38 protein-coding genes (2 of these 38 only partly in view) are annotated in these 57,671 nt (G+C 62.8%); 15 read left to right on the top strand and 23 right to left on the bottom strand.

Annotated elements, in window-relative coordinates; all coding sequences use genetic code 11:
• The 3 genes from ACFVVK_RS12695 to ACFVVK_RS12685 form a co-directional block, all read right to left on the bottom strand.
• Positions 1-367, bottom strand: partial view of an iron-containing alcohol dehydrogenase gene (locus tag ACFVVK_RS12695; protein WP_390267104.1) — the start only. It extends 884 nt beyond the left edge of the window; the window shows 367 of its 1,251 coding nt (coding positions 1-367); the start codon lies at positions 365-367; its stop codon lies off the left edge, out of view.
• Positions 368-536: 169 nt separating this feature from the next.
• Positions 537-2,516 carry a helix-turn-helix domain-containing protein gene (locus tag ACFVVK_RS12690; protein ID WP_390267101.1) on the bottom strand — a complete coding sequence of 660 codons (1,980 nt, stop codon included), beginning with the start codon at positions 2,514-2,516 and terminating at the stop codon, positions 537-539.
• 111 nt (positions 2,517-2,627) lie between these two features.
• Complete coding sequence (locus ACFVVK_RS12685) at positions 2,628-3,731, bottom strand: NADH:flavin oxidoreductase (protein WP_390267098.1); 1,104 nt, start codon at positions 3,729-3,731, stop codon at positions 2,628-2,630.
• 374 nt (positions 3,732-4,105) lie between these two features.
• Here ACFVVK_RS12685 and ACFVVK_RS12680 point away from each other — a divergent pair, with 374 nt between their 5' ends.
• Positions 4,106-4,381 (top strand): hypothetical protein, encoded by a 276-nt coding sequence (locus ACFVVK_RS12680; RefSeq protein ID WP_390267095.1) that lies wholly within the window; start codon positions 4,106-4,108, stop codon positions 4,379-4,381.
• 230 nt (positions 4,382-4,611) lie between these two features.
• On the opposite strand, the gene ACFVVK_RS12675 is transcribed toward ACFVVK_RS12680, so the two are convergent.
• Positions 4,612-4,914: a YciI-like protein gene (locus tag ACFVVK_RS12675; RefSeq protein ID WP_390267092.1), complete on the bottom strand. Its 303-nt coding sequence runs from the start codon at positions 4,912-4,914 to the stop codon at positions 4,612-4,614.
• A gap of 149 nt (positions 4,915-5,063) precedes the next feature.
• Entirely contained in the window at positions 5,064-5,819 is a 756-nt protein-coding gene (locus ACFVVK_RS12670) for a FadR/GntR family transcriptional regulator (RefSeq protein WP_390267089.1), read from the bottom strand.
• A 94-nt stretch (positions 5,820-5,913) separates the two neighbouring features.
• Between ACFVVK_RS12670 and ACFVVK_RS12665 the strand changes: the two genes are divergently transcribed.
• From ACFVVK_RS12665 to ACFVVK_RS12655, 3 genes are all read left to right on the top strand, one after another.
• Positions 5,914-6,792: a carbon-nitrogen hydrolase family protein gene (locus ACFVVK_RS12665; RefSeq protein ID WP_390267086.1), complete on the top strand. Its 879-nt coding sequence runs from the start codon at positions 5,914-5,916 to the stop codon at positions 6,790-6,792.
• A gap of 8 nt (positions 6,793-6,800) precedes the next feature.
• Positions 6,801-8,153, top strand: a complete 1,353-nt coding sequence (locus ACFVVK_RS12660) for an APC family permease (RefSeq protein ID WP_390267083.1) — start codon at positions 6,801-6,803, stop codon at positions 8,151-8,153.
• 64 nt (positions 8,154-8,217) lie between these two features.
• On the top strand, positions 8,218-9,000 hold the full coding sequence (locus tag ACFVVK_RS12655) for a carbon-nitrogen hydrolase family protein (RefSeq protein ID WP_390267080.1): 783 nt from the start codon (positions 8,218-8,220) through the stop codon (positions 8,998-9,000).
• 2 nt (positions 9,001-9,002) lie between these two features.
• On the opposite strand, the gene ACFVVK_RS12650 is transcribed toward ACFVVK_RS12655, so the two are convergent.
• On the bottom strand, positions 9,003-9,305 hold the full coding sequence (locus ACFVVK_RS12650) for a hypothetical protein (RefSeq protein ID WP_390267077.1): 303 nt from the start codon (positions 9,303-9,305) through the stop codon (positions 9,003-9,005).
• 15 nt (positions 9,306-9,320) lie between these two features.
• On the opposite strand from ACFVVK_RS12650, the gene ACFVVK_RS12645 reads away from it, so the two are divergent.
• Positions 9,321-9,509, top strand: coding sequence for a hypothetical protein (locus ACFVVK_RS12645; protein ID WP_390267074.1), 189 nt, complete (start codon positions 9,321-9,323; stop codon positions 9,507-9,509).
• Positions 9,510-9,605: 96 nt separating this feature from the next.
• Here the strand turns inward: ACFVVK_RS12645 and ACFVVK_RS12640 are convergent, their stop codons facing one another.
• A complete protein-coding gene (locus ACFVVK_RS12640; protein ID WP_390267071.1) occupies positions 9,606-10,472 on the bottom strand; it encodes a hypothetical protein in 867 nt (288 codons plus the stop codon).
• Positions 10,473-10,790: 318 nt separating this feature from the next.
• Between ACFVVK_RS12640 and ACFVVK_RS12635 the strand changes: the two genes are divergently transcribed.
• A complete protein-coding gene (locus tag ACFVVK_RS12635; RefSeq protein WP_390267068.1) occupies positions 10,791-11,957 on the top strand; it encodes an SHOCT domain-containing protein in 1,167 nt (388 codons plus the stop codon).
• A 130-nt stretch (positions 11,958-12,087) separates the two neighbouring features.
• Here ACFVVK_RS12635 and ACFVVK_RS12630 read toward each other — a convergent pair whose 3' ends face one another.
• The 7 genes from ACFVVK_RS12630 to ACFVVK_RS12600 all read right to left on the bottom strand — a co-directional run bounded on the left by ACFVVK_RS12630 (position 12,088) and on the right by ACFVVK_RS12600 (position 21,240).
• Positions 12,088-13,329, bottom strand: coding sequence for an HNH endonuclease (locus ACFVVK_RS12630; protein ID WP_390267065.1), 1,242 nt, complete (start codon positions 13,327-13,329; stop codon positions 12,088-12,090).
• A 29-nt stretch (positions 13,330-13,358) separates the two neighbouring features.
• Complete coding sequence (locus tag ACFVVK_RS12625) at positions 13,359-15,011, bottom strand: alpha-amylase family glycosyl hydrolase (protein WP_390267063.1); 1,653 nt, start codon at positions 15,009-15,011, stop codon at positions 13,359-13,361.
• Entirely contained in the window at positions 15,008-15,940 is a 933-nt protein-coding gene (locus ACFVVK_RS12620) for a carbohydrate ABC transporter permease (RefSeq protein ID WP_390267061.1), read from the bottom strand. Before ACFVVK_RS12620 ends, ACFVVK_RS12625 begins: the two co-directional genes overlap by 4 nt.
• Positions 15,937-16,971: a carbohydrate ABC transporter permease gene (locus ACFVVK_RS12615; protein ID WP_390267058.1), complete on the bottom strand. Its 1,035-nt coding sequence runs from the start codon at positions 16,969-16,971 to the stop codon at positions 15,937-15,939. The genes ACFVVK_RS12620 and ACFVVK_RS12615 overlap by 4 nt, the downstream gene beginning before the upstream one ends.
• A 198-nt stretch (positions 16,972-17,169) precedes the next feature.
• The gene (locus tag ACFVVK_RS12610) at positions 17,170-18,489 is read right to left on the bottom strand and encodes an ABC transporter substrate-binding protein (protein WP_390267055.1); all 1,320 of its coding nucleotides are present in this window, start codon (positions 18,487-18,489) and stop codon (positions 17,170-17,172) included.
• A 116-nt stretch (positions 18,490-18,605) separates the two neighbouring features.
• Positions 18,606-19,667 (bottom strand): LacI family DNA-binding transcriptional regulator, encoded by a 1,062-nt coding sequence (locus ACFVVK_RS12605; protein WP_390267052.1) that lies wholly within the window; start codon positions 19,665-19,667, stop codon positions 18,606-18,608.
• A 778-nt stretch (positions 19,668-20,445) separates the two neighbouring features.
• Positions 20,446-21,240: a hypothetical protein gene (locus ACFVVK_RS12600; RefSeq protein WP_390267049.1), complete on the bottom strand. Its 795-nt coding sequence runs from the start codon at positions 21,238-21,240 to the stop codon at positions 20,446-20,448.
• Between the two features lie 731 nt (positions 21,241-21,971).
• Between ACFVVK_RS12600 and ACFVVK_RS12595 the strand changes: the two genes are divergently transcribed.
• From ACFVVK_RS12595 to ACFVVK_RS12585, 3 genes are all read left to right on the top strand, one after another.
• Positions 21,972-22,619: a hypothetical protein gene (locus ACFVVK_RS12595; RefSeq protein WP_390267047.1), complete on the top strand. Its 648-nt coding sequence runs from the start codon at positions 21,972-21,974 to the stop codon at positions 22,617-22,619.
• A 914-nt stretch (positions 22,620-23,533) separates the two neighbouring features.
• Positions 23,534-24,217, top strand: a complete 684-nt coding sequence (locus ACFVVK_RS12590) for a DUF6308 family protein (protein WP_390267044.1) — start codon at positions 23,534-23,536, stop codon at positions 24,215-24,217.
• 3 nt (positions 24,218-24,220) lie between these two features.
• Positions 24,221-24,805 (top strand): hypothetical protein, encoded by a 585-nt coding sequence (locus ACFVVK_RS12585; protein WP_390267042.1) that lies wholly within the window; start codon positions 24,221-24,223, stop codon positions 24,803-24,805.
• 182 nt (positions 24,806-24,987) lie between these two features.
• Here the strand turns inward: ACFVVK_RS12585 and ACFVVK_RS12580 are convergent, their stop codons facing one another.
• From ACFVVK_RS12580 to ACFVVK_RS12555, 6 genes are all read right to left on the bottom strand, one after another.
• Entirely contained in the window at positions 24,988-28,182 is a 3,195-nt protein-coding gene (locus ACFVVK_RS12580; RefSeq protein WP_390267040.1) for a UvrD-helicase domain-containing protein, read from the bottom strand.
• Positions 28,179-30,812: a RecB family exonuclease gene (locus ACFVVK_RS12575; protein ID WP_390267037.1), complete on the bottom strand. Its 2,634-nt coding sequence runs from the start codon at positions 30,810-30,812 to the stop codon at positions 28,179-28,181. The genes ACFVVK_RS12580 and ACFVVK_RS12575 overlap by 4 nt, the downstream gene beginning before the upstream one ends.
• Positions 30,813-30,904: 92 nt before the next feature.
• Entirely contained in the window at positions 30,905-33,511 is a 2,607-nt protein-coding gene (locus ACFVVK_RS12570) for a sigma-70 family RNA polymerase sigma factor (RefSeq protein WP_390267034.1), read from the bottom strand.
• A 117-nt stretch (positions 33,512-33,628) separates the two neighbouring features.
• Positions 33,629-35,305 carry an NERD domain-containing protein gene (locus ACFVVK_RS12565; RefSeq protein ID WP_390267030.1) on the bottom strand — a complete coding sequence of 559 codons (1,677 nt, stop codon included), beginning with the start codon at positions 35,303-35,305 and terminating at the stop codon, positions 33,629-33,631.
• A 76-nt stretch (positions 35,306-35,381) separates the two neighbouring features.
• Complete coding sequence (locus tag ACFVVK_RS12560; protein ID WP_390267028.1) at positions 35,382-36,893, bottom strand: ADP-ribosylglycohydrolase family protein; 1,512 nt, start codon at positions 36,891-36,893, stop codon at positions 35,382-35,384.
• Complete coding sequence (locus ACFVVK_RS12555) at positions 36,884-37,849, bottom strand: ARPP-1 family domain-containing protein (protein ID WP_390267025.1); 966 nt, start codon at positions 37,847-37,849, stop codon at positions 36,884-36,886. The genes ACFVVK_RS12560 and ACFVVK_RS12555 overlap by 10 nt, the downstream gene beginning before the upstream one ends.
• A gap of 94 nt (positions 37,850-37,943) precedes the next feature.
• On the opposite strand from ACFVVK_RS12555, the gene ACFVVK_RS12550 reads away from it, so the two are divergent.
• Complete coding sequence (locus ACFVVK_RS12550; RefSeq protein ID WP_390267022.1) at positions 37,944-38,615, top strand: NUDIX domain-containing protein; 672 nt, start codon at positions 37,944-37,946, stop codon at positions 38,613-38,615.
• Positions 38,616-38,711: 96 nt separating this feature from the next.
• Positions 38,712-39,359, top strand: a complete 648-nt coding sequence (locus tag ACFVVK_RS12545) for a hypothetical protein (protein ID WP_390267019.1) — start codon at positions 38,712-38,714, stop codon at positions 39,357-39,359.
• A 56-nt stretch (positions 39,360-39,415) separates the two neighbouring features.
• On the opposite strand, the gene ACFVVK_RS12540 is transcribed toward ACFVVK_RS12545, so the two are convergent.
• From ACFVVK_RS12540 to ACFVVK_RS12530, 3 genes are all read right to left on the bottom strand, one after another.
• On the bottom strand, positions 39,416-40,993 hold the full coding sequence (locus ACFVVK_RS12540) for an SIR2 family protein (protein WP_390267016.1): 1,578 nt from the start codon (positions 40,991-40,993) through the stop codon (positions 39,416-39,418).
• Between the two features lie 72 nt (positions 40,994-41,065).
• The gene (locus ACFVVK_RS12535; protein ID WP_390267013.1) at positions 41,066-44,245 is read right to left on the bottom strand and encodes a sacsin N-terminal ATP-binding-like domain-containing protein; all 3,180 of its coding nucleotides are present in this window, start codon (positions 44,243-44,245) and stop codon (positions 41,066-41,068) included.
• Positions 44,242-47,052: a helicase-related protein gene (locus ACFVVK_RS12530; RefSeq protein ID WP_390267010.1), complete on the bottom strand. Its 2,811-nt coding sequence runs from the start codon at positions 47,050-47,052 to the stop codon at positions 44,242-44,244. The genes ACFVVK_RS12535 and ACFVVK_RS12530 overlap by 4 nt, the downstream gene beginning before the upstream one ends.
• 454 nt (positions 47,053-47,506) lie before the next feature.
• Between ACFVVK_RS12530 and ACFVVK_RS12525 the strand changes: the two genes are divergently transcribed.
• The 4 genes from ACFVVK_RS12525 to ACFVVK_RS12510 all read left to right on the top strand — a co-directional run.
• Positions 47,507-49,984 (top strand): hypothetical protein, encoded by a 2,478-nt coding sequence (locus tag ACFVVK_RS12525; protein WP_390267007.1) that lies wholly within the window; start codon positions 47,507-47,509, stop codon positions 49,982-49,984.
• A complete protein-coding gene (locus tag ACFVVK_RS12520; protein ID WP_390267004.1) occupies positions 49,981-51,399 on the top strand; it encodes a hypothetical protein in 1,419 nt (472 codons plus the stop codon). Before ACFVVK_RS12525 ends, ACFVVK_RS12520 begins: the two co-directional genes overlap by 4 nt.
• Positions 51,400-51,406: 7 nt before the next feature.
• On the top strand, positions 51,407-56,986 hold the full coding sequence (locus ACFVVK_RS12515; RefSeq protein ID WP_390267001.1) for an ATP-binding protein: 5,580 nt from the start codon (positions 51,407-51,409) through the stop codon (positions 56,984-56,986).
• A 63-nt stretch (positions 56,987-57,049) separates the two neighbouring features.
• Positions 57,050-57,671, top strand: partial view of a DNA cytosine methyltransferase gene (locus tag ACFVVK_RS12510; RefSeq protein ID WP_390267248.1) — the 5' portion only. 791 nt of this gene lie beyond the right edge of the window; the window shows 622 of its 1,413 coding nt (coding positions 1-622); it begins with the start codon at positions 57,050-57,052; its stop codon lies off the right edge, out of view.

Below are 57,671 nucleotides of genomic sequence, written 5' to 3'. Positions count from 1 at the left end.
GGGTGAGCAGTACGGAGACGACTTTCGCCATGTCCATGCAGCTGCCGCCGCCGAAACCGATGATGACGTCGATCTCCTGGCCCTTGAGCTCCTCGACGCAGGCCACGATCCCGGGAACCGGCAGCTCTGCCTGGGTGTCACCGTAAACCCGTACGGTCAGGTTCTTGTCCTCGAGGCTCCGGACCAGTGCCTGAAGTTCCTCTGAAGCGGCCAGCCGCGGATCGGTGCAAATGAGGATGTTGGTTCCGAATTCGGCTGCGATATTGGCGACGGCGAAGCGCTGCTGGGCGCCGACGACGACGCTCCGCGGCAGGCGGAGGACGCCGAAAGTTGCGGGGCGGATGCCCGTTGCGTGCGCACACGACATTGTGAATAACTCCTAGAGATGGGGTGGGCGGCTACCCGAAAAGTGCCGCAGATCTCAGCATTCCAGAAGCGCGTGACCTCGAACATGTGGTTTCGTGCCACATAAAGGTCCTGCAGGTGTGGTCTTTCGCCATGTGCCTTTTTCGGTTGGCGCGAGGCAGGTCCGTTGGTCAGGCGCCGCCGGGGGTGACGCCCGCCGTCTTCATCCGCCACAGGCGCAGGGCGACCTGGACGTCCAGGGAACGGCTTCCCCGGCGCCACGAGCCGCCGATCAGGGCGTCGATCCGGTCCAGCCGTTGCCTCAGGGTGTTGGCGTGGATGTGCAGGGCGTCGGCCGTTTCCTGGGCGGCGCCGCCGTTTTCGTGGAACGTCCACGCCGTGAGGACCAGCTGTGTTCCCCGCCGCTCGTCGTAGTCCAGCAGTGGTCCCAGCTGAGCGGTCAGCAGCTGTCCGGCGAAGGGGCTGTCCATCGCTCCCAGCAACATTCCTGCGGTGCCCAGGGCGGCCCGGTCCGCTGCCTCGCCGCTGCGCGAGAGGGCCTGCAGCGCTCGGAGGACGGCGTCGGCCTCGGTGTGGGCGGCGGACAGCCGGGCAAAGCCGGTGACGGGTTCTGATGTCCCGACGGTGGCCGTGATGCGGCGTCGTTTCAGCTCGTCAATGATGGGCTGGCCGGTGCGGCCGGCACCGCTGGCTTCACCCGGGTGGCTGTCGTGCCGTTCCACGGGTTCAATGATGCACAGGTGCGATTCGTGCAGGGCGATGATTCCCGGGCTCCCTTCGGACCGATGCCTCAGCACGGAGAGTGCCCGTTGCCGCTGGTCATCGGCGACCCCCACCACCCGCACCACGCACCGGAGGTGGTTGGCCAGCCCGAACTGCCCGGCCCGGCGGGCAAGCGCCGCCGCGTTTTCGGCGCGGGGGCTGAGCAGGTCATCGATGAGTTCGAGCTGCAGCCGGTACTGGGCGTCCTGGAAGGTGCGTTCTAACAGCAAGGACACGCTGAGCACCAGGGCGCTGCGTTCCAGGACGGCGAGCCGGGCCGGGCTGAGTTGCTTGGCGACGATGAGGGAGGCAAGGTGTTGGTCGCCCGCGACGGCGGACATGACGGTGTACTTCTTGTCCTTGAGTTCAAAGGGCACAGCCGTCCTTTTGGCGGCAGATTCCTCCGCGGCGCTCAGGGCCGGGAAGCTCCCGAAGTCTGCGCCCGAGGTGAGCTCCGACAGCGGCTCGCCCATGGGGGAGACCAGAAAGACGGGGGTGTCCAGGGACTCGGCCAGCAGGTTAAGCAGGTGGGGAAGGCTGCCGGTAGAGGCCAGGGTTTCCATCAGCCGCCGGTCCAGCGTGGAGAGCTCCTCCAGGGCCCGGACGTGGGCCAGGTTCTGCTGCTGCGCCTGGTCCAGTCGGCTGAGGGCGCTGGCCATTTCGCTGAAGTAGCGGGCGTTCTCCAGCGCGACGGCGGCGTGCGTGCCGATGGATTCCATCAGGGCCACGTCGTCACTGCTGAACTGGTGGGCATGCCTGTCGGCGACCAGCAGCGCGCCGATCACTTTTCCTTCCGCGCGGAGGGGGATACCCATGATCGCCCGGACGCCCTCCGCTGCTACGGCGGCGTCGCTGGACTCCAGATGCGACTTGGACTCGTCCGACAGATAGTCGGCGCTCTGGGCGGGTGCCTCGCCGGTCGCGACGGCGCCGAGCACGCCTTCGCCGAGGGGCATCCGGATGTTGCGGAAGAGGGCCGTGGTGGCGCCGTCCGTCACCCGGACGTAGGACTCGCCGCTGTCGTAGTCGTTCAGGCTCAGGTAGGCGACGTCGCTGCCGATCAGTGACCGGGTGCGCCGCACGATGGCCTTGAGCACGGCCTCCACGTCCCGTATGCCGGTCAGGTCGGTGGCGGTGTCGTAAAGGACGCGCAGCAGTCCCTCCCGGCGGCTCGCCTCCCACAACCGGGCGTTCAGCCGGCGTGCCGCCGCCGCTGTGGGCTGGTCAATGGCCCCGGTCTCGAGCCAGGCGGACAGCGTGGTCTCCAGATCGGCGGCGGAAACACCCTGGTCCAGCATCGCCATGAGCTGGCCGGCGGCCTCGGGGCCGGCGCCTTCGGTGCCGCCGGACGGGCCTCCACCGCTGCGGACGGCAGAACTGTCAGTCATGTGTCCATTCTGCCCTGACCAGCCCGGCCCGCTGTGGGTCGGCCGCCGTGGGGGCCAATACCAGGACAGGCCAGGCGATGTCCGCCTGGCCTGTCCTATGCACTTGCACCCTTACGCGGGCAGTTCCAGCTCCCAGTCCTTGACGTCAGCGACCGGAGCGAAAACACTGCCGTCGAGCTCGTCGAACGCCTGGTTGTTCCGGACGCGGTGCGGCCAGTCCCGGGTGGCCAAGGCGGCCTTGCCTAGGGCGACGACGTCGGCGGCGCCGTCCTGAAGCAGGGACACGGCCGTTTCCGGGTCGTCGAGGTTGCCGTTGGCGATGACGGTTACTCCGGAGTGCCGCTTGGCCAGAGTTGCCAGGGACTCCGGGCCGTCCTCGAACGCCGGAGCGGCGGCCTTGTATTCGGTGGTGTGGATGAAGTCGATGCCGGTGGCCCCGAGGGCGGCAAAGATGACCTTTGCTTCCTCCGCGCCGCCGCTCCACCGGTGGTCGTTGTCGCTGACCTTGCCCTGGGAGATACGGATCCCCACGGTCATCTCAGGGCCAACGGCCTCGCGGACCGCCTGGCAAATCTCCGCGGCGAAACGCACCCTGTTTTCGGGGGAGCCACCATAGTTGTCGGTCCTCTTGTTCAGGTAGTCCGTGAGGAACTGGTCGAGGAGGTAGCCGTTGGCGCCGTGAATCTCGACGCCGTCGAATCCCGCGTCCTTGGCGTGGAGGGCCGCGGTGACGAACCCCTGCCGGACCTCGTCCATTTGGGCAGCAGTGATTTCCAAAGGAACCGGGAAAGGCCCTTCTCCACGGTAGAAAGCTAGCTGCTCACCCTTGGGGGCGATCGCCGACGGACCCACCGAGGACTCCACAAATCGGTTGCCCTGGGCTTGTGCCCCGGCATGCATGAGCTGGGCGAATATCCGCGCGTCGGCGGCATGGACGCGCTCGACCACCTTGGCCCAGGACTGTGCCTGCTCCTTAGTGGCGATGCCCGGCTGGAACAGGTAGCCCTGGCTGTAGCTGGTGTCCGGATAGATGCCCTCGGTGATCAGCAGGCCGAAGCCTCCCCGGGCAAACCTCTCGTAGTAGGAGGCCATTCTCTCCGTTGCATGTCCGTCCTCGCTTGCACTGACTCGCGTCATGGGCGCCAAAGCGACTCGGTTGGCCAGTGTGGTGGATCCGATCTGAACAGTTGACCAGAGCGGGGTGAAATCGGGCATGGATAGCTCCTTCAAGTTTGTCTAATGCAGGGGAGCCAGTCCGGACCGGGACCAGCTCCCGTGGGTGCCAACGACACACGGCCGCGGGATATTTCTCCCTGCATGCGCCGGCGGAAGCGGGGCGCCATCCGGCGCTGCCACGGCTCGCCCGCGGGCTCAGCGAGCGCAGCCATGCCGAAACGTGAGCCTTCCCACCTTATTATGAGTGAGTCAGGATAAGCCGGTAAAGTTGGATACAGGCCACCGCAGCCCTTGAGTGCCGCACCGGTGAAGATACCCGGGCCAGCGGGGCAAGCGACACAATGCGCAACGCCCTTCTGCTTGAGCGGCACAAGAAACTATGTGGCCCTCATCTCGAAAGTTCACGGAGAACCATGACTATTCTGACCGAACGTTCCCAAGCCTCCTCATCCAGCACCGAAGCGACCCTCAGCGCCACCCCCGCTGATACCGCGCCGCGCGGCGGCAGCTACGTGACTCTTCCCGCCGGCCGCGTCCCCGCCGGCGTCGAGGGCAGCTATGTCACCGTCGCAGGTGCTCGAAACCTGCCTCCCGTCACCCGTGGCAGCTATGTCACAGTAGGCGGCACTCCCCTCGTTGCCGCCAGCGCCATCGAGGGCAGCTACGTAACGCTTCCAACCGCGGCCTAGGGTCCAGCCCCCTGCGGGGATAGCGCCACCTGGCATAAAAGGAGGCCGACGGCGACACACCCGTGTCGTCGTCGGCCTCCTTTTTCGTGCCATCGGACGTTAGGACAGGGTGCGGCGGGCTCAACCACGGAGTCTCAGCGTAAACATGCACAGCAGAACGTCCTCGCCCGGCACGAACCAGTCCCGTTCGGCGCGCGGCCGAAGCCCAAAGACCGGAACAGATTGAGGGCCTAGGGGCGAACGGGTGAGGCGGCTTCGTTTCCGAGCACCGTCGTCCAGGGGCTGGCGGTCCACTCCGTCACGACGCCGTTGATGACGTAGGGATCGGCGGCTGCAAAAGCTTTCGCGGCCTCGAGCGCGTTTTCGCCGGTGAAGATCAGCAAGCCTTTGAAGGGGACTTCTCCAACGGCGCCGCCCAGCAGAAGCTCGCCGCGTTCGACTGATTCCCACCCCGCCCGTAGGTGGTCTGCACGGTATTGTTCGCGGCTTTCAAGGTAGTTGTCTGCGTAGGTGTATTCGAGGACGGCGTGCATGCCTGTCTCCATATCGTTCAGGGATTTCGTTCGTTGTAGAAGTAGCCTACCCACCGGGACTTAGCCAGAAACGGAAGCCACCCCAACTTGTACCCGGCGGGTGCCGGCGAAGTCGCCTGCTTAATGGTCCGCCTTCCGGCGTCCGTTCGTCAGGTGGTGCCGCCGCCCTCTGCCAGGCCCATGAACATCGTGCGGTGCAGGATGTCCACGTGCTTGCGCGAGACCTCCACGGCTTCCTGGATGTCGCCGTCGCGCAGGGCTGCCACCAGCGCGACGTGATCGCAGTTGGACTTGTGCAGCAGCTCGATCGGGTAGGGGATGAAGTAGGCATAGAGCTCCGCCAGCGTCTCGTGGTAAGCCTCGACGGCGGTGCCCAGCCCCGAGGCGGTGCCCACCAATCGGTGGAACTGTTCGTCGGCCTGGTGGTAGCCGGACCAGTCCGCGGACTCGGCCATGCTTTGCGTCAGGCGGTCGAGCTCATCCAGTTGCTCCGCTGTGGCATTGAGGGCCGCGTAGTGGGTGACGGCGCATTCGAACAGCAGCCGCCGGTCCACCAGCCGGTTCACCGCCTGCGACTCGGCCGGCGATGCCGTCAGTTCCGCCAGGACGTTCCGCGGGGGTGCATCGGCAACGAACGTGCCGCCAGCCCGGCCGCGGCGGCGGACCACCACGCCCTGGTCCGCCAGGCTCGCCAGCGCCCGGCGCGCGGTAATCGGGCTGACCGACAGGCCCAGCGCCACATCCTCCTGGTCCGGCAGGCGCTCGCCGGGCTTCAGCAGCCCAAGGGAAATGGCCATGCCGATCCGCAGCCGGACGGCGTCGATGGCGCTGCGCCGGTCGATGCCGGCCAGCCTGCCCGCGCCGATGGGTGAGGTCTCGGCGGGGTCCTCCAGCTGACGCGTCATATCCGCTACTTTACGGCCCATCTTCGCCTCTTCCCATAAATGGATCATTCTGATCTAATATAGTGCAGATCACATTCCCGACATGGAGACAACCATGGAACGCACCCTTCCCCTCATCGCCGCCCAGGCCCGGCCGCGGCTCATCGGCGAACCCGTCTCGGCCTTCGCGGACGAGGTCACTGCCGCGCTCGCGGCCCAGCCGCACAGCAGGCTGGTGGTCTTCCCGGAGCTCCACCTCTTCGGCGACGGAAGCCCGGACCGGCAGCGCACCGAGGCCCTGCAGGACGCCGCCGAGCCGCTGGACGGTCCTCGCGTCAAGGAGCTCCGGGAGCTCGCCGCGGACCTGGGCGTCTGGCTGGTCCCGGGTAGCGTGTGTGAGCGCGGTCCGGAGGGGCAGCTGTTCAACACGCAGCTGGTCCTGTCCCCGGAGGGGGAGCTGGCCGGCTACTACCGGAAGGTCTTCCCGTGGCGGCCGTTCGAGCCCTACGATCCCGGCGACCGGTTCACCACCGTGGACCTGGCCGGCGTCGGCAGGGTGGGCCTGAACATCTGCTACGACGCGTGGTTCCCGGAGGTCTCCCGCCAGCTCGCGTGGATGGGCGCCGAGGTGATCCTCAACGTCGTCAAGACCACGACGCCGGACCGCCGGCAGGAACTGGTCCTCGCCAAGGCCAACGCCATCGTGAACCAGGTTTTCATGGTCAGCGTCAACTGCGCTGGCCCCACCGGCAGGGGCCTGAGCATCATCGTCGACCCCGAGGGCAACACCATCGCAGCGGCCGACGGCGACGCCCCCGTGCTGCTCACCGCCGAACTTGACCTTGCCGCCGTCGAACACGTCCGAACGCATGGCACCGAAAACCTCAACCGCCCCTGGTCCCAGTTCCGCGACGGCGAAGACGCCATCGAACTGCCGGTGTACCAGGGCAGGATCAGCCCGGCCACCTGGGCTCCCCAGTCCTTCAACGCTTAAGGAAAACCGTGACAACACCCACCCTGACCCGCACGCTGAAGCTGCCGTCCCTGGTTCTGTTCGGCCTGGCATACCTGACCCCGCTGATCGTCCTGGGGATCTTCGGCATCATCGCCGAGACCACCGGCGGGGCATCGCCGTCCGCCTATTTGGTGGCCATGGTCGCCATGCTGTTCACGGCCCACAGCTACGGCCGGATGGCCGTCGCCTACCCGGTGGCCGGCTCCGCCTACACCTACGTCCGCCGGTCCATCGATCCCCGGGTGGGGTTCCTGGTGGGCTGGGCGATCCTGCTGGACTACCTGTTCCTGCCGATGGTCATCTGGCTCATCGGCGGCTCCTACCTGACCGCGCAGTTCCCCGGGATTCCGATCGGGGTCTGGATCGTGGGCTTCATCCTCATCACCACCGTGCTAAACATCCTGGGCATCAAGGTGGCGGACAAGGCCAACTACGTGCTGATGGCCTTCCAGATGCTGGTCATCGTGTTCTTCGTGGCGCTGTCCATCGGCAACGTGGTGTCCACCCAGGGCGCCGGCGGCCTCGCCAGCACCCAGCCGTTCTTCAATGACACCTCCAGCTTCGCCACCATCTCGGCCGGTGCCGCGATCGCCGCGTACTCGTTCCTCGGGTTCGACGCCGTCACCACCCTCACCGAGGAGACCGTCAACCCACGCAAGAACATGCCCCGCGCCATCATGCTCATCGCCCTGATCGGTGGCGGCATCTTCGTGGCCGTGTCCTACGTGACCCAGCTGGTGCATCCCGGCGGCGTGTTCGAGGATTCGGCCTCGGCCGCCAGCGCCATCGCGCTGCAGATCGGCGGGCAGCTGTTCGGGGCGGTCTTCCTGGCCGGCCTGGTGGCGGCGCAGTTCGCGTCCGGCCTGGCCGCGCAGGCCAGCGCCTCCCGCCTGATGTACGCCATGGGCCGCGACTCCGTCCTGCCCAAGGCGGTCTTCGGCCGGCTCAGCGCGAAGTTCCACACGCCCATCGTCAACCTCGTCATCACCGGCGTCGTCGGCCTGATCGCGCTCTTCCTGGACGTGGCCACCTCGACGTCGTTCATCAACTTCGGCGCCTTCACCGCCTTCACGCTGGTCAACGTCTCCGTGGTCTTCCACTACGTGCGCCGGCGCCGGGCCGGGGAGCAGCTGAACGCGGTCTCCTACGTGGTGGTCCCGGCCGTGGGTGCCATGATCTGTGCCTACCTGCTGTCCCAGCTGGACAGCAACGCCATTACGCTAGGAGTGTCGTGGCTGGTGCTCGGTGTAGTGGTCCTGGCGCTGATCACCCGAGGTTTCCGTGCGGCGCCGCCGGAAATGACGACGACGGAAAAGGCCACCGTCGAGGCCGCCGCCTAAGCGCGGAGGTGCCTCGGGCGACGTCCGCGGCCTGGCTGGAAGCTTAACGATGGAAGGAACCGGTGTGAGGATAGCCCTCGGGCAGCTGGAGTCCGGCGCCGACATCGCGGCGAACCTGGCCGCGATTGACCGGTTCGCCGCGTCTGCCGCCGCCGACGGCGCCACCCTGGTGGCCTTCCCGGAGTACGCCACGTATGAAAAGAAGATCGTGGACGCCTCGTTCCCGGCGCTGGCCGAGCCGCTGGACGGGCCCATCTGCGCTGAGCTCGCGGCCACCGCGGCCCGCCACGGCATAGCGCTCGTGGCGGGCGTGGTGGAAGCCTCCGAGGAACCGGGCCGCGCCTACAACACCCTGGTGGCGTTCGGAGCTTCCGGGGCACGGCTGGCCGTGTACCGGAAGATCCACCTGTTCGACGCGCAGGGGTTCGGGGAGTCGACGTTCATCAAGCCGGGCCCGTCCACCGACCCCGTGGTGTTTGAGGCCGGGGGAGTGCGGTTCGGGCTCCAGACCTGCTACGACCTGCGGTTCCCCGAGCTGGCCCGGTCCCTGGCCGACGCCGGCGCCGAAGTGCTGCTGGTTTGCTCGTCCTGGGTGCCGGGCACGCATAAGACGGAGCAGTGGCTGGCGCTGAACGCTGCCCGCGCCATTGAGAACGGCGTCTACGTGGCCGGCGTGTGCCAGGCGCCGCCGGTCTCCGTCGGCCGGAGCGTGCTGGTGGATCCGATGGGAGTGGTTGAGGCTGACCTGGGCCTGGAGCCGGGCGTGCGGGCGGTGGAGATTTCGCTCTCGACGGTGGCGCGGGTCAGGGAGCAGTTCCCGGTGTTCCGGCAGCGGCGGCTGGGGTAGGGCTACTTCTTCCGACTTTTCCGGACGAACTCTGCTGCCTGCCGGTAGGCCTGTTTGGCCTCGGGGCTCCTTGCTGTCTCGTATAACTCTTTGGCGCCTTTGTACAGCTCCGTAATTCGCGCTTGAACTTCTGGGTCCTTTGCGAGGGCGTACAGCTTCAACGCGCCGTCTTTCAACCCGGCGGGGGCCTTGTTCCCTATTACAGCCATACTTTCCTCCACGCGGTCGGCGGCTTGGCGTAGGGGCAGACGCTGCCCCCCTGCAGCCGCGTCTTTGGTTAGCGGGCCGACGTTGGGGTGCGTCATGTCAAGATGTCTGTCATGACCAGTGAAGATAAACAACGCCTGCTCGAACGAGAACGACTTGAGGATGTCCTGCGAGAATTTGACACCGAGGGGCCGGATCGAAAAAACGGGAAGATCAAGGGGCAGTTGTTGGCTGACAAAGTTGCGGCCAAGATTGCCGCTCAGGATCGCCTTGCCGAGATGGCAAAGGAAGATCAGGTGTAATCGCTGGCAGGTGCGAGGCAGATGGCTGCCGGCACAACGCTCACCTCACTTGGCACCTAGCCGCAGTGGCAGCTCGCCTGCGGGAAGAAACCTGATTCAGACCCCGTCAGGCAAGGATGGTTCCTGGCGAACATCATCTAGGGACGCAAGAATGTCGTGGATAATGTTGTCTCTAACTATCTGGTTGAATTTTTTTTCATCTTCGTTGATCACGTTTGAGATTAATGTGCTCAACTCGTCGGCAATCAGCCAGAGTGGTCGCGTGTGCTTTTTTGCATCAGGACTAAGGTCGACTTCGACATCAAACGGCTCGTCACCAGTCCCGCTAATACCGAACCTATATGACGTGGAGCCAAGGGTTCTCCGGGGCGTCTGGCTCGGATGGAGACGAACGCAGAGGAGGTCGCCGATTTCAGCCCGAAAATACTGACCTTCCTCGCCGCGATCTTCGCCGTCCTCAAGGCTCCAAGTGATGGAGCCCGCAGCAGTCATGTCCCTTACCGCTGCGAGAATTTTCTCATCGTGCGAATAGAGGAAGTAGCCGTAGTCGCCCAAGGCTCCCCATTGATCTCGGAGTTCGTCTTGCTTCTCGGGATCCTCCACTGCCCCTGGGTCAGCCAAGTACTCCATGACGGCCGCGAAGGCGCGGTCACGGGTTAGGGCCTTGATTTGGAGTTGGGCAGCCTCGAATAGGCCGCTGAAATTCACACCATCTGCATTCTTCTTGGTGGTGGCTCTTTTCCGCTCCTCAAAGGGTTCGCCAGTGGTTTCCTTGATCAAGCACAATTCATACGAATAATTCGCTTCATATCCCCAGATGTTCAAGGTGGTGCTGTCATCGATTGATGTTCCGAAGCTGAGTGTTTTCGCCGGTCCTTCACTGGTCTCGGACCAAATTAGGTCTCGTGTCTTTGTCCGCAAAACTGCTTTGTCCACAAGAAGCTTCCAGAGGTCCGCGTCCATGCCCAAGTCCTTTCAGGGTGGTAAAAACTAAACTCATCGTACTGTGTGTGGGGCTTCGGAGACGTCGGGTGGACCACGGTTAGCCTAGAACCGACAGAAGTTCAAACGAAAACGTCGTGGGCCGAAGCGGGCAAAAGGATTCGCCGAAATCACGGTATCGGGTATGCGTCCAGAGATCCGACGACTGCGCAGGGAGCTAGGCGCGCTCTGCGCGAGCCGCATCCTGGGTATGTTCCGCCTGCTTATGGTTGTATCAAGTCCTGCTCAAATTCACTGCCGCGTCCCCACCATCGTGGAATCTCCCCGAAAGACTAACCAATGAACAGCAACCGTTACCCCGCGTCCCACCATAAGGACAGGAAGGCAGACCGCGAAGCCTCACGGAAATCCCGGGCAGCCGAAATGGCAGCGTACGCGCTGGAAAGGTCCTTGACGCGCCCGGATGGAAGCCAAACGCCCGCCCCGTCGGCAGTGATCGGATCCGTATTTGGAGTCCATCTTCGTCTATACGGTGACGCGGTCGTCGTCGCGCACGGCTTCGCGAAAAGTAACGAACCTCGCGAGCGTCCACACTACTTGTCCGAGCTGAGGGAGCTGCAGTGGGCGATCTCGAGAAACAACCGCTGCTTCATCCGCACGCCACCAGCCGGACCTGAAATCCAACTCGACATCGCTCGTGATCCGTTTGCCATTCAATGCACTCGGGCCGAACTGGACGAGGGTCTCATAGCGATACGTAAGCTCTACCCGTCGCTGCCGCTGCGGCAGACGGCCGTTTTCGGAGAACTCGTCAGCTACATGGCCCTTGGAACTACAAGGGCAGCAGACGACAGTAAAGTTCAAAAGGCTTTGGGCTTCGTCCCGGGATTCACGCCCTCCAACCACATCACCGGCATCAACCGCGTTGCCCTTGGACTGGACTCCGTCCAACACAAGTTCTGCGTCATCGACGTTCTTAGCTGGACGTGTCGGATTTACGAAGCGGCAGACCTGATGTCTGTCGAAGTTTTCGAAGACGGACAGTCGATTGCCCGCAGCCATCGGCACGGAAAAACAGGCAGACGGATGGTCGCCGCCGGACTACTGGTCGGGGACTTTGGAACATTGGCCGCCGGCCTGGCAGCCGGCAACACCGCGAAGCCGCGCGACCTGGTTCATGAAGTGACCATCCGTCTGGGGATCAACGACCCAGTGCACCCCATCCGTGACGTACCGCTGTTCGTCTCCCGCTCATCCCCGATCAAGAGGGGGAGCTCGTGGTACCGGTCATTGTCGACCGAGGCACGGTCCTGGGCTTCCTTGCTCACCGCGATGACGAAAGCAGCCGACCTCGCGGCATCTGAAACCGAAAAGCTCGCGGGCCCGTCTGATCAGGCGCCAGGGTCCGTCGCTGCTGAACTCCGACAACTCGCCAAACTGTACGCAGACGGTCACCTGACAGACTCCGAGTTCGCCGAACTGAAGGACCGGGTCATCAACGGTTAGGTCATCATTTTCGCTTCACCGAAGGTGGTGCGGCGCGTCCGGCTTGGCACCGCAACCGGGGCGCGGTGTCGGTTTTCCATTCTTCTTGGAAGGCGTTTTCGACTTGTCGGAGCAAAGCTGGCTGGGCCTTCTATCGCAGTCCGCTGAGACGAGAGGAATGGTGTTGCCGGTGCCAGGCAAAATATTGGCGCGACTCGTCGCCATGGGCCGGGCATCTCCGCCCGACAATGTCCACTAACCGGTCCTCAACCTTCGCGGAACCGCGGCTTCCACGTTTAATGATTCCGTGCTCGCCGATGACAACATATCCGAGCTCAAAGAGTGCATCGCAGCCGAACAGGCAAGCCAGCATGGACACGTTTCGCGTATCCATGCGCTCGTTCTCCGAACAGGCCCAGCGGGGCTTGATATGGGCCGCGACAACCAGTTCTTTCGGGAGCGAGCGTCCGCAGAGAGCACACGAGCTGCCCCAGCGCCGCAGCAGCTGATCCCGCAGAAAACGCTGTTCCGCTCGGATGGCCACGGCCGCCAACTTGTCAGTGGGGCCGCCCAGATAGCTCTCCAACGGTTCGTCGTTTTCTCGGCTTTCATCGACTGCTGTGCCGGAAGTCTCGATGCCTGCCCGCCGCAGTATCTCCAGGGCTCGGTCAGCAGCTAGGGAAAAGAAGTAACCGTTCCGTAAGGTCCCACCTGTGGTAACCGGGCCCGGGCCGCGATCGAGCACGCCCAGAGCTTGATCCCGTGGAACTCTGATCTCCTTGACGGGTTCAGTGAGTACCAATGTGCCCTTCGTATCGGCAGGGACATCGTCATAGCCGCGGGGCGGAAATGCAGGTTGCGGCATCGTCGCCACCCGGCTGAGGCCGCGAATTTCTGGGCTGGCATAGTGAATAACAAGATCGCCCGGGACGACAGTGTCCAGTGTGAGCCAGTGATCCACTTGATGGCCCCGACGGTTCTTCAGAGGCGCCCAGAGTGTCCCGTCGTCGTAGACGGGTTCGAAGTTCACTGACTGGTTTACCCACCAGAACTTCGTGCTTGGGCCGACGGCAATCTTGGGACGCTGTGCTGCTTCTTGGAGACCTTCATCGTGGAGGTCTGTCAGCTTGTATCCCAGCCGATCCAAAATGGCGCGCGTCTGTTCTCCCCCGGATAGCCGGGGAGGCCCGTCCTCGCCACAGCCGAATTGCAGTTGGAAGGCCATAGCGACCAAGGGCTTGCTGGCAATCTGCTGCCCTCGATCAATCACCACGTACCGGTGAGACTCCTTGAACCTCGTCCGGGCAATGAACTCCTCGCTCCCGAGTTCATGCCACAGCCTGATTGCCCTGTCGATACTTTGCGGCTCCAAGTCGGCCCAGGATCTCTTCATATGTCCATTCATACCTGACTAGAACAGCATCAGCCCCTCAACACCCAGGCCGCGTTGTTCGGCTGCAGCCAGCCTTCCTGTGCCAGCGGCTCAGTGCTGAGCAGTAGAGTGCCAGCCGGGAGCTTGACAGGTTCGGTGCCCATTGCGACGGCGATGAGGAAGTGCTCGTTGCGTTCGCAGATGAGGAGGTTTCCGGGTTCGACCCGCCAGGTGCCGCCGTCGTTTGCGGTGAAGACCTCGTTCTTCCACAACTGCCGGCGGAGTTCCAGCGCCGTTTTGGTGAGGTTGTGGGCGGAGACCGGGTCCTGCTCCTGAAGCTCGATCGCGTGGGTTCCCCAGCCCTCGGGCTCCGGGAGCCAGGGTTCGGCGGTGAACGCGGCGGCGGTGCCAGACAGCGAGAACCCGTGGTTCAGCGCCGGGTCCTCGGTCCAGGGCAGCGGGACGCGGGCGCCGTCGCGGCACACGCCACCGCGGGCCCACATAGGATCCACCCGGGCCTCCGCCGGGACGTCGACCTCGGGCAACCCGAGCTCCTGGCCCTGGTAGATGTAGGCGGCGCCGGGAAGCCCCAGCAACGCCACCAGCGCGGCCCGCGCCCGGAGGGAGCCGAGCTCGCCGCCGCCGAACCGGGTGACGGAGCGGACGATGTCGTGGTTCTCCAGCGCCCACGTCGGCGCGGCGCCGTGTTCCAGACGCGCCGCCTCGAGCTCGTTCCCGACGGCGGCCCACGCCTGCGGATCCCAGCCGAGCTTCACGAACGCGAACGCGAAGGCCTGCTGCATCTCGTCCGCGCGGGTGTAGCGGGCGGCGCGGGCGGGTTCGAGGTTGACCTCGCCCACCAGCAACCGGTGCGGCTCATACTTCTCCGCGATGGCGCGCCAGCGGCGGTAGACCTCGTGGACGTCCTCCTGGTCCGAGACCTGAGGGTTGGACCGCAGCCCGTCCACTACGCCTCCCGTGGAGGGCGAGTCCGGCAGGCCTTCGGCCTTGAACAGGGCGTGCGCGACGTCGATGCGGAGCCCGTCCACGCCCTTGTCGAACCAGAAGCGCAGCACGTTATCGAAGTAGTCGCCGACGGCGGGGTTGCGCCAGTTCCAGTCCGGCTGAGCGGGGGAGAAGAGGTGCAGGTACCAGTCGGTGTCCGTTTCGGAGTTCGGGTTGGCGCGGCTCCAGGCCCGGCCGCCGAACACGCTCTGCCAGTTGTTCGGCGGAGTATCGCTATCGCCGTCGCGTCCTTCAACAAAGTGGAACATGTCCCGCTCCGGCGAGCCCGGGCCGGCCGCGAGGGCAGCCCGGAACAGCGGGTGCTCCGAGGAACAGTGGTTGGGGACGACGTCGAGCAGGACCCGCAGGCCCAGCGCGTGCGCCTCGGAAAGCAGCAGATCGCACTGTTCCATGGTGCCGAACAGCGGATCCACGCCGCAGTAGTCGGTGACGTCGTAGCCCTGGTCCACCTGCGGGGAGGGCTGGAACGGGGTCATCCAGATGCCGTCGACACCGAGGCCGGCGATGTACGGCAGCCGGGCGATCAGGCCGGCGAGGTCGCCCACGCCGTCACCGTCGCCGTCCGCGAAGGAGCGCGGGTAGACCTCGTAGATCACGGCGGACTGCCACCAGTCCGGGGCCGGCGCGAGGGCGGTCTCCTCGACGGGGCCCGTCTGGTGGCCTGGAACAGCGCTCATTTGCTTGCCCCCGCGGTGAGGCCTTCGACGATCCGGCGCTGGAAGATCAGCACCATAATCACCAACGGTACGGTGACGATCACGCCGGCGGCCATCTGTTCGCCGAAGGGCGCCTGGAATTCGGTGGCGCCGGTGAACTTGGAGATCGCGACCGTGGCGGTCTGGATCTTGGGGTCGTTGATCATGGACAGCGCGATGATGAATTCGTTCCAGCTGTGGATGAAGGTCAGGATCGCGGTGGTGAACACGCCCGGCGCGGCGAGCGGCAGCAGGACCCGGCGGAACGCCTGCCACTTGGTGCAGCCGTCGATCATGGCGGCCTCCTCGAGGTCGAACGGCAGGGCCTTCATGAACGTGGTGAGGTTCCAGACCGCCAGCGGGATCGCGAAGGACAGGCTGGGAACGATCATGGCCTGGTAGGTGTTGATCCAGCCGAGGTCGGTGAAGAGCTTCAGCAGCGGCACGACAACGGAGATGCCGGGGAACATCGACGTCGCGATGATGACGCCGAGGATCAGCGACTTGAAGCGGAAGTTCAGCCGGGAGATCGCGTAGGCGGCGAACACGCCCAGGAGCAGGGCGAACACGGTGGTGGTGCCGGCCACGATGAGGGAGTTGAGCAGGGCCTGGCCGAACATGGTGGAGCCGTCGAACACCTTGACGTAGTTCTCGATCGAGAACGGCGCCGGCAGCAGGGTGTTGTCGAAAATGTCGGCGGTGCGGCGGAGGCTGGAGACGAGCATCCAGTAGAACGGCGCGAGGCAGTAGGCGAAGATCAGCGCCAGGCCGACGTACACGCTGTAGGAGCGCCAGGTCCGTTGGGTTTTGGGCTTGCCTGCTTTCGATTTGCCGGGGCGTCCGACGACGGCGGATGCCGCCTTGGGCGCGCCGGAATCGGTGCCGGCGTTGCGCAGGTCTGAGATGGTCATCGGGTGGCCTCGGCCTTCTGGATGCTGGCGGACTTGGTGATCTTGGCGCGCTTCTTGGAGCCCAGACGCAGTTCCTTGGCGCCGGTGACGTCGGCGCCGAGCACCTTGACGAAGACGATCGCGACGAGGGCGACGTAGAGGAACAGCATCACGGCGAACGCGGACGCGGAGCCGTAGCGGAGCTGGTTGGATTCGTCCCAGGCCAGCATGGACAGGGTCTCCACGGACTCCTTGCCCGGGCCCACCAGGACGAAGGGCAGGTCGAACATGCGCAGTGCGTCGAGCATCCTGAACAGCACGGCGACCAGGAGGGTGGGCTTGACCAGGGGCAGGGTGATGGAGCCGAGCTGGCGCCACCAGCCGGCGCCGTCGATCCGGGCGGCTTCGTAGACTTCGCCGGGGATGACCTGCATGCCGGCGAGGACCAGCAGGCCGATGAACGGTGCGGTCTTCCAGACTTCGGCGATGATGACGGCCATCCGGGAGGCGGTGCCTTCGGCGGTCCAGAGGATCTCGCTGCCCAGCAGGGTGTTGGCGATGCCGTCGGACTGGAAGATCCAGCGCCAGAGCAGGCCGGAGACGGCGGTGGGCACGGCCCAGGGGACCAGGATGCTGGCGCGCAGGAAGGACCGGCCGCGGAAGGCGCGGTTCATGGCCAAGGCCAGGCAGAGGCCCAGGACCGTCTCGAGGAACACGGTGGTGACGGTGAAGAAGGTGGTGTTGCCGAGGGCATTGAGGAAGCGCCGGCCGGATTCGCCGACGAACAGGTCGGCGTAGTTGGCCAGGCCCACGAAGGCGTCGACGTCGGTGACGAAGCCGTCCGCGTCCAGCCCCGATTCGGCGCGGTACAGGGACTGGTGCACCGCGGAGAGCAGCGGGTACAGGATCACCAAGGCCAGGACCAGCAGGGTGGGGGAGAGCAGGAGGGCGGCCATGCGGCCTTCGCCGGCGGTGCGCCGGGCGCGCCTGCGGGGCTTGGGGGTTTCCGGCGCGGGCTGCACGCCGGCGGGCGGGGCGGTCGTCGTCGTCATTTTCGGAACCTAACTGGGGACCTAAGAGGGGATCCTGCGGTGCTAAAGAAAGCTAAGGAAAGCTGAGGAAACTAAAGAAAAAGCGTGGCGGCTGCCGGGCCGGCCGGAAGAATCCGGCCGGCCCGGTGCTGCTGGGTGCTGTGGTGCGGGGTGTTGCTGGAAGGTGCGGACTACATGGGCCGGACTATGCGGGCCTGATTACTTCGAGGCGAGCTCGGTGAGCTTGGCCTGCATGTCGTTCAGCGCCGTGTCCGTGTCCTTCTTGCCGGTGATCGCGGCGTAGGCCTCTTCCTGGATCGCCTTGGTGGTGGCGCCGTACTGGACCACCTTGGGGCGCGGCTGGGCGTTGCTGAGCGACTTCAGCAGGGTGGGGAAGAACGGGCGCTTGGCGACGACGGCGGGGTCCTCGAAGAGGGACGCGTACACCGGGGCGCGGGAGCTCAGCGCCAGGCGCTTCTGGGCCTGCTGTTCGCTGGTGAAGAACTTGATGAACTCCAGGGCCGTGGCCTTGTTCTTGGTGAACGGGGAGACGGCGAGGTTGCGGCCGCCGAGGGTGGAGACGCCGGGGCCGTTGGTGCCCGGGATGGAGGTGACGTCGAACTTGCCGGCCACCTTGCTGGAGCCGTCGGTGGCGCTCAGCGAGGAGTAGAGGAAGGGCCAGTTGCGCAGGAAGACGAGCTTGCCGTCCTGGAACGCGCGGCGTCCCTGCTCCTCGAGGTAGGTGATGGCGTCGGACGGGAAGAGGCCTTCCTTGAAGCCGTCCACCAGCAGGTTCAGGCCCTTCTTGGCCTCGGGGGTGTTGACGGCGGGCTTGCCGTCGGCATCGACGATCGCGCCGCCGGCGGAGGCCACCGCCTCGGAGAAGTTGACGGTGAGGGCCTCGTTCTTGTCGAACTGGCCGGCGTAGCAGGACATGCCCTTGGCTTCGGGGAGGGCCAGGACGGCCTTGCAGGCGGTCTTCATCTCGTCCCAGGTCTTGGGCGGGGCGGCGATGCCGGCGGCCTTGAGCAGGTCGGAGCGGAAGTAGAACAGGGCGCCGTCGGTGTAGTACGGGGCGGCGTAGAGGGTGTCGCGGTACTTGGCGGCGTTGACCGGGCCGGGGATCATCTTGTCGGTCGGGACGGCGTCGGCCGGCAGCGGCAGGATCCACTTGTTGGCGGCGAACTCGGAGTTCCAGACGACGTCGAGGTTCAGCACGCTGAAGGTGTCCGACTTGATCTGGGCGTTCTGGACGAGCTGCTGGCGCTGCTGGTCCGCGGAGTCCGGCAGTTCGATGAACGTGACCTTCTCCTCCGGGTGGGCGGCGTTCCACTCCTCGATGCTCTTGTTCGCGGCCTTCGAGGCGTCGCGGGAGGAGACGTAGTTGATGGGCCCCTTCCCTTCGAACGCGGCGGCGGCGTTCGGGGCGCTCTTGGCCTCGGGGGCGGTCCCGCCGCAGCCGGTGAGGGCGACGGCGGCCACGGTGAGCGTGGCGGTGGTGGTGAGAAGAGTCTGCCAGGTGTGGCGGCGCTGCCTCATGTTGCTCCTTGTTGTTTTGGGGTGGTGCGGGTGGTTTGGTGCGTGAAGTCCGGCTCCGGGCATGCGGATGCCGCGGGGCCGTTGATGGGTAAATCTGTGGTGGTTGGTCGACCGGGTTAGCCGACCGGTTCCAGGGTGCCGGTGTCGTTGCGGGCGGGTGCTTGGGTGGTCTGTGGTGGGGCTGCCGGCGGGGCCGGCGGTGGCTCGGCACGGGGCCCGGTGGAGCCGCGTTCGATGAGCCGGTGCGGCATGATCTTGGGCCCGAGGTCGCGGGAGCGGAGCAGTTTCTTGACCGCCATCCGTCCCATTTCCTCGAGCGGCTGCGCCATGGTGCTCAGCGGCGGGTTCACGTGCCGGGAGGTGGAGGTGTTGTCGAAGCCCAGGACCGAGACGTCCTCCGGCACCCGGAGCCCGCGCCGCTGGAGTTCGTTGACGACGGCGGCGCCCATCTCGTCGCTCACCGCGAAGATCGCGGTGAGGCCGGGTTCCTGCTGCAGCAGTGCGTCGACGCCGGGCGCGCCGCTTTCGTAGAAGAAGGTCCCGGTGGCCGTGACCGGCGGGCACTTGGCCTCGGCCATGGCGCGGAGGTAGCCGCGCTCGCGGGGCCGGGCCACGTGGACCGACGCCGGGTCCCCGGTGAGCAGGCCGATCCGCCGGTGGCCGAGCCGCAGCAGGTGTCGGGTCGCGTCGTAGGCTGCCTGCTCGTCGTCGATCGCCACGCTGGGCGAGCCCGACTTGTCGCTGATGGCGACGGAGATGATCGGGACGCTGGGTCCCAGCAGCTGCCGGGTCTCCGGCGTGATCACCGCGGAGATGAGGATGACGCCGGCGGCCCGGTAGGTGCGCAGGGTCCGGAGGTAGCCGGCGATGTACGCGGACTTGGCGCCGGTGCGGCCGAGCATCACGGCGTAGCCGCGCTCCTGGGCTTCCTCCTCCACGCCCTGCATCACTTGGGAGGCGAGCGCGTCCGAGACCATGGGGGCGAGGAGCCCGATCACCGAGGTCTGCCGGGTTTTCAGGCCGCGGGCCAGGGAATCCGTTTCGTAATTGAGGCTCTTGATCGCGTTCTCGACGCGCTCCCTGGTTTCGTCGGAGTAGCCGACCAGGCCGTTGACCACGCGGGAAACAGTGGCAGGGGAGACGCCGGCCTGCTTGGCGACATCGCGGATGGTTGCCACTGTTCCTCCTCCCTGAGGTGCATGGTTGGTCCTGGTTCGTTGCGAGACCGTCGTGAGGACGGTCACGCAAACGGTTTACGTAAACGGTTTCGTTGGGCGCAGGTTCAACAGTAAGGGGTGGTCGCGGGATCGCGTTGCGTTTCGTAAACGGGGTGTTCAGAGGAGGGCGGGTAAGCGCAGGCATCCTTCACAGAGCTGGACAGTGCTTCGAATCTGGCTGTCGACGAAGAGCTCGGTTCCGCCGCAGCATCCCTTCCAGGTTCTCTAAATTGTTTAGGGCTGTCGCGTTGGTATTTCATCACGTGTTCCAGTGGCGCGAGAGCAATCCTGATCGTCGTGTACCGCCCAAGCGTCACGCGCAGGATGCTGTCTGGTCTCGTTCTTCAACACAATCAGCTGTTTCGCTATGTCCTCCGTCGCAAGAGGACGACACCGGCTCAAGCACTTCAAATAGTCGCAGGAGACTCATCTTGGGTTAGTGAAGGAGGTCTCGCTGGGAACGGTGGTGCGGACGACTGCGATGCCGGATTTGGGTGGGGCTATGCTCGGTCCTTAAAGCGCTGTTGTAAGTTGGCATGCTCAACACAGGCAGGATTTGCGGCCGACCGTGAAGGGAATCCGTAGGTAATCACCTCTGAAATCCGCAGCCCTCATGGTCGGTGGGCCACTGGTTGACGTGCACTGCAGACATGCTTCACCAATTTCCTGAGTTCACGGCTACATACACCAAACGCCTAACTTTTAGCGGATCTGGAAGGATACGTCTTAGTCCGGTCATTCAGCCGATGAGTTCGGCGTCGATGATCTCGACCTCTTCGGTCCGGTGTCCTGGTTTGGTCAGCTCCAGGCTGGCAAGGTGCTTTTGTAGCCGCTTGGACATGGGGAGAAAAGTGCCCAAGGTTAGGCCGCCAGAGAGTGCTGCGCCGACAATGGGGATGGCTTTTGCGATTCCGCTGGCGAAGAGCTTCTTGGTCATATTGACACCGAGATAGCCCGCGACCTTTTTCACGATCGGGAAGATGACACCCTTGGTGAGTGCCTTCTGCGGTAGCTTCTTCGCCACATTGGCGGCGATCATGCCCGCGACTCTCGCCACTCCGCCCTGGGCGATCTGCACGCCGAACATCACGCCCACGAATAGGATCAGCATGCTCTCGGTAGCCTCGTCGATTTCTTCGTCATCGTCGGCGAAGAGGTCGGGCCAGCTATAGACGTAAGCCAACTTCTGGGCAATACGAAGCATGTGGCCCATGTATTGCACAAGGTCGGCTGGCACGGTGCCGATCATTGCCAGACCACCGGGAATACCTGCGAGGGTTGAAAGGCCAGTAACCTTGCTCGTCTCATAAGCGATAGAGGTGTTTGCGACGTCAGCAATGACCTTGAGCGGGATACCCGCCGCCGCTGGACTGTCGGCGATTGCCCTCGCGATCTGTTCCTCGGTGCAGTGGCGCTTGAGCGCTGTTCGCAGGTAGGTGGCCCTGTTGATCCTCACCCCCGGCAGTTTCGCCGCAGCGTCCAACACCTGGGTGAAATTCGATCCGGCATTTTCAATCTCTTGGGTTTCGGTCATGCGTAGATCGTAACCGTGGGCTCCGACCCAAACCCGTATTTGTGAAGAACTGCTTGGGTGATTCCAAAGCAGTCCAGTTCAAACGAAATGTAACACTATGAAGCGCACTGGCAGTGGCGAGCCATTCTCGCGCGGGGTTTGGGTCCGTTGCTTGTCGGCGCAATGTTTGTGCGCGGATTGCCGCCTCTGCTGAGGTGCGACCACATGGGACGCGGCAAGTCTAAAGGTCAGGTCGGCAGTATAGTGCGATCACAGAATGCCATCGCGAATCTCTGAACTCATCAGAGCTCGCCATTTGCCTCCGCTCCTCCCATGAACGAGGTAGTTGCAGGAAGTCCCTCGTCCACAGCTGGTCCGCAGCGGGGGCATTCTCGCGGTGCTCAACCATGCGACCGGGAACGACCTGATGTAAGCGTTCTGTCTCATAGCGAGGTTGGCCCTCGCGGTGGCCGCCGTTGCCAGGAGGCCTCCTAGGCGCCCTTCAAGGTGATCCGCGAGGCCTACGACGCGAGCAGAACGTTAGGGGCGGTGGAGCCGCGTTGATTGCTGTGGTTCGGTGCGCATCGGCTCGCAGTCCCATGTTAAAAGTAGGCGTGGCGCGCCATAATCGGCAGGCTCTTGCTGACGTATATGGTTCGAGGGGACTTGACGCGGCGATTTGCCGTGAACGGTCCACACCGCGGAATTCCGAGGGTGTCTCGACGTCGAATGAAACTGGAGACTGAATCGTCGTGATCTTTTTCAAGGCAGTCATGAAACTTTTCAAAGCACGGGTCCTGCTTTGGCCTGTCCTGCTGCTCATTGTGCTGCTGGTCGGGGGAGCGGTCGCCGCATTCGCATCCGGTGGACTCAACGCCCTCGCACTCAAGGCCCTGTTCAGCAGCAGCTCTAGCGAACGTGATTCCCAAGTGGTTCAGGCCGTCACACGCGTGCAACAGGTCGCCTTGCTTAGCCTTCACATCGAGGGCATCGATAGATACGACAGCAATAGGGAAATTTTCGGAGTGGCCATACCCGCGAGCGAGAAAACCACTCTGATTCAGTACAAGGTGGACGCGAAATTGGGCGTCGATGGGTCACGCGTAAAGATCGAACGCACCGGCCCAAAGTCGTTTCGTGTGACCATGCCACAGTTCATTGGCATCGGCTTTGACAATCCCCACTTCGAAGACCCCCTTGAGAGCAACAACCCGCTTGGCTGGCTGGCTGAGCCGGCCGTCCAAACGCGGATGGTCAACAACATTCTCAGCGACGAAAACAAGCAAAAGTACATCTCGCAATATGCGGCGGCGCTTAAAGAGCAGGCCAAGGTGTTTTACTCCGGAATTATTGCAAGCGTGGATCCTGAAATCACCGTCGACTTTGAGTTCGCAGAGTAGGTGTCCGCAGCGCCTCATGCCCGCGGCACGAACCCGAGGCGCCCAAGGCTGCTGCTTCCAGGGAGGGGACTATCAGGCAGGAGTGACCCGGTGCACCAGTTTGAAGGGCACCCACCGCCCGCGCCATCGTGTAATCCGCGACAGGGAGCGCAAGCGGTGCTGGGCGCCACAAGCACTGGTGCTCTCCCGCACGACCGCGGAGTGCCCGACCACCCGATCCGATAGTGTCTAAAGCCTCAAACCTCACCGAACAGTAGACGACGACTCCTAGCGATCACGTGACCCCCCTTGGGAACGATCCAACCCACGCTTGGGCAGCATTTGGAGCAAGTTACAACTTTTTATCCGGGAGGGCATTTGGAGCCTCAAGATCCCTCTTTCTGTCAGACCGTCGGACTACAGTGCTTCCATGGTTTCCGATGGAACAATCCCCGAACCGAAGACGAAACGCACAGCCACGCGCAGGTGCCCGGTGTGCGGCCACGAGTCATGGCGGATTGCCTATGGGATGATCCTGCCATCGACGCGCCAGGCGATGCCAAAGACTGAGTTTGCCGGCTGTGTCGTCATGGATGAGATGAGGGTTTACCCTGCCAGCGGCAAAGTCGAATTCGGCCTACCCAAATGGGCTTGCCAGAACCCGGAGTGCCGCCACCGGTGGTGGTAGTGCTGGCCGACTGACCAAGAGCTGCAGTGCGTCTCGTACACGTTCTTTTGCAGGATGGCGTCTCTATACGTTTAAAGCCGGACTGGCGCAACCTTTGCCTCGGTCAGGCAGCTGCACGGGTCAAAAAGCAAGGGACTGGAAGGCGGTGCGGGTCCTCGGAGGGCTTCTGCGGTTTAGGCTTAGCTCGATGTAGCTCGTGCATAAATTCGAATTCTTTGGCCATATGACAAGGGGAAGGGAAAGATTGATGACAACGCAGGGTGACGGCTCAGGGATAACTTCGGCATTGGCTGCTATTTCCGACGACGCGGCGCTCAACTACCTGAATCAGTATTTTGGGCAAGGTGAATGGACCGGCCAGGAGTTCACCGGCGCGCACTTCGATAGCTTTGGAAATACTGAGACGGACAAAGTGACCGCAGGCGACATAGTCGCGGTGGCCTGTTTATCTATACATGTTCCCGCGCGCGCGGCGATTGCTGTCCTCGGGGAACAAAGGAACCCGATCTCGTGCCATCTTCATGGAATATCCAAAGACGATGCCATCGAGGACATACCATTCGACGAGCACGATCAGCACTTCGGCGAGGATTCGCCGGCCGACCGACTATGGCAACTGTTGCGAGCGCACCACCGCGTGGGCGCGACGACAGCAAGCAAGATCATGGCTCGCAAGCGGCCAGCGCTCATCCCGATCTTTGATTCCGTGGTCGGGAATATGACCGGCTTTCCAGACGCGGCTGGTACTTGGCGCGCATGGCACCACGCATTCTCGACAGACGTTGCTTTCACCAGCAGATTGCGCTCGCTGCGGGCTGCCGCACGACTTGATCACCTCTCATTACTACGCGTCCTCGACGTTGTGCTGTGGATGCACGGTACGCACGGAGTCGGAGAGCCGGAGCGGGTAGACGGTGCGGAGGAAGTGTAAGCAATGCCAGTTGGAGCCGCCCAAGCCGCATTTTCTGCGGCTGCAGCCCGTGACGGAATCTACCTGGAGACTGCCAAGGTTCCTTGGATCAACCAGCGAGGTCACTTTGGACTCCCGCAGACGGCCCTAGATGTGGCTGGAGCTGCGTTATCGGCGATTTTTCTAGCGCTCAAGGGGGAGAGCGGAGTGCAGTCAGGCAAACCAGTCACTCCCTTGCCTGGCGACTTTTATCATGCGCCAAGCGGCACTTTTATCGAGACCGACGAGTCGCAGCACTTTACAAGCTTTAGGCTTCAGTCGCTTGAGCTATATCCGCTGGGCGTTCCTCTCGGTTTCGAAAAGGATGAGTATGCGAATCTTTGCCGGCAACTAGCGCCGCGTGCCGATAGGTACCGGGCCGCCAAGGCCGCGACAGGCTTTGGGCCGGGCGGCAGGCGGCGGCAACGCGCATACTACGACGCATTGCGCGATTTGGTTACCCCAGCGATGTGCCCCCCGCCCCTCATCCGCATCCCGATTCTCGATGACGACGGTGAGACGACCTACTCACGCCATCGGGAAATGCTCATGTCCAAGCTGTCACGCTGAATCCCAACCACCTGCCCGCCCAATGTGATGGCAAGGCGCCTTGGGGGACAGATGTGTGGCAGCGTTCCATGAGGCGAGGCGTTTCCCAACCGCGTTGCGTCACAGCTGCCGGGGAGGGACCGCGGATGATGCGTGCTGAGAGACCACAGTAGATGTCCGGCAGCCTCCAGCTGCATTGGCCCCTAGCCCGCAGTCCCGATCGGCAGCGGCTTAACCTCGTAGACACGGCCCAGCGCCGGGAAGTGAATCAGCGTCTTTAGCACCGGCTTGCCCGTGGCAGCGAGAACCGCATCCCGGTAGGCCGCCATCTGGCCCAGATACTTTTCGCGCACGTGGCCCTCAGGGTCATTTCCCGGATACGTCTTGTGGTCCACAAGGACGAAACCATCGGTTCCTTCCAGTAACAGGTCGATCCAGCCTTCCATGACCTGGTTGTCCGGGCGCCATCCGATGGCAGCTTCCCGGTGCCGCGCCCAGCCGGGGAACTCTGCGTCCAGATAGGCCTCGAACCTTTCTCCGGCGGTGAGCAACAGTGACGCATCGATCCTGGCCTCTACCTGCCAGCGTGTGACTATCCGCTCGGCGAGATTCTTGCGTTCGGTCTGGTCGAGCGCCGAGAACTGCGTGCCCAGATAGGCGTGGACGGCACTGCCGACTGCACCCCAGTCGTCGGCTCCATGCTCCGCGAGCCGGAGGCCAAGTTCCGCCACGGCGCTGATCGATGCTTTGTGCCCGGCGGAACCCAGTGAGGACGCCGCGAAGCGTGCCGGGGGCCGCACATTCCCGGGCAGCTCGACGGGCACATCAGTGAATCGCGGGGTCCAGTGCGTGGGAGCCGGCGGCGCGTCCACTGGGTTCAGTTCGTTTACCCGTGCCGGAAGGACGGCGCCGTCCGCCACGTGAATGGCCCCGGCCAAGGGGTCGTCGGCTCCCGGCTTCCACGTCACGAGGGAGGAAATGCCGAGGTTGTTGAGAAGCTCCGGCGCCGGCTTCTTGCCGGTCAGCACCGTGGTGTCGACCGCACGGGTCATGCCGACATACATGAGTCGGGCCATGTTGCGGCGCTCGCGTTCCTCTGCCCGGAGTGCCACGTCGCTCGTTTTTCCCCGCCCGTCCAGCGGAGACCCGCCGTAGGGGAAGGGGCTCGGCCAGAAGCGGATCCAGCGGCCGGACAGAGGCTGCTCCAAGTCGAAGCTGCCGTCCTGCTCGACCGCTGCGCCGAAGGCAGCGAAGCGCAGATCCTTGTCAAGCCCCTCCAAAATGACCACGGGCCATTCGAGCCCTTTGGCCTGGTGATACGTGAGGACGTTGATTACTTCGCTGCCGGCGTTGTCCGCGGACCTCTGCTCCTCGGAACCGAAGAATGTGAGAAACCCGCGCAGGGTAGCGGGCGAACGCAGTGCGACGCACCGCTCGTAGTAGGTGCTGATGACACCGCGGACGGCATCTAGGTTCCGCAGCCGGGTGGCAGGAGATGACCATCCTGCAATGAGCCGGGGCAGCCCGAGCGCGCTGACTACTGCTTCGAAGACCTCAGCAGGCGTAGCCGCCGATGCTTGCTTTCGGACGTCATCTAGGGCTTTGAGAATTGGGTCCGTGCTCCACTTTTCGAGCACGGGGTCAGGATCGGCGGCTGACAGCAGTTCCTGCTGCCACGTTGGGTTGGAGGAGTGGTCTGGGTGCATGGATACGATCTCGGCAAGGGCGACCGTGTCGTACCGGTCGGCCACGAACGCCACACCGGCGCGGGCCAGCTGTACCTCGCGGGAGTCCGAGAGCTTTCGCGGATTACGGCTCGCCCTGATCCCCAAGGCGTGGAGGGCGGCAGCCAGCGACTCGGTATCGGCATTTGACCGGGCGAGCACAGCCACGTCGCCGGGAGCGAGCTCGGGCCGACGCTGCAACAGGTCCGCGACGCCGGCTGCTGTAGCCTTCAGCCGCTCGCCGTCGTTGGATTGTGGCCGGGTCCAGGCTTCGAGCGTGCCCCGGGACCAGTCCGAATGTGCCTCCGGGAGCTCGAGATGGACCGTTTCGGCCGGCATTCCGTGCTGTTCGAACACCAGCTCAAACACGGCATTGCTCAGGTCGACTACGGCTTGGCGGGAACGCCACGTATGGGAGAGCTGCTCCCGGTGGCTCACCTCCCTAACCACAGACTCCATCAGCTCGGGGTCAGTGCCCCGGAACTCATAGATTGCCTGCTTGGGGTCGCCGACCCACACAGCCTCGGCGACGAGCCGGCTGAGCTGCATGAAAAGTTCAAGCTGAAGAGGGCTCGTGTCTTGGAACTCGTCCACGACGAGGTATCGAATTCGCCCCGGAAAGGAGCGGCGGAACGCCTCGTTATTCCGGGCCAAGTCCAAGACCAGCGTCTCCTGGTCCACGAAGTCCATGAGGCCGGACAGGCGCTTGAACTCTGCGTAGGCGGTGAGGCACTCCTTCGCACAGGCAAACAGGAACCGGATGTACTTCTCGAGATCGTCCTGGAAGGCGGGATTGGAGAGGAGTCCTTCCTTGATGGCGCTGGTCGTCGGTGCGAAGAGCGCCTTGACGGCGGATGGAGCGGCTGAGCCCACCACGCCGCGCCAGGTCTCCCACGGGACGTCCTCGACCGCACCCATGCTGTCGATCTTGTGGAGGATCTTCGGCACATGTTCGGTAAACGCCGCGGATCCCGTGTCTACCTTTTTGCCGGCCTGAGTCTTGCCGTCCCGGGTCATCGCCTCCAGATCGGGCACTGTCTTTCGAAGGGACCGCAGCCACTCGTCCCGTTCATCCGCGGCCGGTGCGTCGAGCAGCGCACGCAAACCGGCCCATGACCTATTAGCGCATGCTTCCAGGTCCTCCGCTCCAAGCAAGTTCGTGCGGGCGGCGTCGACGATGGCCCGCACGGTCTCCTGCCACGTCTTGACGTCCCGGGCCCCGCTGCCATCGGTTCCCATGCGCCGCGCGATGGGAAGGATTCGCGGAGCGTGTTCGGCCAGGACCTCATCCGTGGCGAGGTGGAAGATGCTGGCGAGCTGCTCCTCGCCGATCACTTCTAGGGCAGGCGAGAGCCCTGCGTCGATGGCGTGGTCCTGAAGCAGCTGGCCGCACACGCTGTTCACCGTGCCGATGAGGCTGGCGGGCAATTGCTGCGACGCGAGCCGCAGCTCGGCGGCAGCTTCGGCGTCGTCGGTCAGGTCCGCCTGCTCAAGGAGGCGGGCTGCGATCCGTTCACGCAGTTCGCCTGCGGCCTTCTTGGTAAAGGTAGTTGCCATGACGGCTCCCGCTGGCACACCGGCGGAAATCTGGTTGACAATCTTGCTTGTAAGCGTAAAGGTCTTTCCGGTGCCGGCACTTGCCGAGACCATGGTGACATTCTCCAGCAGGTTCATGAGTAGTCTCCCTTGAGTCCGCAAAGCGTGCCGAAATCGCAGTACTTGCAGTTCGGCTTCACGTGCAGGCGGCCGTTTTCAGCAGCAATCACCTCTGGGCTCGGTTCATCCCCGGCTAGGGAGGTTGCCGCGGGCTCCGTTGCCGTTATCCGTCCGGCGAGCACTTGATCGACGGTGAATTCAGTTGCCCGAACCGCTTGCTGCCACAGCTGTGAGAGGTTTTGGCTGGGTTGCACGCTGGCACCGAATTCCGGGTGGGCCGAGGCGAAACTACCCTGCTTCAGCATGAAGTAGGCAGCGGGTGCGTCCGGCGGCACCTCGCTAGGACTCAACGCCCACTGGTACAGCGCGAGCTGAAGCGACTCGCCCCGCTGGACTTCCTCGCGGCGGTACTTGTCGTTGTTAGTCCACTTGAGGTCCACGACAGCTGTGCGACCGGCAGCGTCGATGCCGACAGCGTCAGCACGTCCCCTGACCGGGACGTTATAGGTGCGTACGCCGGCCGTAAGACGGAGGTCCTTCGCGAACTCCTTCTCCATCTCCTGCAGCACAATGCCGCCGCGCTGCAGCTGCGCGAAGAAAGCCATCACGGTTGTTTCGATAGTGGCCTTAACGCCCGCGAGGCGGCTTTTCTGGCCGGGCAGGAGCAGCTCGGAAGCGAGCTGAGGCAGAAGACGGTCGACGGCGGCACGCACCTCGTCCTGCTCAGGAACCGCCCGGTGTTCTGCCCGAAGCTGGTCCTGCAGCACCTCGACCACCTTGTGGGCAAAGATACCAAGCATTTGATTCTCGGAGGGGACACTGGCGGCAGCGGGGACGCTGAGCTGCGACTTGTGCTTCAGCACCCAGGCGAGGGAGCAGCCGAGCAGCGTGGACAACTGGGTGAAGGAAAGACTTTCCGGCACAAGAGAAGGGTTCGGGCCTACCTGGTGAACGGCCGGCGGAGCGATGGGGCGGTGCTGAGGGACGGCAGCAAGTTGCTTCTCGCGGCCCGCAAATGACCAACGGCCGGCGGCGTCAGTCAGATCCTCCGGCCTGCGGGTGAGCAGGGCGACGCGACCGGGCAGCGGCTCCGCGGTACCGCCGGGCTGGGCGGCGGCCAAAGCCTCCAACAGCGGATTGCCTTCAACCCGCTCGCCGTGGCGCTGTGCGACCTGAACCAGGATCAAGTCCTTCGTCCGGCTGGCCGCGACAAGAGTCTGGTGGGCTTCGAGCGCGCTGAGCGCTTCCGGCGCAGCTAGGTGAACGCCAACCTCGGCCAACGTCTGGACGTCGTGAGCGTCCCACCGACGCACTGAAGCCATGCCGTTGCTCTGAAAACCCCACCAGAGCACTTGTTCCACCTCGTCGGTTAGCTCCGTCAGGTGACCGAGCCGCAACCAAGGCGCCGCCTCCGCAGGAAGGAGCGAAGCCTGAGAAGGGGTGATGACGGCAGCGATGATGCGGCGCAAATCCCGGCGCGAGACGCGGGGGAGAGGTGCCACGAGAGCCAGAATCCGCTGCAGCAGGGACGCAGTGGCTTTGGCCGCGTCGTCCTGAGAGGAGCGGGCACGCAAACGGCGGGCGAGCCATTCTGCTCTTTCGGACAGCTCGGTGCCGCTCACGCCGTCCTCTTCAACGAGCAGACCAGCAGAAAAGATACTGTCCAGCTCGGCCGCCAGGGCAGGCCCGAGCTGTTCGTCGGCGGCGATCTGGGAGATTGCAGCCGTCCACGCTCCGCCCCCCGTTCCTGGCTCGGCCCTCAACGCATTCAGGAGGTGGCGCGCCGCAGCGCGCCGCACGGGGGAGCCCGAAAGAGTAAGAAGCTCGGCGAGTAACTGGATGTTGGGTGGCCCCCAAATGACCTCGAAAAAGAGCGGAATCAGCTGGTCCTGCGGGCGCCACACGGACGAAGCCCCGACGCCGACGGGTGGCAGGCCGTGGCCAGCCAGGTAGAGATCCAGAAGGGCAGTGCTGTCTGAGGCGACCACGGCGGTGTTGCGATTGTTTCCCGCTGCAAGCCACCGGGCGCTGATCTCCCCCGCTTCCCATTCCGTTTCGGCGGCGAGAATCGTCAGTCGCGGCTGGCGGCTGGCGGGCACAGCTTCGCTGACTTGAACTCCGCGGCCCCGGAGCTTTTCGATGATGAGCTGCCAGACCTTCGGAAAGCTGCCCTCCGGGTGCTGGAGTACCAGCTCCTCGATGCCCAGTGGCAGGGGCGAGTCAAGCGCTGTGACCAGTTCGGCGATGTCGTCAGCCAAGGAGGGAGCAAGCGGGTCCGTTGCCTTTTCCGCTGCTGCCAGGGTCTGCAGCAGCGGAGAGGGTTCTGGCATTTTCGTCTGACGCTCGGGCAGTGTTCCGTTCCAGCCATTGGCTACGGCATCGTCACGCGCAGCCAGCAGTTCGTGGGCGGTGGACCACGGGTCCACCTGGAAGGACTCGTGGAACCACGCATCCGGGAAGTCGATGGACCCGAGGCGGTCCAGATACTGGCTCACGCGCTCGGCATGCCCAGTGTCCGGGCGAGTGATGCCCAAGCGCGTCTGCAACAGCGCCGTGAAGTTCTTCCTGCCCACGCGGATGCGGTTGAGACCGGGATGAGTGTAGGCCCATGGCGCGCGATCCAGATGCCACCCGAACTCGATCTTCATTAATCCCCCCATACGTTGACTGGTGGTCGTTTTTATCACGCTAGCGGCGGTGACTGACAATCGGTCTCACGGCCGGGGTTCGGGACGTCTGGTCATTTCCCGACCGCATCAGCCGCTCCATGGAGCTCTGTGTCCTCGCCGTCGAAGTGGAAGCTGCGCAGCGGGCCTGACACGGACGGGTCCTTGAGCAGGTCCATGGTCTTCTTCTCAATCTGGCGAATGCGCTCGCGGGTGACTCCGTAAATCTTCCCGATTTCGTCCAGCGTCTTCTGCTCGCCATCGGTGAGCCCGAAGCGCATGGCGATCACGGCCGCCTCGCGTTCGGGGAACGTGTCGAGGATGGTGTAAATCTGTGCAGTGAGCTGATCGGCAGCGATCCGTTCAATGACGTCCACGTCGGAAGGATCGACCATCTGGTCGCCCAACGCCTCCATTCCGCCCTTGCCGTCAGGTACCAAGAAGTCCAGCGAATACACCGGCTTTTCAAGCTCCAGAAGATACTCCACTTTAGAAGCCGTGGTACCAGCGCGTCGGCCGATTTCCTCGCTGGTGCAGGCTACGCCTTCCGTGCTGGCGGTGCGCAGCGCGGACAGGACCTTCTGGACCTGCTCCACTACGTGGACGGGAAGCCGAATGAGGCGTCCTTGATCCGCCAACGCCCGGGTGACGGCCTGCCGGATCCACCACGTCGCGTAAGTCGAAAACTTGAAACCCTTGGTGTAGTCGAACTTGCAGACCGCTCGATGGAGTCCGATGTTCCCTTCCTGAATGAGGTCCAGAAAGTCCAAGCCATGGTTTATGTAGCGCTTGGTGATGGACACTACGAGCCGTAGGTTGGCTTCTAGCAGGGCATCGGCGGCACGCTCACCGAGCAGTGCGATTGCTCGAAGCTCGCGGGTTTCCCTGCGGCCCCGGGGTTTGCCGTCTTCCAGGAGATTCGCGGCGAAAAGCCCTGCCTCGATCTCCTGCGCCAGCTCCACTTCCTGCTCCGCAGTTAGCAGCTCTGCGCGGCCGGCGCGCCGGAGGTAGTCCTGGACTGTGTCGCCGCTGAAGCCGACGAGACCCTCGAGCTGCTCCGGCCATTCGGTGTCCCCGAGATCGAACGACGTCGGCGCGGAATCCTCTTCGTCGTTGTAGCCGGGCTCGGGGGCGTCGACCTCCGTTTCTGGGTCACCAGAAACGTCATCCCCGTGCTCAAACATCCGGTCGTCATTTGGATCATCTACCCGGGACGCGGCCCCCGTGTCTTCGGACGGCGCTTCACGCGAAGCATTTGGCTCTGACTCAGGGCCAGGCGTCTCCTCTGGCTCGTCCTGCTGCAGGAACTCCTGCAGGCTCGCGCGATCGGACTTCATGTCGAAGAACTCGACGTTGCGGGCGAAGGGAAGTACCTTGCCCAAGAATTCCTCGCCCTGCACGTCCGGGTCTTCGACCGTTCCCTTTGAGTAGAGAACAACGAGCCGGCCCACGCGCCCGTCGGCCTTCTTGCGGATTACTCGTCCCAGACGTTGGACCATCTGGCGCTGGCTTCGGTTGGCCGCGACTATGATGCCGAGGTCCGCTTCCGGCACGTCGATGCCTTCGTCGAGCAGCCGGGGTGCTGCGAGGATCTGCGAGGCACCGCTGCGGAAGTCCTCCATGCCTTGTCTCCGGTCGTCCTTCGCCATGCCGCTGAACAGCGCGGATGCCTTGGAACCCATCGCCGTGTAGACCTGTTGCGCGCGGCGCGCGGATTCCTGAGTCTGGGTGAAGACAAGAGTGCCGTGGGACTGGTCCACGCACTCCTTCAGTGCGGCCAAGGCAAAATACTTAGTCCTTGCCTCAGCCAGCAGTGTCAACCTCGAGGCCATTGCCCGCATGTACTTCCGGGCCAAGGTTGCTTCCCGGCTTGGTGACTCCGACGCCGCAAGCGTTCCGACCGCGGCGATGAACTGGTGGAAGGGCCGGCGGGGGATGCCGGCATAGGATTCCAGGTGGCGTGCTGTGTCCGTCATCGTGCTGGTGAACTCGTCGTAGTCGACTTGTTCCGAGGCAGTCAGATCCACGCCGACAAGGGCAATATCGAAGGGCGCTATCACTTCGTCCTGCAACGCCCTGTCGTACCAGAGGTTGTAAACCACTCCGCCGAAGTAGGGCGTCAGGAGATTCTCATGCTCTCCGTCAGATCGCTCGTACGTGGCTGTCAGCCCCAAGCGCCAGGCGTATCCCTCCTGCAGCGCGCCGGTGAACATCGGTGCTGCATAGCGATGGCACTCATCGGCGATGATCAGTCCGGCCTTGTGACTGCGCAAAGTCTCGCGGTTGGATGCCGAGTGAACAATGGCCACGAGGATGTCGACCTGGTCCAGAGAGTCTGAGCGGCCGTTGCCGAGTGCGCCGCGCCTGGCTTTCGGCAGGTCTCGCTGGAGGGAAGACAGCCACTGGCTTTGGAGTTCAGCAGTCGGCACGAGAATAAGCACCTTGATGCCCTGCCGGACGGCTTCGAATGCAGCCGCGATTCCGACGCGGGTCTTGCCGGCACCAGTGACAGCCTCGATTACGCCGCGCCGTGCGTTTGAATGCCACGCCTTCAGAGCCTCTTGCTGCCATGTGTAGAGGAAAGCGTAGTCGTACTCGGTCGGAATAGACGCGGCCGCTGCCACCTCGGGCAGCCGGGTCAGCGTGCTGAGGCTCGACGCGTCGTCGGCAAGTTCTGGCATTTCATCCCCCAACGGACGTTTGGAACTTAGTGAAAGAAGGCTATGTGGCAGGTCTGACAAAAAACGTGACGTACAAAACACCGAACATGTGCGCCAGTGGGCGCCAAATGGCCAATATCACTCTGTGGGTGGTACCCACGCCTCCGTCTTCTTCAGCGCCAGCTCCAGCTCTCGTCCGCCGGCTTCCTCCAGGAGCGCGCTGTCGCCGACCACTACCAGCAGGCTCCGCGCCCGGGATAAGCCAACGTACAGCTGCTCTGCCGCGCGTTCCATGTCCTTGAAGCCGTTGACGCACAGCACCACGACAGAGCGCTCCAGGCCCTTGAACCCCAACACGTGGCCATAGAACACGTCGTTGTTGGCGTGGAAGTCGAGCCAATACTCGGCAATGGAGCCGTTGTCGAAGCGCTCCTGGTGCACAGGGTGGCGAGACTTGGTGGTCAGCAGGGCGATCTGGTTGTTCGCCCAACCCTCATCCATGAGCGCGTCGATACAGTCATCGGCGGCACTAAGGGCGTCATCCGTTAGGCATTCAACCCGCCGGACGGGCAGACCGGTGCCGCCCCGCAGATTGAAGTGCTCACCGGCGAAGGACTTGAATGTCTCGGCGATCTTCCGGGTGTTGCGCAGGTTCTCATCGATGTGGATGGGAACAAAGGTGGCCGTCGGGCCGGAAGTGAGGTCCGCCGTCGTGCCGCTCCATCTCTTGTAGACGTCCTGGCGGTCGTCCATGAAAGCGTAGACCTCACTGTTCGCGGGGTCTGTGGTGCAGGCCAGCAGGGCCTCCCACCACAGCGGAGCAAAGTCCTGCGCTTCATCAATGACGACGGCTTCCAGCCGCTCGTGCGGTTCAGGACCGGTGCCCAGCTCTATAAGCATGCGGGGCATCTCGACGTCGAAGTAGTCCTGCCCGGAACCGTCCGGGACGCCCAGCCCGCGAACATACTCGTGGAATTCGCCGGTGAAAACAGGTTTGTTCTGCCGCCATCCAGATACCTGCCGCTGCAGGTACTGTCCGAGGCCCTTGTTGTAGCAGAATAGCCCCACGCGTTTGCCTTCGCGGCACAGACGCTTGGCCTTTTCCAAGGCGAGCCACGTCTTACCGCTTCCCGCACCGCCGGTGAACCGCACCCGATTGAGCGACCTCGTGGCCTGCAGGAGTACGGCCTGGCGTTCGGTGAGGTGGTCCTGCGCGTCCTCGGCCTCCTTGGGGTCCAACGAATCGGGATGGTGGTTCAGGTCCCCGCTGAGGTGAGGCAGAATGCGGTCGAGGAATGCCAGCGCCAGGGTGGCGGCTCCGCTGCCCTCGTTTTCAATGGCGCGCCGGATCAGTTCCGCGGGTGACTTCATGTCCGTCTGGTCCAGGATCAGTGAACGGGGGCACCCGGCCATCTCCCAGTCCTGGGGGACGTCGGTGTAGGGGAGGCTCACCATGTAGGCGAAGCGGCTGCTCAGTTTGGAGCCCATCCGGCTCTCGAGCCAGTTCCTGAAAGCATGCTGCGAGTTCTGGGACTGCGCCACCGGGCTCTGGATCCTGTGCCTGCCGTCCTTGTCGGACTGATACCACTGGCCGTTGTCGACGCCGATCTTCCCGCCTTTGACTTCGATGGCGGCCAGACCGACGCCGGGCCACAGCACGAGCAGGTCGATCTCGTGCTCCGCCCGACCGTCCCGCACTTGGACGGAATGGGCCAACACGCAGTCATCCGGCAGGCTGTTCCGCAGAGCTTCCCACACCGCCCGTTCGGCCGACTGGCCGTCGCCGAAGTCCGGCTTCTCCGGAATACATCTCACCGCTGCCCCCAAGCCCCAGTACAGCGAATGATGCCGCAAGTCACGTTGATCATCTTATGGTGCGCATCACTTGTTATCAGACAACAGGTAGGAATGTTGCGCGCGCGTCGGCGTCTCGTAGTAGCTCCAGGAACAAACCATTCGGCCTCGCCTCAGGTAGCACCCGTCGCACATCCTCCAATGCCTCCATCGCGGTGACCCCAGCGACACGTGCCCCGTACAGCGCCGCCGCAGTCGGCGTCCGGGACTCGGCCCGGACGCAGTGCAGCAGTACCGTCTTGCCCTCGGCGCGGAAGCGTTCGACGGCGGCCGCCGCCTCACGCACAACATACGCGGCGTGGGCGTTGTCCTCCTCAGCGGGGGAGTCGATAACCCAGAACGTCGCGTGGTCTTCGGGCAACACACCGGGTACATCCGAGGTCCCCAACCGGCACAAGGACACCACGGCGTCGATCCCCAACTCAGCCGTTCGTCGGAGCGAACCGACGCCGCCCAGCCAGACGCCGTCGTCGTGCGGATGCTGGACCAGCGCGTTGGTACGGCTCCACATGCTGTAGTCGTGGCGCTCGGCGCGCGGCCACGTGTCGGGCCGGTGCCCTTCGCCGCGGCCCAGTTCCATGCCGAGCATCATGAGGTCGCGGGTCCGGAGTCCGGGCCAACCGTGCAGGCGTCGCCGCCATTCGAACGGCACAGCCGTGTAGCCGTAGGTGGCACCCAGCAGGCCGCCCGCGATGGCGGCAACGGTGTCCGTGTCCCGGCCGCCGCGGACCGCCTCTTCCAGCGCCGCCCGGAGGTGCGCGGGGCCGGCGGCGGAAGAGGAAGCGAAGTGGATGGCGCTCCACGCACCCTGGAACGCCTCGACCACCCAGCCGTTGCGGCTGAAGTCCCGCGGCCGGGACCGCTCGGCAACCTCGATCCGCTCGAGCCACAGGGCGGCGCGTTCAGGAGCCAGCAGCGGCAGGCCAGCACGCACATCGAGAATGCCGGTCAGGACCGCGTTCCGGATGGCCACGCACCAGAGGCCGCAGGCTTCCTGCGCGTCCGGGTCCGTGTGGGTCAGGGCACTGAGTTCACCGGCGGCGGCCATCAGAGGGGCCGGGTCCCGGTCCAGGTACGCAAGGGCGAGCGGTGCGGTGCGCATCAGCGAGCCGTTGCCGGCGCTGCGGCCGGTGCGGGCGTGGAAGTCCTCCGCCGCGGCGCTGAAGTCGGCGGCCCGGACCTTGCTCCTGCCGGCCTCGGAGGCGAGGCGTCGGGCGGCGGCGATGACGGAGCTCGTCTGGGCACCCACGTCCTTGGCCTCGGCGGCCCACGCGGTCCAGGCGCGGACGATCATGGTGAGCGCCGCGGGGGAGGAGGAACCGGCGTCGGACGCTGCCTCCAGCAAAGCCTGGGCGATCGGGATTGCCATGGACGTATCGTCGGTCCATTCGGCCGGCGCGAACCCGAACGGGCCGCCGCCCTTCATGGTGACGTCGGCGCCGTCGGGTAGCGGAGCGCCGAACTCGTAGCCGGCGCCGAGGGCGTCGCCGGCAGCTAAGGCAACGAGGACGCCGGCCGCGCGGTCATTCTGCAAGGGGGTCAGTTCCATGCCATCTCCATCAGGGGGTGCTTGGTGTTCCAGCCGGTCAGGTGGGCCAGCTGCGGGCGGCGGGCGGGAAGTTCGACGGCGATGCCGGCGGCGGACACCGTGCCGGCGGCCCGGGAGACGTTGCGGCTCCGGAGCGGGCCGTGGCTCCGGACTTCGACAGCCGCGGCGCCGCTGTCGAACGTGCCGAAGTCCATGGTCTGGACGTGGGCGGCAAAGTCGCGGGCCCGCTGGCCCGGCATGGGACCGGAGGCCAGCGCCTGGGGTGAGAGGAGCTCCAGGTCCAGCAGCGCCGAATCGATCAGCTGGCAGTAGTGCCGCCGGAACAGCGTACTGGTGCCGAACACCTCCAGAAGCAGCGGCTGCTGGCCCAAGCCGATCACGACCCCGCGCTGGCCTTCCAGCTGTTCGGGAGCATCCGCGGCGTTGAAGCGGTTGCGCCCGTCGTCCTTGAACAGATCCAGGTGGTCCAGGAGGGAGCTGGTCGCCGACGCGCCGCGGGCTGCATCGAAGCGGCTGACCCGCTCCCAGATCCGCCCCTGCCGGTCGCCGCCGCGCCGGCCGTCGAGGCCGTTGGCCAGCTCGGACCAGACATTGAGCGGAGCGCGCCGTGCCTGCCGGCGGTGGCTGGACTTGCCGGCTTCCCAACGGCCGGCCTCGACGCAGAAGGTGTCAATGTCGCGCGTTTCGCCGGGGCCCAGGACGACGTCGCGGGCGCAGGTCCGATGCTGCTGTCCGCCCTCGAGCAGCTCTCCTTCGAGCAGCAGGGCCGGGAGCGGGCCGTTGTTGGTGACGGTGAGCCGGGCGACCTGGGCGCCGCTGGCGAGTTCGGTGACGGCGACGTCGGCGTGGGTGCCGGTGCTGATGCCGAGGTCACCGGCGTCGGAGGTCCAGACGGGGAAGATGCTCAGGGGGCCGAGCCTGGTGCCGGCGCCGACGTGGAGCTGGGGAACTTTCATGGTGGACCTCCGGTTGATTTAGATCACTTCTGCGCTAATTGGCTCCAGTATGCACCGCTTGCATCTTTAGCGCAAGATCGCGTTAAATAATCGTGTGAAGGATCCCAAGAACAGCCCCGGCGCGTCCCTGCTCGACTACCCGCGCCCCTCGGTGGCGGTGGACACGGCGGTGCTGACGGTGGCGGACGGTTCCGTCTGCGTGCTGCTGGTGCGGCGCGCGGAGGACCATCAGCACGGACGCTGGGCGCTGCCCGGCACTTTTCTGCGGGAGCGCGAGACTCTCGCGGACGCGGTGCTGCGCTGCCTGCGGGAGAAGGCCGGCATGTCTGGCCGAGTGCCTCGCCAGCTCCACGTGTTCGACGAGCCGGGTCGTGACGACCGGGGCTGGGTGCTGTCCGTGGCGCATGTTGATGTGGTACCGCTGGCGGCGCTGGAGGGCGCGTTGAAGAACGACGGCGTCCGGCTGGCTTCCGTAACAGCTGAACCGGAGCTGGTCGCCGGGCTGCCCTACGGCCACGCGGACCTTGTGGCGAAGGCGGTGGAGTGGCTACAGGCCGCCTACCGTGAGGCGCCGGATCCGGGTGGGCTGCTGGCCGAACCGTTCACGCTTCGGGATCTTCGGGAGCTCCACGAGACGGTGGCGGGCGCGACTCTGATGCGGGATACGTTCCGCCGGTTCATGGAGCCGAAGCTGGAGGGGACCGGGCAGATGTCCGACGGGACACGGGGCAGGCCGTCGCGGTTGTGGGTGCGGGGCGGCGAATAACAATTGCCCCGCGAGGCGCTCGGGCCGAGTCGGTTCTCAGCATAAATAATGGTGTCAACGACGTGACTAAGGTAGCCGCCGTCTCAAGGGAGCAAGATGATCTACCCACAACACGGCACTCTGGGGTACCGGCACATCAATGCATTGTCTTGGCGCGTAGCGAGCGAACTGAGCCGACGGGACTCAGGGCTCTACATAGGGCTGACAGGCGACGGGGGATCGGCGGCTCATGCCGATGCGTTGATGATGACCAACGCCAGCGGTCCGCAATACCAAGCACGACGCTCGGGGCTGGGAATTACCGCTGGTTCCGGCGGTGAGTTCCAGATTCCATGGGACAGAGCCTTCGGAATGCCGGGTGCCCGGTCGATTGCGATTGCGATGGAGAAGTCCCAGGCCATCCACCGCCCTGAGAAGTCGCCGGTGACAACGCCGAGAGCGCTCGGCTATCGCGTGATGGCGTCGATGTTGGAGCTTACCCTAGGTGATCACCAGCAATGGTCGACGAGCGAATTTAGCGGAGGACCGCTGGATCCAGAGTCGTCCGCCACACGCGGCCGCCTGCAGTCGTGGGAAGACACCCGCTGGGCGCTTGCTCGTGACGGCGAAACAGTCGCCCGTCTTGACAATTTTGGTTGGTTGGAGTTTGACGGCCGACTTATCAACCTCCTTTCCAAATACCGGGAGCTCAACGGCCGGCTGTATCCCCTGGTGCTGGAGATATTCGGCAGCACGCTGCCGTAGAGGGACCGGTGTTTGATGCTGACGTCCGCGTCCGGAACAGCCAAGCCAGCCCTAGGCTAGGACGGGTCGCCTAGGCCCAGCTCTCGGAGGGCCTTGTCGAGCACGGCCCACACTTCGGCGGTATCGGCTGAACGCTTTTGGCCGGCGAGGGCGAGGAGCTGCCGCCGCAAGTCGAGTTCGTCATCGGCGAGCCCTTGGTTGTAGGCGGGGGCCAGCAGATAGGAGTGATTGTCGGTCGCGTAGGCGGCCATCATGTCCAGGAAGATCTCGAGCTCCCGTCCGGCAGTCGCTAGGGCTGTGTGCACCTCAACGGGGGCGGCATCCGACGCCGGGGCGGCGGACATTGGCAGGATGTCCAGTTTCCCTGCCCAGACCAGTTTCTGCAGCGGCTCATGGAAGAGCGAGAGCACCGTGCCCATCTGATGGTTCTTGGAAGCATTGTTCGGGAGCGCGCGCCTGACGTCGTGAACGATCTCATGGAAGTGGTCGTCCGCGAGCCCAAACCCGACGAATAGCAAGTGATGGGTCAGCAGGTGCGCCTTCACCAGCGCGGACAGCGCGTCACGGTTGCTGTTGTAGCCAAGGTAGTCGTCACGGGTCAGCACGATGCTTTCAGGCTGGCTCACCGACCCGTGGAGTTTCAGCAGCCAGTCATTGCCGACGGCGGGAATGTTCTCCGGGACGACAGACCGTGGCCGCTGGGCATCCCTGCAAGCAGTTTCGAAAAGCCGGTCGTAGTTCAGTGTGATCGCCCCAGTGGAGGGGATGACGGCAAGGAGCGCCGGCGCCAGACCGTATCTCGGCAAATCAACAGCGTCGGCCACCGCCTGACCGAACGCCTCCGGGCCGTCATGCTGGTCGGCATAGAGCTGCCCCAGTACCCCGGCCTGATCTAGCGGGCCCAGCCTGTGGAAGGCATCTGATTCGCCTTCCTCGAGGTGGACACCCCTCCTTAGCCTGTCAAGAAGCTGGCCCCAGCTTGGAGCTCCGGCGCTGACGCTGATCCCGGCGCCGAGAAAGGGCACCAGGTGTCCGGCACGTGCGATCTGGCCAAGCGACTCGGCTTTCTCCTGCAGATGGGCGCCGAGGGAAGGCCACGACGAGCAGTTGCCTTCTTCGCGCCTCAGCTTCTGGGCTAGTGAAAACGCTGCTCTGTCCCGCAAGACCAGGACGAGGTCGACGCGGTAGCGGGCCGCCAGTTCGGTGGCGGCGTCAAGGATGGCACGCAGGGCAGCGCCAAGGTGGTTCCCGGCACCACCCCCGGCGGTCCCAAAAAATGGCAACGCCAGGAGTCGGTAAGGCCGGTCGTCCGGATCCGGAAGAGCGGACACGGCGCTGCGGACGAACGCTTCAAGACGTTCGGCGACGACGGCGGGACCCCAGATGCCGTCGTCGGGGACGGCAGTCATGATGGGCAACGGTGCCGCCGGGTCCCATGGATGGATGGCCTCGGCCAGCGCGTTGCCGTTACGGAATTCCGCCGATGCCGACGCCGCCGCTGTAGTTCGAAGGTCCGGATGGGCCTGCAGCCAATGCCGCTGGATCGTGACCATGGAGTCCGTCGGCAGCAGCCACGCGTCACACCGGAGGTTCAAAATGTCGGCCATGGCTACGAAAACATGCGGCTGCGTCATGGACTCTGTCTATCAGAGTAGGAACGCGGACACCGGCAGCTGGGCGTTGTTGCGCCCAGACCCGGCCGGCGCCTACTGGCCCCATTCATCGTCATCGATCGGCTCGCCCTCAGTCGCTCGAAGTGCAGCCTGAAGGTCGATGGCGTGTTTTCCTACGAATCGTACTGTCGTTGCCTCGCCTGCGAGTTGCACGCCAACGGTGATGCTGCCCCGGTGGCCGACGCCCTGGGTGAGTAAGTCATCGCGCAGTTCTTCAGGCGGAGTGTCTCTTGCGTGACGGTATTTTGCGGCGCAGGTCGGGCAGAGGGCAAGCCGGTTCTCGGGGAGGTCTCGCTTGGCGTCATTCACGAACTGTACGGCCTCAAAGTAATATCCACCCCGAATTTTGAAGGGCATTGAAGATGAACAAACCTGACAAATCATGACTTGATGATCATTTGTGTAGTGCTGACTCAGATACTCACGGGCGGCACTGAGGTGGCCCGGTACTTGCACATAGACCGATCTTGTTCGCATTTCATGCCTGCGTGCGGGAGCGACGGCTGCGAGTTCGCCAGCTCGCTCGGCCCTCGCATCAGGCTGCGACGTAGGGGCACATGGAAGCGACTCAAGTTTTTTGGCTTGCTGCCACTCACGAAACTCCCGAAAGGCGTCCGGGTCATCACGATAAACTTCAGCAGCCTCAAGCAGTGCATCCAGCGAGCTGAACCCATATGCCTTCGCCCTAGCTTCATCTCCTTTTCGGCGCATCGCTTCGAGAGCAGCATTTCGCCCAAAGCCCGCTCTCTCCAGAAGCGGCGAGTGTGCTGGCGCGACCAGACCTTCTGCCAGCTCCGCCGCCGTGAGATCTTGTGGGCGGCAGAGGTTCCCATCGCGATCCAAAACCCAAGCCTGAGAAGTCAGTTTGAGGAGAAGTTGAGACTGCATCACGTGCTTCCGGCTTGACCCGTTGGACCGGTAAGTAGCGTCGGCATACGGATGCGGAGCATTAGTCACCAGCTTCCACAACTCCCGCAGGAGTGTTTCGTCGCCGTTTGAAACTATTAAGTTAAAGTGAGGGATCTGCCAATCGATCGAGATTTTGTTGTGATTTTCCCTTTCGACCCACTCCGAGCTGAACTCCGGGTTGCTATTCACGGCGGCACGGGTTATCCGAAGACCGTCAAGAACCCCCAAAGTCTCCGTAAGCACAGCAATTTCCGGTAGCACCCCAATGTATCCTGGGTCCAGACGTCCCGGCCTTATACCAAAAAATCTATCTGACTCGTAGAGTGATGTCAGGCCTGTCGAAGCAAAAGGCTCATCCAGAAAAACCTTGTTCGGACTCGCCCAGTACCGGGTTCCGTCAGGCTTAATTGCGACAAAGATGCTGGAGCTTGAATATGTTGAGGGTGACACAGCATTGTCCTCGATGAGCCTCGCTAGGGTCTCGAGGTCATTCACGTGCTCTTCCGTAATTGCGGCACTCGTATCACCGTAGTTCTTGAATTTTGCATTCAGCTCCGCAGCTGCATCCCACAGCTTAGCTCCGGTACGTCTGTAGAAGGCCCGAAGTGATTCCAAGCGCTCGGAATCGTCGCTTCCTTCGAACGGGGCAAGTCCGTCGGCAAGCAGCCCGTCGATTCGTAGGCCGGGTGCGATGGGAAGGTACGATTCCGGACCGGGAACGTACCCGACGCCGTCGCCGTCCTGAACGCGTAGCAGCGGCGCCCTGCGAAGGGCGTAGAGGTAGTCGGCATCGTCGTCGTCAAAGTAGGGGCTGGACGAAATTGCCCTTGGAGCCAGTTCTTCTAGCATGATGTAAAAGGTCCGCAGCCAGGCGTCATCCTTCTCCGAAAGCCAATTGCTCCAGGAACCAAGGTCGTCTCGGTCCTCATCGTACAAATCATCCAAAGCGAGGGCCACATCGTCATAAATGGCTGCAACGCGTTCAAGTGCCTCAGCTAGTTCGTCACGAGAGAAGTCCACCGCATCCAGGGAATTGAGGAACGCGCCGGGCCGCCCGTCGCGGGCGGCCAGCCATCCCTCGCCTAGTTGGTCGCCAACATACTCATACAGTCCTCGAAGGGTGTTTACATCATTGATGGAGAGCACCGAGCGCAGGCTCCGCTCAGATCTCAGGAGCGACCTCGCCGGTGCGTGGCCGCCGCCGTGAATGGGCGTGAGGGGCTGGGTGCTGAAGGCTTTGGTTATCCGGTCTCGCAGCACAGCGTACCTTTTTGAGAGGCCGTCATTCTTGTTCGGCAATGCATTCAGAAGGCCGTCAGTAATAAGTCCGTTATCCCTCATGCGAGGAAGGGCCTCTGTAATAAGCTCAGCAATCCCCTCGATAAGCTTGTCATTCTCGGGAACGTCACGAACGCTGTCTCTTGCTACGGTCGAGGCAAATGGTGCGTGCACGTGGAACTTCAGCCCGGATGTCTCCTTAAGCGCCGGGAAATAGATAAAGACCTGACCGTCCACAGGTTTGACCGAATAACCTTTTGGTCCGTGCGGCTCCTTGTGCTTCGACCCATGTGCTTCGAGCGCGAACGCTGCCGCCGCGCGGTAGCCTTTGCCCTCGATCATGACTTCCTGGGCGATTCGATACCAGTACGACAACCCTTCCTCGTGCAGGCTCTCAATGGCGATGACGTGTTCGTCGAGCGAATGGCGTTCAAGCAGCCTGTCATCCCCGCTGGGCATTGAACATGCGATAGAGCGGATGTTGTTGAGAAACAGAAGCGTCGTTCGAGAGATGTCACGAAGAGCGCTCTCGACCTCCTCGACGGCACGCTCAGCGGGCTTGTCTGCATGGTCGAAAGGGAACCAGAAGGTCGTCCAACCATCCCGGGTCTCTGCGGGCACTCGTCTCGGAATGAAGAGGTCCTGGATCTCAAAGGAATGTACCCCGGAGTGAATTACGGGGGTTTGTGTGTAGGCATAGACGGCTTTGAACCCGACGCCGAATTTACCGATGCTCGTTGCGTCGTTCGCCTTGGTTGATTGGCCAATGCCCGTAATTGACTTTATGTTTTCGAGGTCGAACAGCCGCGGACCATCATGCTCGACCTTCAGGCCGTCGGTCCGGAGGCTGAACTTCACCTCTCGGGCGCCAGCGTCTTCGGCGTTTTGCAGGAGTTCGTAGATGAAGTGGGCGTTGTCTGGGTAGAGGTCGGCTAGAAGCCTTCGCAGGCCCTCCTCGAACCCGTTATCACGAGCTGCCTTGACGTATCCTCGCCTACGGGCTGATAGTTCCTCGAATGTTGTCACGGTGCCTCCACTTCAAGAAGCACCGTTGCGAGGTGCTTAGTTATCAGGTCAGCTCCGGTGAGTGCCCGCTGATGCTGTTCGATGAGCCTGTCAAACTTCTCTTGGATCGATGCCAACTCACTCTGACGCATCTTCACGATTTTGGAGTCGTTCACCTTGCGGGCGCTTTCCTCGACGACACGAAGTTGTCGGTCGCGCTGCGCTCGGAGGGACGCCACTCGTTGTGCACCCGCTGCCTTGGCGTGACTGACGTGCCTGTCGCGCGCCGCTTCCCATTCGACATGGTGGCGCTGACCCAGCGCGTCCGCCTGCGAAGGCCCGACACTGGAATCGGGGTCGCCGTCGACTGCCGTGGCCAGCAGTGCATCCGCGGCAGCTTCCACAATTGGGTCAGTGCTGACGTAACGAAGAGTCAGAGTGTCTCGTGAGTCAAAACGCGTCCAGCCGTGCACTGCCAGAGGATAGCGCCCGGGCGGGACAAGATCCGAGCGGACGCGTAGCGAAGCCGTTGGGGCACCGGATAGGGCTGCACGCTGCGCGGCGGCGAGGACGAGGGGATGAGTCGCTCCGAGAAGTTCGACTTCATCCTCGTCGGCAGCGAGTTCGGCCTCGGTGGTGACCCGAAGCGTAACCGGTGCCCGCCGCAGCAGCCGCTCCAGCCGCGCGTCCCCGCCTACGGCGGTACGAAGATCTTCAACGATCTGGGCAGCTGCGTCGTCGTCGAGCCGTACAACGGTGACCCTGCCCGGCCGCAAGACAATACGACGTTCGGGCATGAGGGACTCGAAGTATGAACGGACAAGCCCGCCGAGCTTGTCGGCCTCGAGCCACTCGCTGCTCGCTTCTGCGACCCGCGACTCGAAGGACTCTGTCGTAAGCCCTAGCAGGGCTCCTTGCTGATCCTCTAGGCGCTCAAGCTCCTGGATGCGTGCGACCTCATTGTCAGCGAGTTGGCGAAACCTTTCCTCCCTATCGGCGTCGGAGATCGTCAGATCGTCAGCGATCTTGCGGAGTTCCGTAGTCAGGTCGCCAAGGATTTTCTCGCTGCCGCCTAGAGCGCGGTGAAAGACACCTATTCTAAGCAGGCATCGGTCGTAGATTTCGGCTTCGATCGTCCCGTGCGTGAGGATGTTGACGATCGCGACGGACTCGCTTTCCTGGCCACGTCTGTCGATTCGCCCGATTCGCTGCTCAATGCGCATTGGGTTCCAAGGGATGTCGTAGTTCACCAATGTGTTACAGAACTGATAGTCGAGTCCCTCAGTGCCGACCTCGGAGCAGAGCATCAGGTCGATCGCATCAGGGTTGCTGCGCGGAAGCTTAAAACGCCGGCGGAGTGCGTGGCGTTCGTCATCAGGAACCGCGCCATGGACGACGGCCGTTCTAACATCCCAGGCACGAGCCTGACCTTCGAGGTATCGCAGGGTATGGCGGAAGGTGCTGAAAACTAGAACTTTGTTGTTGTCCTCGGCCTGCTTGTCCTCGACCACCTGCTTGAGGACGTCGACCTTCGGGTCCGGGAGCCCGTTCAGGCCAGCCGCCAACTGACCGATCTTCCCAAGTTCGCTGCGAAGCTCGGCCACGAATGGAGGAATTGTGTCTGGGTCGGGAGCGTCCTCACCCATCTCCGAGAACTCGATCTTGTCCAGACGGCTCTCGAGCAATTGTTCGGCGAGGGGCGCGAGCGCGGTGATCGAGCTGGCTGCCTGGCGTCGGAGCATGGATAGGAGAAACTCAACGGGCATCCCTGGCGCCTGGAGCTCCACGATCCTACGGCCGAGTGCTAGCACCGAGTTGTAGACGGCTTCCTGAGCGGGTGTGAAGAGAACTATTGGGGCGCTGGGCTTCCTCGTCGTGAACGTGCCGATGTCCCGACGGCGTGTGCGGCTCACAATTGCCGAGAAAGTATTGAGGTCTTCCAGCGTGCGCACAATCCGAATACGCGCACGTGCGTCCTCAGCTTCGCTGCTGAGTAGGTCCCGGACCAGCTCTAGTCGCGGGTCGACCGCCATAACCTGGGCTCCCCACACCGTGGCAAGCGCCCCATCGACGGCCCGATGCACGTCACTTTGCCACTCGTCATGACCCGCGCGCGCCGCTTCGACGGCCTCGAACAGGTAGTGGTTCGGTTCGAGCATTTGAGCGAAATCGCGTTCAGTCGGCACCAGATCGTCACGCAGTAGGTTCACGAGCGTGAACAGGTCTTGACTGTCCGTTTGCAGCGGGGTGGCAGAGAGCATCACTACTGCATCGGCCGACTCGGTGAGGCGTTGCACATTCTGATACGCGAACGTCGACCGGTTCCGGATGTGGTGTGCCTCGTCGACGATCACAAGATCGAAATGCGGGCCTGGGGCGAGGTCAACGAGACCGATACGACGGCTACGGCCGTTACCGTCGCTCCCTACGAGTAGACGCTCATCTAAAAGGGAATATGGGAGGATGGCCTTCGCGAACCGAGATGGCCATTCACCTTCGCGAAGCGTCTCCTCCAGACAGAACCGGAGATCGGAACTGTCCAGATGGACGAAGTCCTCGTCGAATCGTTTGAGCTCATTGCGCCACTTTTCATCGACGACAAGGGGTTTTGGGCAGATAACCAGTACTGAGCGCGCGCGTTGTCGGGCTTGAAGCTCCTTCAGAATGAGGCATGCCTCGATCGTCTTGCCGACTCCGACATCGTCGGCGACCAGAATCCGCGGACGATCAGCCTGAACGATTTTAAGGACTGGACGATACTGATACGGCTCATAGTCAATGCGGCCGACATTTCGCGCATGCAGATAGCCGGTGTTCTTGTCACGCAATAGCTCTGATGTGAGGCCTGCTCGCAGGGCAGCGGCAGAAATAGTTTCAGGCTGCGAACCGATTGCGACCGATTCGATCTGTGAGGCGAAGTAACCGTGGAGGCCTTGGTCGTGAAAAACGTCAAACCTGAGAACGCCGGCAACATCGTGTGAGCCCAATACGACCCCGATGACTTGAGGGCGAGCCACAAGTCTTACTGTCGTTCCGGGTGCGAAGTTAGCGGTTTCCATTCCGAAGCGTCCCCCTATCAGGATTGATTTGTCACACTATAAGGGTCTCTGCCTTCTGATTGGCTTCAGTACCAGCCACAACCTGTATCCCTTCGTCGCTTCAGCGCGCCAATTGTCGGGAAACCAGGCGCTAGCTGTACTGCGCCGGGGGACTTCGATCCTGACCGCAGCGCAACCCTTCGGTCCAGTTACTCGCGTCTAGTACGCCAATAAAGATCGAGGCATGTATGTTGTCAACGTGGGGGAAGCGAAACCGTGGAACGACGACGAGACGAGTGCGCTCGTGGTCGCCTATCTTGAGATGCTTGACAACGAAGCCCGTGGCATGGCCTATTCCAAGATTGCGCTCAACCGACGCGTTCAGTCGCTTACTGGGCGCAGCAAGGGCTCCATCGAGTTCAAGTTCTGCAACATCAGCCACGTCCTCGCAGAGGCCGGCTTCCGTTTCGTTGACGGGTACAAGCCACGAAGTCATGTCCAGGACGCTTTACGCGCGGCCGTCCTTCATGCCGTGACAGCCAAGGACAATTCAAGCCCACGAAGAACCGAACCGCCGTCGGCTCTGGCCAAGATGCCCGCAGCGGCCCGCGCCCCACATCAAGCCGCCCGCAACGAAAGAGGCCCGTTGTCTGCTCCAATCGCCCCACCGACGAAAAATGAAAACGTCTGGGAAAGCCTCGTCGGGCTGTGGGACCGGTCGACAGGAGGAACCGACGTCGCCGCGCGGCCGGACCACCCCGTAGATTCGGCTTGGCCGTCCGCGTTGCGTCCAGCCGGTGTTCAAGAGGCGTGTGAGTGGCTGAAGCAGGGCGTATCTGCCGGCTATCCACCTCGCTTCCTGTTCCTTGTCGGAGGGCCGGGAGCTGGTAAGTCCCACTCGACGGCACAGGTGGTAACTGGGATGCGCCTAGAGAGTGAACTCGAAGATGGTTTGGCGCATCGGACCTATGACTATCAGGGAACACTTGCTGATCTCGTCGTCGTCAACGACGCGACCATCAATCTGGAGGCCGCGAATCGGGCGCCACTAATATCTGACATCGATGGGATCACGTCCCTATACATGGACGACACGGCACCTTCTCGACCACGACACTTAATGGCATGCGTCAATCGAGGCGTACTTGTTGAAGAAATGTCAGAATCTCGACTCCGCAAATCCGAGGACTGGACCGCGGGAGACGTACTCGTGCGGTGGCTATACGGCTCGCAGGTGACTGGCCCGAATGAGTCGTCGTGGCAACTGTCTGGCGGGACCGGGCAAAACTTTGTCCGGTCCGCCAGACTTAATTACATGGGCGAGCATGTTGCCAACGTATTGGCTGTGTTCGTTGACGAATGCTCGCTCTTCGAGGAACGTCCCGCCATTACCATCGGAGCAGATTCAAGCGTGTCGGCCGAAGACTATCGAATTATGCCGCTGGCTCAGCGTCCAGCGATGGAAGCAACGCGCGCTCCCGCCGTGGATTTGCTAGTCAATGTCCTGAAGGCCGTCGAAGAATCGCTTGGCGACACAGTAGAACACCTGCCGGGAACCTTTGCCGATCCACTGCGGGCTAACCTCCAGTCGCTCCGCTCGCCGTTGGTGCGGTCGGGCCTGCTGACCATTGCACGAAGCGCTGAGCTGGTGTCGGCGACCCGGATGACCTATCGGGAACTTTGGGGGTACCTGACTCGCGCTTTGGTTGGTGATGCGCCGTCACGGATGCCTCGAGAACGCCTAGGCGAGTTCGTCATGTCGAACCAGCCCTTAGGCCTGGACGCGGAGGATGATTTTGAACGCCTGCGGATCTTGTCGGGCCTCAGATTCAACCAGGGTATCTTTGGTGCCGGGGAGCGCTCGGCAGCACCGGAAGGGGCAAGGCGCGATCCCGTCTTGAAGCTCCTTATCCCAGTTGACCCAGTAAGCGATGCCGTACCAGGTTCGGACCCCGATTCGCCAGACGGAGGGTGGGCAACCCGTATTTCTGACGCTTTCGGCGTGCACGCCTCTGACGGTACACCGCTACAGAGCCTGCTTGATTCAGCAGCGGAAGATGGTCCCCTACACGCTGTGGTGACAGACTTTGATCGGCGCCTCGACGACGCCTTCTGTCAGCTTCTGCAGTCGCCGCACCTCAAAGACGACAAACGGTTCGAAGCCACCGGTTGGTATGGAGCTTACCTGACGCGCCTTTACGCGGTGTCCCACGGGATCTGTGCGTTTAGGCGCGAGGTAGACATGCTCATTAGAACTTGGGTGCAGTCCCCGCACCTACCGGATGACTTGAGGTCCCCGCTGCGTACACTCATCAGGCCCAAGCGGAATCCGAGTGAATCTGGCTCCTCGCTGCTGCCCCTGTTCGACAGCCGAACCGAACCCATTACCGGAAGAACCGTTGTGCCAAAGCTCGCTGTTCGCGTCAGGGAACCAGAACTTTCCACCGACAGACAAGGACAAGGTGAGCAAGTCCTCCTGCTTATCGGGACAGACGGAACGACCATGAGCAAGGTGTCCTTGGACTTTCCGTTGATCCGGGAGGCCATGGCCTGCGTCGACGACCACATAGGCGTGACTGACCTCATCGATGTGACCGCTCCGCGATTGGAACGCGTTCGCGCGTCGCGGCTTCTGTCTTCCCACCTGCACGGGGCCGAGTTCTGCCTGACCGATGGCGACCGTGAAGTCCAAATTACCCAGCGGTACACGAAGGAGTCATGATGGACAGGGTTGCAAGAGCAGAACATCTCCTGCTCCCGTTTAATCGGCCCGAGTACTTTTCCGTGCCCGAGGCCCTGCTCTCGGCGCTTGCATGGGATGCCTACGCCATCGCATCAGATACGGAAGAACGTAAACCTGTAGGCCTGATGTATAAGGCCGACCCCAAGGAGACCCAGTATCTTTCTCTGCGCCCGACGAAGCCAGAGGGGGCTTCTGCAGAAGCGCTCGGCCATGGGCTTAAAAAACTCGCCTTGAATACCGCTGCTTCAGATAGTCTCTTGGGCGAGGCCGTCGCATCCAGCGTCATGGGGATTCGAATCGAGAAAACGGGAAACCAGCCTTCTAGTCCCATGACACCAGCCCTTGCGCTAATGCAGGACCCCCGCGGCGTTCTGGTGAAAAAGGGGCCACCCGACTTCGCGTCTATCATTGAAAGCCTCTTCACCGTTGGACATACCTCTGGCGGCCCGGCGGCATCAGCGACGCAGCTATGGCTGCGTGCCGCGGATCAGAGGCTGGAGTTGGACCCGCTGCTAAAGGCAATTGATACGTCCATGATGTCAACGGTCTTCGGAGATCGATGCAGCCGACGCGGCTCATTCCCTATCTCCGGAGACAGCGTCGACTGGTGCGGTCTCTATCCGGATACTCCCTACGAGTGGTTTGCCAAGTCCTGGGCGGCTCTAACCTCGGAAGAGTGGGTGGAGGCGCTTCCCGCACGGGTATGGGTCGACTGGGCAACCACCGTCCTGCGACTCGCAATGGGACTCGGATTCCTGTGGGAATATGCGTGGTATGAGGCCGTGGGGACCGCCATCATCCAGGACTCTGTACCTGACTCGTTTGAGGAGCTGCGAACCATGGTCCGGTCGCCCCTGCCGTGGCAGTCCAGCCGCTCCTCCGTTTCCGTGCGCGATGTTGGTTCCACCATTAAGTGGCGTATTTCGCGAGGCGAGAGGATCAGGAGGAGCCTCAAGGAACGGTTGAGCGAACTTGGAGGGCAGCAGGATGCCATCGAATTCCTTCGCGACGCCGCCGGAAGCGACTTCAGGCGCTCGCTAGCAGCCGAAGTTGCCGACAAGAAGGAAGCCGGAAAACTTGTCTGGGAGACCGTCAAATATGGCCTGCAGGTGCGCGAATCGAGCGGACCGTTCACGGACTATTACGGGATTCTCAAGACCAGAGGACGCCGGTACCTCGTAATCGATCCGGGTACTGAGTGGATCGCAGTGGTCGCCAGCCTCACCTGCGGGACTCCTGGGTCGCAGTGCAACGTGGGAGACGTGTTACGCGACCTAACGATATTAGGAATGCGGCCTGAGCTCGGCGACCTCGTGTCGCTGCTTGAGCGGGCCGGAATGGCGCGTGGCAGCGCCGATGCTGACCACGCCGTTATTGTCGAGAGCGCTTTCTAGGAGAATCATGGCATCCATTTCGCTGAGCAAAGTTCTCGGACGCGCCCTCGCAACAACGAACGGCCTCGTCCACGTCCATCTACCGGAGGGTATCGGCAGGGACTCCGCCGAGGAGATCGTTCGATCCGCCAACCGGGCCCGGCCGGCGACACCGCCATTTGCCCTGCTGGTCACGGCCGGGACTTCGTCCCTGGACGATGCGAGCTGTCCCCGCGTGACTCCCCAGCACACAATCCAATACCGTCAAGGTGACCATTTGGCGGTCGTGTATGGTCGCCAACCCGACCTTTCATCCTTCGTTCAAGTGTTCCGCGAGGTCTTCGGTCAGAGCTTTCCCGAGCAGGCCGAAGGTCCAGTGGCCCTCACCGAGCTTTCAGACCTAATAGTGCATGAACTCGTCGACGAATTCGGCGTCGACGGAATGAGCGACAGCCAATGGGCACGCTGTTCGCAAGTACTTGCGCCCTGCCTTTCCACACTTTCGACCGTTCATTCGCGCTCGGGGGACACTGGACGGAGCTGGAACGCAGCTTGGTTCGCGCACGTCGATCGCGGAATCACCAACCTCTGGGTAGCACTCGATCACTTGAGGGTTACTGGCTCCCCTCTAGAGCTTCCGGAGGCCTTGGCAAAGTATGCGTACGCCTGTTTTGCCTTGCCTAAACCCACATCCGGGGCAGCAAAGTCGTTCCTTACCTCTGCATCTGCGGCAGTGGCGCTCGGGGATTCCCTGTCTGAGAGCTGGAGCGACGAGGAAACGTTTCGGATGAGCGCGGGACAGCTTGCTACGCGTCCGGAGGTGAAAGCAGCCGGGGGCAGGCACCCCCTTGAGGACTTCGCCATCGACGATCTGGATGAAGCTGTATCCCGCGAGGGCAATGCATGGTTGGGTTTGGTCGAAGTTATTGGAGCTTCGCCAGAAAACATAAAGCGGTTCTCAGAATTGACTGAAGGGCAGTTTAGGAGTCCGGCCCGCGAGGACAATGACTCCGCGGGAATTGATATTGCCTTCTCGGGGGGTGGGTCACTCGTGCTCGACCCGGAGCTTCCAGAAAGTCCCTTCCTTATACCCTTTTCCGCCGATGGATCAGCTGGCGGGCGTCAGCTCCAATCCGAGCTTCTTACTATTCGTATCCCGACTTTGGAGCATATAGAACGCGACGTTGCCCGCGCCTCTCGGCTGACCATTCAAATCTTGCCTGCAAACATTGCGAACTGGGTAGGGAGCGTTGACTTGGCGGAAGACGGGGGTCTGATTGCCGTTGGCCGACTTGTTAAACCCCGCGGAAATGGACGGAGCGCCGCACCATTCCGGATGGTGTCGCTCAGGGTTTCGCTCTCGACCGACGACCCCGTTGCTCCTTCGGTCCGAAGTGACCTGACAACCAAGGGATATGTCTTTTCCGGCATGCAGACGTTCCTGGCAGCGGCCCCATTTAAGAAGTCGGGCGCGCTAGGAAAGGTGACGTATCTGGGGCCAATGGATTGGACCCCGTCATCCGACCACGATGAGCATTCGCAGGATTTCGCGGAGGAACTTCCGGAGGTGGCGGGTGGTTATCAAGCAATGCTGTGGCACCCTGATGCCGGGGATCAACCACTGCTGGATGGTGTGGCACTCAAGGGTCATCCCGTGCTGACGGGGCTCTTCCCGCTACGTTTCGCTCCCACTGGCGACAACGAATTTGTGGCGAATGGCTATACCTTCCGTGTCAGGCCCGTAGCAGCGGGAGGAGGCCATCAGTCCGCCCTCCTCGCCGCGGCGGTCAAGCAGCAAGTTGTGCCGGATAGGCCCAGACCAGCGACGGAACGGTCAGTCCGAGGGCAGGCTGAAGCGTTCTATGCCAGCCGGCTAGTCGCAGGGGACGATTCCATTACCGCGGCCCTTGGCCACATAATGATGCCGAGCAATGAGTCGACGCGTGTCTGGGACGCGCGTCCCCAAGACGGCGGGGCGATTCTCATGCCAGAGGCCGCCCGGAGAGCTCTCGACGGTGTTAGCTACTTTGAGCTGGACCAAGATTTTGTACGCGGCGCCGATGCGGAGAGGTTTCGAGATGCGTTTCGGGCCTTGAACCTCGCTGACCTTCTCCGGCGCCAAGATGTGCACGGTGAAGGAGTCGATTTCGAATGGCCGTCACGGACGTCTTGGCGGTCGCTTTGGGGCTCCCCTGCACTGGCCGAATATTTGGAGGCTTACGCACAACTTGTCGGCGCTGCCCGCGCTACAGGTAAGGACGAAAACGTCTTCTGGGCGGCATACCCCATGTCCGTCAGCGTCTGGGATGTCCGCGGCGATGAAGGCTGCCAGGCGGTTCTTCTGAGTCCACTCCATCCGCTACGGCTGGCATGGCTAACGGGAGCGGAACACGTTCTTTTCGAAGCCGTGAATTCAGTGCAGCATGCAGGCTCAATCGAAGGTTGGAACCTCCCGCTCGTCGGTCCTGGCGAGACTAGCTCAGGACGAATGTTGGCGGTTCCTACTGACTCGGGGGAGGACCAGATCTTCCTAGGTTGGTCGATGATGCTTCCCTCAGGGAGATCAAGGCCTCGGCGGCTGTCAGCGCCGGATCGGATTGGAAATGCGGTAACGCCGGGGACAGCCGTCAGTGGACTCAACGCTACTGCGGTTGATGCAGCTTTGAGATCTTTTCGCAGGATGCATCCCAACATCACGACGCTGACAGTAGATCTGCACGCCCAGGATCGTCAGATTCGCCTCACCGAAATTGACGACTCGGTTCTAGCCGTCGCGGAGGAATGGGGCAAAGACCAAACCGGACGACTGATGGGCGGGTTGAGGGTGCTCGACTCGGTTAGGCGTGAAGGGCCCGTACCCCGAGACGCAGTCACAAGGTTGGTCCGCGAGAATCGCGACATGCTGTTGACCTGGTCTCGATACGCCCCACGTCCGAATTCAAAGGTCTGGTGCAACATACGGTTACTTCAGGACTCAGGCACGACTGTTCGGGTAGGAGAGGGTGGGAATGCACACGGTGTGCTCGGTAGCGTGCCTCTTCGCCGATTTGAAAGCAACCTGAACCGACTGACGGACAGGCGACTCAGCCTAAGCGAGCCTGCGGTTCCCGGTGAGATGGGATGGGTCCCATTTAGTCGAGCGCTCGAAGCGTGTGAATCTGACGATTCTGCCCCTGTCGTAGAAGCAGGGATGATGCGCCGCGACGTGGCAGACATGACGGCGGACTGGACGGTCATGGGCGAATCGTTCCTTAGTCCGGCGATCATGGCTGAGCTGATGGATGCGCACGGTGAAGGTGCACGGATGTTGTGGGAATGGCGTCCGCCCGTGTTCGAGCGCTCCTCGGACGTTCCTTTTATGGAACGTCGTCCCTTTGTATCCATTGCCAAAGTCCCAGATAGCTTCGGGCATCAACTTGAGAGTCTTTTGACGAAAGCCACCGGCCGGCAGGACACGTTTGCCCTCAAGGCTTCAGTCATGTCGAGGCTTGGCAGTCGTGGAGTGGGCCTGTCCTCGCTTCTCTCCATGGGCGGAACGCACGTAGCAGGCGCTCTGGGCTTCTTCCTGACGTTCGGGCTTTTCGATAAGGCGGTTTCCCAAAGGACTAACCGTTTTGTTCTACCGATTGATGCTGCCGACTACTTCCTACGCACGCTTTCTGGGCAAGCGAATCACGGCCAGCACCAGCGCCGTGCGGACTTACTTTTCATAGATATGGATGAAAACCAGATCGTTCTTTCTCCAGTGGAGATCAAATGCTACGGACTCAAGGGTGACTCCATGGGCTCCACCCTGCCCAGCCCGGGGTCGGCCGCGCTAAAAGAACCCCTTGCGCAACTCGCAGCCAGTTATCGATTGTTGGCCGGTATTGAGCTCAAGGCTGCTGAAGTTTCGGGTGCGGACAGGGTCATTTGGATGAATAGCCTGGCCACGTTGGTTGAGACCGCGGCGCGCCTTAACCCCATTCTCGCTGGTTCCCCGGGGGACTTTGCCAACCGCCTTGCGGCTTTGGTCGACGGCAGATTGAAGGTCCGTGTAGGCAAGCCGCTTCTGACGTACCTGCAACATGGCGCTACGACGTCCACGGGTGATGGCTTCTATGCAGGCGGCGTGGGCACCGATGAATTCCAAGTCGGCGCGTTGATTGCAGACACCGGCACTGTTTTTGAAGCGTTGGACTCGGTTGATCCCTGCCCAACTACAGAGCGCTGGTGCGAACTGGTCGACTGGTCTGCGGCCGAGCCAGCCGGTGAGGAACTGCCCGTGCGGGGTGGCTCGGACGAAGACCTGGTCGACCCGGAGCGTCGCCTCACGGGATCCGCGGGTCAATACGCCGCCGATCAGGGGCCAGAGCACGTCAGGACTGACGGCGAGGAGGAACCGCACAGATCGTTGGCGGTCGGCGCTAAAGCCCAGCCCGGGCCCGACGAGGCAGAATCGGATCGGCCTGTGGGCGCGGAGGCAAGCTCAAGGGTTGGCATAGCTGGGGACGGCGTGCGAATCAACGTGGGCAACCTCCTGGGATCACTGGGAAAGACCGGAGTCGATTTCTGGCCGAGCAATACAAAGCTGAACCAAATGAACGTCGGTATTGTCGGTGACCTTGGAACAGGCAAGACGGAACTGGTAAAGGCCCTCATTTCCCAAATCCGGGAGCAAGCTCACGAAAAACAGCCAACTGAGCCGACATCAATGTTGATTTTTGACTATAAGGGTGACTTCCAAAAGGACGAGTTCGTAAGTCGAGTCGGCGGCGTTGTCTTGGAACCACACCAGATACCGGTGAACGTCTTCATGCCTGTAACCGGGCAGCATTCGAGGCTGCCATACCAGCAGGCGGCAGCCTTCGTCGATGTCCTCAGGAAGATCTATCGGGGTGTCGGCCCCGTGCAAGCGAGCCTCTTGAACGAGGCCGTCCGGGAGCTTTATGAACAGAATGACAACAGGCCTCCGACGCTTGCTGAGGTCAGGGCCGAGTATCTGGACAAGTCCGGCAATCCGGATTCCGTGTCATCCATCCTTGACAGCTTTGTGCTCAGTGGGATTTTTAGCACCGACAGATCAGTCTTGAAACCCTTTGGCGAGTTACTCGAGGGCAAAGTGCTCATTGTCGCGCTTGACCGGCTAGGCCCGGACCAAAGCGCCAAGAATGCCCTCGTGGCTCTGTTCTTGAACTTGTACTACGACAACATGTTGAGGACGAACAAGCCGCCGTTCCAGGGGACCAACCCGCAACTTCGCTACCTGAAGTCGTTCCTGTTGGTCGATGAAGCAGTCAACATCATGCGGTACGACTTTCAGGTCCTGATGGATTTAATGCTGCAAGGTCGACAGTTCGGCTACGGCGTCATGCTGGCGTCCCAGTATCTTTCGCACTTCAGGGAAGGCCGGGAGAATTACGGGCAGCCACTGCGGACGTGGTTCATCCACAAGGTGCCATCGGTGAGCGGGCGCGAGCTTGCTGCCCTGGGGCTGCCGGACCTGTCGCCCGATGTGCCCCGGCGAATCCCAGACTTGCGTCAGCACGAGGTGCTCTACAAATCCCTTGGTTGTGACGAAGGCCGGTTCATTCGCGTGGTGCCATACTACGAGCGGTACGGGCTTTGATGCCTGGGCAACGCTGCGCCGTGCCCAAGGAACGGGGTCCGACTCTGGCACAATGTATCAGTGATGAAGTTCGTTGACCTGTTCTCGGGTTGTGGTGGTCTCTCGTTGGGCATGGAACGGGCGGGGGGCGAACTTGTCGCCGCCGTAGAGAAGTCAGACATGGCCGCTCGAACGTTCTTCCATAACTATGTCGCGGACGCGGCAGATGTGCGCGTGTGGCAGCAATATCTGCAGCGCAGCCGCCGGCGCCAGTTCGAAGGCAAAGTTGTAGTGAGTGAGCTGGCCAACGTGCTCGCCGATGACGGTCTCATGGAGAGATTCAGTGAGCAGGATCTCGACGCCGTCGTGGGCGGTCCTCCTTGCCAAGGGTTCTCTCTGGCTGGCCGTAGGCTCAAGGACGACTTACGGAACCGGCTTGCCTGGGAATATCTCGACTTCGTTGAGCGGACCGAGCCCAAAGCGGTCGTAATTGAAAACGTAGTTGGAATGAGCCAGAGCTTCGTCAAGGGCGAGGAATCCTCCTTTTCCCAGTTGCAGGCCGCCCTCACCAACATCGGCCCTGGATACGTTGTCCAAGCCGTCCGTGTCAACGCGGTGCACTATGGAGCCCCCCAGTTCCGGCCGAGGCTCATGCTGATTGCTTTAAGGAGTGACGTCGCTACCCAACTTCGAATACAGGCGACGG

The sequence above is a fragment of the Arthrobacter sp. NPDC058192 genome, from assembly GCF_042883665.1.
Taxonomy (GTDB): domain Bacteria; phylum Actinomycetota; class Actinomycetes; order Actinomycetales; family Micrococcaceae; genus Arthrobacter.
Note: the sequence above shows the minus strand (reverse complement) of the source record. Positions and strands in the feature narration are given on the sequence as shown.

Bases quoted from the DNA above. Each gene is read 5' to 3' on its own strand.
- ACFVVK_RS12525 (WP_390267007.1), top strand. From the start codon at position 47,507: ATGTATGTTGTCAACGTGGGGGAAGCGAAACCGTGGAACGACGACGAG.
- ACFVVK_RS12570 (WP_390267034.1), bottom strand. From the start codon at position 33,511: ATGCCAGAACTTGCCGACGACGCGTCGAGCCTCAGCACGCTGACCCGG.
- ACFVVK_RS12540 (WP_390267016.1), bottom strand. From the start codon at position 40,993: ATGACGCAGCCGCATGTTTTCGTAGCCATGGCCGACATTTTGAACCTC.
- ACFVVK_RS12675 (WP_390267092.1), bottom strand. From the start codon at position 4,914: ATGCACGCCGTCCTCGAATACACCTACGCAGACAACTACCTTGAAAGC.
- ACFVVK_RS12640 (WP_390267071.1), bottom strand. From the start codon at position 10,472: ATGGACGCGGACCTCTGGAAGCTTCTTGTGGACAAAGCAGTTTTGCGG.
- ACFVVK_RS12575 (WP_390267037.1), bottom strand. From the start codon at position 30,812: ATGAAGATCGAGTTCGGGTGGCATCTGGATCGCGCGCCATGGGCCTAC.
- ACFVVK_RS12635 (WP_390267068.1), top strand. From the start codon at position 10,791: ATGAACAGCAACCGTTACCCCGCGTCCCACCATAAGGACAGGAAGGCA.
- ACFVVK_RS12610 (WP_390267055.1), bottom strand. From the start codon at position 18,489: ATGAGGCAGCGCCGCCACACCTGGCAGACTCTTCTCACCACCACCGCC.
- ACFVVK_RS12630 (WP_390267065.1), bottom strand. From the start codon at position 13,329: ATGAAGAGATCCTGGGCCGACTTGGAGCCGCAAAGTATCGACAGGGCA.
- ACFVVK_RS12690 (WP_390267101.1), bottom strand. From the start codon at position 2,516: ATGACTGACAGTTCTGCCGTCCGCAGCGGTGGAGGCCCGTCCGGCGGC.
- ACFVVK_RS12625 (WP_390267063.1), bottom strand. From the start codon at position 15,011: ATGAGCGCTGTTCCAGGCCACCAGACGGGCCCCGTCGAGGAGACCGCC.
- ACFVVK_RS12520 (WP_390267004.1), top strand. From the start codon at position 49,981: ATGATGGACAGGGTTGCAAGAGCAGAACATCTCCTGCTCCCGTTTAAT.
- ACFVVK_RS12680 (WP_390267095.1), top strand. From the start codon at position 4,106: ATGACTATTCTGACCGAACGTTCCCAAGCCTCCTCATCCAGCACCGAA.
- ACFVVK_RS12620 (WP_390267061.1), bottom strand. From the start codon at position 15,940: ATGACCATCTCAGACCTGCGCAACGCCGGCACCGATTCCGGCGCGCCC.
- ACFVVK_RS12515 (WP_390267001.1), top strand. From the start codon at position 51,407: ATGGCATCCATTTCGCTGAGCAAAGTTCTCGGACGCGCCCTCGCAACA.
- ACFVVK_RS12665 (WP_390267086.1), top strand. From the start codon at position 5,914: ATGGAACGCACCCTTCCCCTCATCGCCGCCCAGGCCCGGCCGCGGCTC.
- ACFVVK_RS12645 (WP_390267074.1), top strand. From the start codon at position 9,321: ATGACCAGTGAAGATAAACAACGCCTGCTCGAACGAGAACGACTTGAG.
- ACFVVK_RS12650 (WP_390267077.1), bottom strand. From the start codon at position 9,305: ATGACGCACCCCAACGTCGGCCCGCTAACCAAAGACGCGGCTGCAGGG.
- ACFVVK_RS12545 (WP_390267019.1), top strand. From the start codon at position 38,712: ATGATCTACCCACAACACGGCACTCTGGGGTACCGGCACATCAATGCA.
- ACFVVK_RS12585 (WP_390267042.1), top strand. From the start codon at position 24,221: ATGCCAGTTGGAGCCGCCCAAGCCGCATTTTCTGCGGCTGCAGCCCGT.
- ACFVVK_RS12600 (WP_390267049.1), bottom strand. From the start codon at position 21,240: ATGACCGAAACCCAAGAGATTGAAAATGCCGGATCGAATTTCACCCAG.
- ACFVVK_RS12560 (WP_390267028.1), bottom strand. From the start codon at position 36,893: ATGGAACTGACCCCCTTGCAGAATGACCGCGCGGCCGGCGTCCTCGTT.
- ACFVVK_RS12590 (WP_390267044.1), top strand. From the start codon at position 23,534: ATGACAACGCAGGGTGACGGCTCAGGGATAACTTCGGCATTGGCTGCT.
- ACFVVK_RS12685 (WP_390267098.1), bottom strand. From the start codon at position 3,731: ATGCCCGATTTCACCCCGCTCTGGTCAACTGTTCAGATCGGATCCACC.
- ACFVVK_RS12580 (WP_390267040.1), bottom strand. From the start codon at position 28,182: ATGAACCTGCTGGAGAATGTCACCATGGTCTCGGCAAGTGCCGGCACC.
- ACFVVK_RS12670 (WP_390267089.1), bottom strand. From the start codon at position 5,819: ATGACGCGTCAGCTGGAGGACCCCGCCGAGACCTCACCCATCGGCGCG.
- ACFVVK_RS12615 (WP_390267058.1), bottom strand. From the start codon at position 16,971: ATGACGACGACGACCGCCCCGCCCGCCGGCGTGCAGCCCGCGCCGGAA.
- ACFVVK_RS12555 (WP_390267025.1), bottom strand. From the start codon at position 37,849: ATGAAAGTTCCCCAGCTCCACGTCGGCGCCGGCACCAGGCTCGGCCCC.